Raw genomic sequence first — 54442 nt, 5'->3', positions numbered from 1 at the left:
CGACGTGGTGCTCAACCCGTTGGGCGTGCCCTCGCGCATGAACGTCGGCCAGGTCCTGGAGGTGCATCTGGGCTGGGCGGCCCGGGGGCTGGGCGACAAGATCAACCGCATGCTGGAGGCCCAGACCGAGATCGCGAAACTGCGCGAATTCCTGGACCGGATCTACAACCATCGTGAGCGCAAGGTCAACCTCGACGAACTGAGCGACGCCGAGATCATCACCCTTTGCCGCAACCTGCGCGGCGGTGTCCCGATGGCGACGCCGGTGTTCGACGGCGCAGCGGAAGAGGAGATCAAGGAGATGCTCCGTCTTGCGGACCTGCCGGAGACCGGGCAGGCGACGCTCTATGACGGCCGCACCGGGGAGGCGTTCGACCGGCCGGTGACGGTGGGCTACATGCACATGCTCAAGCTCAACCACCTGGTCGACGACAAGATGCACGCGCGCTCTACCGGCCCGTACTCCCTGGTGACCCAGCAGCCGCTGGGCGGCAAGGCCCAGTTCGGCGGCCAGCGCTTCGGCGAGATGGAGGTCTGGGCGCTGGAGGCCTACGGCGCGGCCTACACCCTGCAGGAGATGCTGACGGTGAAGGCGGACGACGTGCAGGGCCGCAACAAGATGTACAAGAACATCGTCGACGGCGAGCACCAGATGGAGGCCAACGTGCCCGAATCCTTCAACGTGCTGATGAAGGAAATCAAGGCGCTCGGCATCAACATCGAGCTCGAGCAGGACTGAAACGGTCCGCTCGCGACGTGATGATCCGACGGGGCGCGTGGCGCCCCTCGAAAACTAGCTGTGAGGCAAGTGAATGAAAGACCTCCTGAATCTGTTCAAGCAGCAGACCCAGCCGGAAGAATTTGACGCCATCCGTATCGGCCTGGCGTCCTCGGATCAGGTCCGCTCCTGGTCGTTCGGCGAAGTGAAGAAACCGGAGACCATCAACTACCGGACCTTCAAGCCGGAACGCGACGGCCTGTTCTGCGCCAAGATCTTCGGTCCGGTGAAGGACTACGAGTGCCTTTGCGGGAAGTACAAGCGCCTGAAGCACCGCGGCGTGGTGTGCGAGAAGTGCGGCGTCGAGGTGACCCAGACCAAGGTGCGCCGCGAGCGCATGGGGCATATCGACCTGGCCTCGCCGGTGGCCCATATCTGGTATCTGAAGAGCCTGCCGTCGCGCATCGGCCTGCTGCTGGACATGACCCTGAAGGACATCGAGAAGGTGCTGTACTTCGAGTCCTTCATCGTGACCGACCCGGGCTTCACCACACTGGAGAAGCGTCAGCTCCTGACCGACGAGGAATACCTCGAGGCGATGGAGGAGCATGGTGACGACTTCACCGCGATGATGGGCGCGGAAGCGGTCCTGAGCCTTCTGAAGGAGCTGGATCTGCAGTCCGAGGCCGCGCGCATGCGCCAGGAACTGTCGGAGACGGGTTCCGAAACCAAGATCAAGCGCCTCGGCAAGCGCCTCAAGCTGATCGAGTCGTTCCTGGAGTCCGGCAACAAGCCGGAGTGGATGATCATGGACGTGCTGCCGGTGCTGCCGCCGGACCTGCGTCCGCTGGTTCCGCTGGATGGGGGCCGCTTTGCGACCTCCGACCTGAACGACCTGTACCGTCGGGTGATCAACCGCAACAATCGTCTGCGCCGCCTGCTGGAGCTGAACGCTCCGGACATCATCGTGCGTAACGAAAAGCGCATGCTGCAGGAATCGGTGGATGCGCTGCTGGACAACGGCCGTCGCGGGCGTGCGATCACCGGCACCAACAAGCGTCCGTTGAAGTCTCTGGCCGACATGATCAAGGGCAAGCAGGGCCGCTTCCGCCAGAACCTGCTGGGCAAGCGTGTCGACTACTCCGGTCGTTCCGTGATCGTGGTCGGCCCGACCCTGCGGCTGCACCAGTGCGGCCTGCCCAAGCGCATGGCGCTGGAACTGTTCAAGCCGTTCATCTTCGGCAAGCTGCAGCGTCGAGGCCTGGCCACCACCATCAAGGCCGCCAAGAAGGCGGTGGAGAAGGAAGGTCCCGAGGTCTGGGACATCCTCGAAGAGGTGATCCGCGAGCACCCGGTGATGCTGAACCGCGCGCCGACCCTGCACCGTCTGGGCATTCAGGCCTTCGAACCGGTGCTGATCGAGGGCAAGGCGATTCAGCTGCACCCGCTGGTCTGTGCCGCGTTCAACGCCGACTTCGACGGCGACCAGATGGCCGTGCACGTGCCGCTGTCGCTGGAGGCCCAGCTGGAGGCGCGCACGCTGATGCTGTCCTCCAACAACGTGCTGTCGCCGGCGAACGGCGAGCCGATCATCGTGCCGTCGCAGGATATCGTGCTGGGGCTTTACTACCTCTCGCGCGAAAAGGTCAATGCGAAGGGCGAGGGCATGGTTTTCGCCGACGTGGACGAGGTGCACCGGGCCTACGAGAGCGGCAAGGTGGACCTGCACGCCCGCGTACAGGTGCGCATCGAAGATCCGTCCGCCGAGCACGCCGACGCGGAAGGCGATCGGCCGCGCGTCCGTCTGGAGACCACCGTGGGGCGCGCGATCCTTTCGCGAGCCATGCCGCGCGGGCTCCCGTTCGAACTGATCGACAAGGAGCTCGACAAGAAGAGCATCTCGCACCTGATCAATGCCTGCTACCGGCGTCTGGGGCTGAAGGACACCGTGGTGTTCGCTGACCAGCTGATGTATGCCGGCTTCTATTATTCGACCCGGGCCGGCGTGTCCTTCTGCGCCGACGACATGGTGATCCCGGCGGAGAAGCAGCCCATCCTCGAGAACGCCGAGGAGCAGGTGAAGGAGATCGAGGAACAGTACGCCTCCGGCCTGGTGACGAAGGGCGAGCGCTACAACAAGGTCGTGGACATCTGGGCGCACTGCAACGATCAGGTCGCCAAGTCGATGATGGAGCACCTCGGCAAGGAAGAGGTGACCAGCCGCGATGGCGAAGTGGTGGAGCAGCGGGCGTTCAACTCGATCTTCATGATGGCCGACTCCGGCGCGCGAGGTTCGGCCGCGCAGATCCGTCAGCTCGCCGGGATGCGCGGGTTGATGGCCAAGCCGGACGGCTCCATCATCGAAACGCCGATCACCGCGAACTTTCGCGAGGGTCTGAACGTTCTCCAGTACTTCATCTCGACCCACGGCGCGCGCAAGGGGCTGGCCGATACCGCGCTGAAGACCGCGAACTCGGGTTATCTGACGCGGCGTCTGGTGGACGTGTCCCAGGACGTGGTCGTGACCGAACCGGACTGCGGCACAGAGCAGGGTCTGCTGATGAAGCCGATCATCGAAGGCGGCGACGTGGTCGAGCCGCTGCGCGATCGCGTGCTAGGCCGTACCACGGCGGTAGATATCCTGCGCCCGGGAACGGACGAAGTCCTGGTGCCGCGCAACACCCTGCTGGACGAGGCCCTGGTGGATGAACTGGATGCCGCCAGTGTCGACGAGGTCCTGGTACGCTCGGCCATTACCTGCGAGACCCGTCAGGGTATCTGCGCGAAGTGCTACGGCCGCGACCTGGCCCGCGGGCACGAGGTCAACTCCGGAGAAGCGGTCGGCGTCATCGCCGCGCAGTCGATCGGCGAGCCTGGAACCCAGCTGACGATGCGGACGTTCCACATCGGTGGTGCGGCGTCCCGAGCGGTGACGGTCAGTGCGATTCAGGTGAAGAACGCCGGCCACATCCGGCTGCACAACATCAAGACGGTCGAGCACAAGTCCGGCAACCTGGTCGCGGTTTCGCGTTCCGGCGAGCTGGGCGTGATCGACGAGTCCGGTCGTGAGCGGGAACGCTACAAGGTCCCTTATGGCGCCACCATCATGGTGCACGAAGGGGACAGCGTGGACGCCGGGCAGGAGATCGCGACCTGGGATCCGCATACCCATCCGATCGTCACGGAAGTGGCCGGCACGGTGAAGCTCGTCGATTTCGTCGAGAACGTGACCGTGACCAAGGAGACCGACGAATTCACCGGTCTGTCCTCCAACGTGGTGCTGGATCCCAAGAGCCGGTCGTCGGCCGGCAAGGATCTGCGTCCGACGGTCAAGCTGCTGGATGACGAGGGCAACGAGGTCTACATCCCGGGCACCGACATGCCGGCACAGTACATGCTGCCGGCCAACGCGATCTTCAACCTGGAGGACAACGCCCGGGTCGAGGTTGGCGACGTCATCGCTCGCCTGCCGCAGGAATCCTCCAAGACCCGTGACATCACCGGCGGCCTGCCGCGCGTCGCGGACCTGTTCGAGGCGCGCAAGCCGAAGGAGCCGGCGATCCTCGCCGAACTCTCCGGCACGGTGTCGTTTGGCAAGGAGACCAAGGGCAAGCAGCGCCTGGTCATCACCCCGGACCGCGGCGATCCGCACGAGATGCTGATCGCCAAGCAGCGCACCGTGAACGTGTTCGAGGGCGAGCGCGTGGAACAGGGCGAGGTGATCGTAGACGGCGAGCTGGATCCGCACGACATCCTGCGCCTGCGGGGCGTCACGGCCCTGGCCGAATACCAGGTCCAGGAGATCCAGGACGTCTACCGGCTGCAGGGCGTGAAGATCAACGACAAGCACATCGAAGTGGTCGTCCGCCAGATGCTGCGCAAGGTGAACATCGTCGATCCGGGCGACACCCGTTTCCTCTCCGGCGACCAGGTGGACCGCACCCGGGTGCTGGAGGAGAACGAGAAGCTGTCTGCGGATCAGCAGCCGGCGACCTACGAGCGCGTGCTTCTGGGCATCACCAAGGCCTCGCTGGTGACGGAGTCGTTCATCTCTGCGGCGTCCTTCCAGGAGACCACCCGGGTTCTCACCGAGGCCTCCACCCGGGGTGCGCGCGACGACCTGCGCGGTCTGAAGGAGAATGTGATCGTCGGACGCCTGATCCCTGCGGGGACCGGGCTGGCCTATCACAAGGAACGCCGCCGCAAGCGGGCGCTGGAGATGCCGGAGTTCGAGACGGTGAGCGAAACCGCCGCCGAAACGGAGACTGCCGGTCCGGCGCCCGACGAATCGGGTGCCGAAGGCGGGCCGGAAGCGGGTGCATCGGGCGATTCCGCGGAGTGATGCGGAATCGAGTTGACAGTCAAGAGGGCGCGCATTAAACTTCCGCTCCCTCGACAGGCCGGTCTCGGCACCGGCCTGTCGTTATTTTTAGGCTAGGAGAAAGGGTTTCATGGCCACGATCAACCAGTTGGTACGCAAGCCTCGCAAGCGTCCGGTCGAGAAGAGCGACGTGCCGGCGCTTCAGGGTTCGCCGCAGAAGCGCGGTGTATGCACCCGTGTCTACACCACCACGCCCAAGAAGCCGAACTCGGCGCTGCGCAAGGTCGCGCGCGTCCGGCTGACCAACGGTTACGAGGTCAGCTCCTACATCGGAGGCGAGGGGCATAACCTGCAGGAGCACTCGGTGGTTCTGATCCGGGGTGGTCGTGTGAAGGATCTGCCGGGCGTGCGTTATCACACGGTCCGCGGAAGCCTGGACACCCAGGGCGTGCAGAAGCGCGCGAAGGGGCGCTCCAAGTACGGCACCAAGCGTCCGAAGAAATCCTAACCGTGTTCAAGTCCGGGAACTGAAACGATGTCGAGAAGAGCAGCCGCACCGAAGCGTCACATCCTCCCCGACCCGAAGTTCGGGAGCGAACGTCTGGCGAAGTTCATCAATACCGTGATGCGTGATGGCAAGAAGTCCGTCGCCGAGCGGGTCGTCTACGGCGCCCTCGACCAGATCGAGTCGAAGCAGGGTGACGGCCTCGGTGCGCTGGAGCGCGCCCTGGACAACGTGCGGCCCCGCGTCGAGGTCAAGGGTCGCCGGGTCGGTGGCGCCACCTATCAGGTGCCGGTCGAAGTTCGCGCGGTGCGTCAGGACGCGCTGGCGATGCGCTGGGTGGTCGAGGCCGCGCGCAAGCGGGGCGAACGTACCATGGCGCTGAAGCTGGCCGGCGAGCTGATGGACGCCGCCGACAGCAAGGGATCGGCCGTCAAGAAGCGCGAAGACACTCACCGGATGGCAGACGCGAACAAGGCGTTTGCGCACTTCCGCTGGTAAGAACGAAGAGGCACCTCAGTGGCACGCAAGACCCCCATCAAGCGCTATCGCAATATCGGCATCAGCGCGCACATCGACGCCGGCAAGACCACGACGACCGAGCGCATCCTGTTCTACACCGGTCTGTCCCACAAGATCGGCGAGGTGCACGAAGGCGCCGCCGTGATGGACTGGATGGACCAGGAGCAGGAGCGCGGGATCACGATCACATCCGCGGCCACCACTTGCTTCTGGCAGGGGATGGCGAAGCAGTTTCCCGAGCACCGGATCAATATCATCGATACCCCTGGGCATGTGGACTTCACCATCGAAGTCGAGCGTTCCATGCGTGTGCTGGACGGTGCCTGCATGGTCTATTGCGCGGTCGGCGGGGTGCAGCCGCAGTCCGAAACGGTGTGGCGCCAGGCAACCAAGTACGAAGTACCGCGCGTTGCGTTCGTCAACAAGATGGACCGCGCCGGCGCCGATTTCGAGCGGGTCTACAACCAGATGCGCGAGCGCCTGAAGGCGAACCCGGTCCCGATCCAGCTCCCGATCGGTGCCGAAGACTCCTTCAAGGGCGTGATCGACCTGGTCAAGATGCAGGCGATCCACTGGGATGACGACAACTACGGCATCAGCTTCGAATACGGCGAGATCCCGGCCGAGCTGAAGGATGAAGCCGAGCAGTGGCGGGAAAACCTGGTGGAATCCGCCGCCGAGGCATCCGAGGATCTGATGGAGAAGTACCTCGGCGAAGGCGAGCTGAGCGAGGAGGACATAAAGGCAGCGCTGCGCAAGCGCACGCTCGATCTCGAGATCGTGCCGATGATGTGCGGCTCCGCATTCAAGAACAAGGGTGTCCAGGCGATGCTGGACGCCGTGGTCGAATATCTGCCGTCGCCCGAAGAGGTGAAGGCGATCAAGGGCGTGAAGGCGGGCACCGAGGAGCCGATCGAAAAGAAGGCGACCGACGAAGAGCCGTTCGCCGGGCTCGCGTTCAAGCTGATGAGCGATCCCTACGTGGGCAGCCTCACCTTCGTCCGGGTGTATTCGGGGGTGGTGAAGGCCGGCGATACGGTGCTCAACACTCAGAACAATCGTCGCGAGCGCATTGGGCGCATCCTGCAGATGCACTCGAACTCGCGGGAAGAGATTCCGGAGCTGCGGGCCGGCGACATCGGTGCCGTGGTCGGCCTCAAGGATCTGTATACGGGGACCACGCTGTGTGCGCCGGATGATCCGGTCGAGCTCGAGCGCATGGAGTTCCCGGATCCGGTCATCTCGATCGCGGTCGAGCCGAAGACCAAGACCGACCAGGAAAAGATGGGCATGGCGCTGAACAAGCTGGCGCAGGAAGACCCGTCGTTCCAGGTCCGCACCGACGAAGAGTCCGGGCAGACGATCATCTCCGGAATGGGCGAGCTGCACCTGGAGGTCCTGGTCGATCGTCTGAAGCGCGAATTCAAGGTGGAGGCCAACGTCGGTCAGCCCCAGGTGGCCTATCGCGAGACGATCACCAAGCCGATCGAGCAGGAAGGCAAGTTCGTCAAGCAGTCCGGCGGCCGAGGTCAGTATGGTCACGTGTGGCTGCGCATCGAACCGCAGGAACCCGGCGAAGGGTTCGAGTTCAAGAACGAGATCGTCGGTGGGGTGGTGCCGAAGGATTACATCCCGGCCGTGCAGAAGGGCATCGAGGAACAGATGAAGAACGGCGTACTCGCCGGGTTCCCGATCGAAGATGTGAAGGTGGCGCTGTTTGACGGGTCCTACCATGACGTCGACTCGAACGAGAACGCCTTCAAGGTCGCGGCCTCCATGGCATTCAAGGAAGGGGCGCTGCGCGCCGGCGCCGTGCTGCTCGAGCCGATGATGAAGGTCGAGGTCGAGACCCCCGAAGAGTACATGGGCGACGTGATGGGCGACCTCAACGGACGCCGCGGTCTGGTGCGGGGCATGGAGGACGTGGCCGGGCAGAAGCTGCTGCACGCCGAGGTCCCGCTGTCCGAGATGTTCGGGTATTCCACGCAACTGCGTTCGCTTACCCAGGGCCGCGCCACGTATTCCATGGAATTCGAGAAATACGCGGAAGCGCCGGCGCAGATCGCCGAAGCCGTCGCCCGCAAGGCGTCCTGATTCCGCCATTCCGTAGAGAACGATTTAAGAGGTCTTAGCTGTGTCCAAGGAAAAGTTCGAACGCAAGAAGCCGCATGTGAATGTGGGGACGATTGGTCATGTGGACCACGGGAAGACGACGCTGACGGCGGCGTTGACGGTGGTTCAGGCGAAGAAGTTCGGGAGCGATGCCCGTGCTTTTGACCAGATCGACAACGCGCCGGAAGAGAAGCAGCGCGGGATCACGATTGCGACGGCGCACGTGGAGTACGAGTCGGATACGCGTCACTATGCGCACGTGGACTGCCCCGGGCACGCGGACTATGTGAAGAACATGATCACGGGTGCGGCGCAGATGGACGGCGCGATTCTGGTGGTGTCGGCGGCCGATGGTCCGATGCCGCAGACGCGCGAGCACATTCTGCTGTCGCGCCAGGTGGGCGTGCCGCACATTGTGGTGTTCCTGAACAAGGCGGACATGGTGGACGATCCGGAGCTCCTGGAGCTGGTGGAGATGGAAGTCCGCGATCTGCTGTCGAGCTACGACTTCCCGGGTGACGACACCCCGGTGGTGACCGGTTCGGCGCTGAAGGCGCTGGAAGGCGACGAGGGCGAGATGGGTGCCCAGGCGATCCACAAGCTGGTCGAGGAGATGGACAACTTCATCCCCGAGCCGGAGCGCGCGGTCGACGGTGCGTTCCTGATGCCGGTGGAAGACGTGTTCTCGATTTCCGGTCGCGGCACCGTGGTGACCGGTCGTGTCGAGCGCGGTGTGGTCAAGGTCGGCGAAGAAGTCGAGATCGTGGGTCTGCACGACACCCAGAAGACCACGGTCACCGGCGTGGAGATGTTCCGCAAGCTGCTGGACCAGGGCGAGGCGGGCGACAACGTTGGTGTGCTGCTGCGCGGCACCAAGCGTGACGACGTCCAGCGCGGTCAGGTGCTGTGCAAGCCGGGTTCGATCACGCCGCATACGCAGTTCGAGGCCGAGGTGTACATCCTGAACAAGGAAGAGGGCGGTCGTCACACGCCGTTCTTCAACGGATATCGTCCGCAGTTCTACTTCCGCACGACCGACGTGACGGGATCGGTGGAGCTGCCCGAGGGCACCGAGATGGTGATGCCGGGCGACAACGTGAAGATGACCGTGTCGCTGATCAGCCCGATTGCGATGGAAGACGGCCTGCGCTTCGCGATTCGCGAAGGGGGCCGCACCGTCGGTGCCGGCGTCGTCTCCAAGATTATCGAGTAAAGATCCATGGCTAATCAGCGTATTCGTATCCGTCTCAAGGCGTTCGACCATCGGTTGATCGATCGGTCGGCCGCCGAGATTGTGGAGACCGCCAAGCGGACCGGGGCGCGGGTCAAGGGCCCCATCCCTCTGCCGACCAAGCGGGAGTCGTATACCGTGCTGACCTCCCCGCACGTCAACAAGGACGCGCGGGACCAGTACGAGCTCCGCACCCACAAACGGCTGATGGACATCATGGATCCGACGGACAAGACCGTGGATGCCCTGATGAAGCTGGACCTGGCCGCCGGCGTGAATGTGCAGATCCGACTTAACTAAGCGGAAACTTTCTGTCATAATATTGGGCTTTCCGTGGCCCGGCGTTCGGCGCCGGGCCACGACTTTGGGGCGCAGGGCCGCGCCGGCGATTACGAAGAGGTTGGAAAATGGCTCTTGGACTCATTGGTCGCAAGCTTGGAATGACGCGCGTGTTCACCGAAGAGGGCGCGTCGGTGCCGGTCACGGTGCTCGAGGTGGACAGCAATCGCGTGGTCCAGGTGAAGCGTGCCGACCGTGATGGCTACGATGCCGTGCAGGTGACTGCCGGCTCGCGCAAGCCGCAACGGGTGAACCGTGCGGTGGGCGGGCATTACGCCAGTGCCGAGGTCGAGCCGGGCCGCGGTCTGTGGGAATTCCGCGTCGAGGCCGACGAGGCTGAAGGCATGAATGCGGGTGATCCGATCACCGTGGACTGCTTCGAAGAGGGGCAGCGTGTCGATGTGACCGCGCGCAGCAAGGGCAAGGGGTTTCAGGGTGCGGTGAAACGTCACAACTTCCGCACCCAGGACGCCACCCACGGCAACTCGCTGGCCCATCGCGCCCCGGGATCCATCGGTCAGAACCAGAGCCCGGGCCGGGTGTTCAAGGGCAAGAAGATGGCCGGCCAGATGGGTTCGGAGCGCAAGACCATCCAGAATCTGAGCGTGGTTCGGGTCGATACCGATCGCGGCCTGCTGCTGGTGAAGGGCGCCATTCCGGGCCCGTCCAGCGCGGACGTGATGATCCGGCCGGCCGTCAAGGCGAAGGGTTGATAACGATGCAGATGACAACAGCCGATACCGGCGCCAGCGTGGACCTGTCGTCCGCCTGTTTCGAGCGCGAGTTCAACGACTCGCTTGTGCATCAGGCGGTTGTGGCTCAACTGGCGGGCGCACGCCGAGGTACCCGTGCGCAGAAGACGCGTTCCCAGGTTTCGGGGGGCGGTATCAAGCCGTTCCGCCAGAAGGGGACCGGCCGTGCGCGCGCCGGGACGATCCGCAGCCCGTTGTGGATTGGCGGCGGCAAGGTGTTCGCTGCGCGGACCCGGGATTTTTCGCAGAAGCTGAACCGCAAGATGTACCGCGCGGCCTACGCGTCGATCCTTTCGGAACTGGTGCGTCAGGAACGCCTGAAGATCGTCAGCGGGTTTGCCGTCGAGTCTGGCCGTACGCGCGACGGGGTCGCGGCGCTGGGTAAGCTGGGCGTCGACGGAGGGCTGGTCGTGCTGGACGAACGGGACGAAATGACGGAGCGCGCAGTGCGGAATATTCCGCGGGTACAGCTCACCACGCTGGCGGCCGCCGGTCCTGCCGACCTGGTCGGCGCCGAGTCGGTGGTGATGACCGAGGCCGCCGTACGCCGGATCGAGGAGTGGTTGGCATGAATGGCCGTCTGATGCAGGTAATCCAGGGCCCCGTGGTCTCGGAAAAGTCGACCATGGCTGGCGAGGTTGGGCAGTACGTGTTCAAGGTCCTGCCCGATGCAAGCAAGGCCGAGGTCAAGGCGGCGATCGAGCAGCTGTTCGAGGTCCGCGTCGAGGCCGTGCGCACGCTGCGCCAGCAGGGCAAGAACAAACGGTTCGGGCGTCAGTTCGGGCGGCGCAACCACTGGAAGAAGGCCTATGTCTCGCTGGCGCCCGGCGAAAGCATCGACATGGGTGAAGGGGAGCAGCTCTGATCATGGCTATCATCAAGACCAACCCCACGTCCGCCGGTCGTCGGCATACGGTCCAGATCCGCGGTGACGGTCTGCATCGTGGCGAGCCCTGGCCCGGGCTGGTGGAGAAGAAACAGCGTACCGGCGGCCGTAACAACACCGGCCGGATCACTACCCGGCATATCGGTGGTGGTCACAAGCAGCGCTACCGCAAGGTCGACTTCAAACGGACCAAGGACAACATTCCGGCCCGCGTGGAGCGTCTGGAATATGATCCGAACCGCAGTGCGCACCTCGCGCTGTTGCTGTATCGCGACGGGGAGCGCCGTTATATCCTCGCACCGCGCGGGCTGAAGGTGGGCGACACCGTTTCGAGTGGATCGCAGGCGCCCATCCGCCCGGGGAACGCCATGTCACTGCGTTCGATTCCGGTCGGCACGACCGTTCACGGGATCGAGCTTAAGCCCGGGAAGGGCGCGCAGCTGGTGCGTTCCGCCGGTGTCGGTGCCCAGGTGGTGGCGCGCGAAGGGCAGCAGGCCACGATTCGTCTGGCCTCGGGCGAGATGCGCCGCGTTCCGTCGGAATGCCGGGCGGTGGTGGGCGAGGTCGGTTACTCGGAGCACTCCCTGCGCAAATACGGCAAGGCCGGCGCGCGTCGCTGGCAGGGCAAGCGACCGACCGTACGCGGTACGGTGATGAACCCGGTCGACCATCCGCATGGCGGTGGCGAAGGCCGCAACTTCGGACGCCATCCGGTGACCCCGTGGGGCCGCCCGACCAAGGGCTTCAAGACGCGAAATAACAAACGAACCGACCGCATGATCGTGCGGCGGCGCAAGAAGTAACGGAGCACGAGCATGCCGCGTTCACTGAAAAAGGGTCCGTTCGTTGACCATCACCTCCGCCAGAAGGTCGAGGCGGCGGCGGAAAAGAACGATCGTCGTCCGATCAAGACCTGGTCCCGGCGTTCCATGATCATCCCGCAGATGGTCGGGCTGACCATCGCGGTGCACAACGGGAGGCAGCATGTCCCGGTGCTCGTGAACGAGAACATGGTCGGGCACAAGCTGGGCGAATTCGCTGCGACGCGGACCTTCAAGGGTCACATCGCCAACAAGAAATCGCGCTGAGGACGGATTGATGGAAACGATCGCAAAACTCCGGTTCGCGCGCATGTCGCCGCAGAAGGCCCGTCTGGTGGCCGACCAGGTCCGCGGTATGCCCGTGGAAAAGGCCCTTAACGAGCTGACCTTCAGCCGCAAGAAGCCGGCCGCCATCGTCAAGAAGGTTCTCGAATCGGCGATTGCCAATGCCGAGAACAACGACGGCGCCGACATTGATGAATTGCGCGTGTCGCGCATTCAGGTAGATGAAGGCCCCGTGCTCAAGCGTATGCAGGCGCGGGCCAAGGGTCGCGGCAATCGAATCATGAAGCGCACCAGCCACGTGATCGTGGGTGTGAGCGAGAAGGGGGCGAAGTAAACATGGGTAACAAGGTACATCCGACCGGTATTCGCCTCGGCATCTCGCGCCCGTGGTCCGCAACCTGGTACGCCGATGGCGAAGACTTTGGCGATACGCTGAACAACGACATCCAGCTGCGCGAATTCCTCCTCAAGCGGCTTTCGCACGCTTCGGTCAGCCGGGTAATCATCGAGCGTCCGGCGAAGGCGGCCCATATCACGATCCAGACCGCGCGTCCGGGCATCGTGATCGGCAAGAAGGGCGAGGACATCGAGAAGCTGCGGCGCGAGGTCTCACGCGAGACCGGTCTGGACCAGGGTTCCGTAAAGATCAACATCGAAGAGGTCCGCAAGCCGGAGATCGAGGCCCAGCTGGTCGCGGAAGGCATTGCCCAGCAGCTCGAACGCCGCATCATGTTCCGCCGGGCGATGAAGCGAGCGGTCGGCAATGCGGTCCGTCTCGGCGCGGAGGGCATCAAGGTACACGTCTCGGGTCGTCTGAACGGTGCCGAGATCGCGCGCTCCGAGTGGTATCGCGAAGGCCGCGTACCGCTGCACACCCTGCGTGCGGACATCGATTACGGATTCGCCGAGGCGCGCACGACCTACGGGATCATCGGCGTGAAGGTCTGGATCTTCAAGGGCGAGGTTTTCAGCCTGGAGCCAACCGAAGGCAGCCGCGCCGCCGCCAACGCGAGCTAGGACACAAGCCATGTTGCAGCCTAAGAGAACCAAGTTCAGAAAGCAGTTCAAGGGCCGGAATCGCGGCATGGCGTCGGTGGGCGCCAAGGTCAGCTTCGGCGAATATGGCCTGCAGGCCGTCGAGCGTGGCCGGATCACGGCGCGCCAGATCGAGTCGGCGCGACGCGCGATGGTCCGTCACATCAAGCGCGGCGGGAAGATCTGGATTCGGGTGTTCCCGGACGTTCCGGTGACGAGCAAGCCCCTGGAAGTGCGTATGGGCAAGGGCAAGGGTGGCGTGGAGTACTGGGTCTGCAAGGTGCAGCCGGGCCGCGTCCTGTATGAAATGGAAGGGGTCAACGAGGACGTCGCGCGCGAGGCCTTCCGGCTCGCTGCCGCGAAGCTCCCCGTGAAGACCGTGTTTACGCGTCGGCAGGTGATGTGATGAAAGCGTCCGAACTGAGGAACAAGTCCGATCAGGAACTCAAGGACGAGCTTGAAGGCCTGTACAAGGAACAGTTCGGCCTGCGGATGCAGCAGGCCATCGGGCAGCTCTCGCGCCCGGATCGCATGAAGGCGGTACGCCGGGATATCGCCCGGATCAAGACGCTGATGAACGAACGCAGAACGGCGGGTTAACGAGATGAACCAGGAAACGACGAAAACCCAGCGCTCCGTGGTGGGTCGGGTGGTCAGCGACAAGATGGACAAGACCCGCACGGTTGTGGTGGAACGCCGGGTTCGGCATCCGCTGTATGGCAAGTACATCCGCCGGTCGACCAAGCTCCGCGTCCACGACGAGGACAACGTGTCGAAAGAAGGCGATCGCGTGCGGGTCCGGGAGTGCCGGCCCATGTCGAAACAGAAGCGCTTTGCCCTGATCGAAGTGGTCGGGCGCGACGCGCTGTGAACCGGATCCCGGGAGAACATCCATGATTCAGATGCAGACCGTCCTTGAAGCCGCCGACAATTCGGGCGCCCGCCGCATGCAGTGCATCAAGGTCCTGGGCGGATCGCACCGGCGCTACGCGCGCATTGGCGACGTGATCAAGGTCTCCGTGAAGGACGCGATCCCGCGGGGCAAGGTTAAGAAGGGTGACGTCTACAACGCGGTCGTGGTGCGTACCGCGTCCGGCGTGCGCCGCCCCGACGGTTCCGTGATCCGGTTCGATCGCAATGCGGCAGTGCTGTTGAACAATCAGTACCAGCCGGTCGGGACCCGTATCTTCGGCCCGGTGACCCGTGAACTGCGTGGAGAGAAGTACATGAAGATCATCTCTCTTGCGCCGGAAGTGCTCTGAGGACGTCATGAAAAAGATTCGCAAAGGTGACGATGTCGTCGTGATCGCCGGCAAGGACAAGGGCCGGCGTGGCACGGTGATCAAGGTGCAGGACGACAAGGTCGTGGTGCAGAACATCAACATGGCGAAGAAACATCAGAAGCCGAATCCCCAGCAGGGCGTCAGCGGCGGCATCATCGAAAAGGAGATGCCGATCCACGCGTCGAACGTCATGCTGTATAACCCGGCCACCGCGAAGGGTGACCGCGTCGGGATCCGTACCCTGGAAGACGGCCGTAAGGTTCGGGTGTATCGCTCGAACGACGAGGTCGTGGACGCCTAACTGCAGGAATAACGGTTTATGGAACGCTTGAAAGAAGAATACGAGTCCAGGATCAAGCCGGCCCTGCAGGAGCAGTTCGGTTACGGCAACGTGATGCAGATTCCGCAGGTGACGAAGGTCACCCTGAACATGGGGCTCGGCGATGCGGTCGCGGACAAGAAGATCATCGAGCATGCGGTGAGCGACATGACCGCGATCGCCGGTCAGAAGCCGGTGGTGACGCGGGCGCGTAAATCGATCGCCGGCTTCAAGATCCGTGACGGCTATCCGATCGGGTGCAAGGTCACCCTGCGCCGTCGGCAGATGTACGAATTTCTTGATCGCCTGATCAATATCGCGCTGCCGCGTGTCCGGGATTTCCGCGGCTTCAGCCCCAAGGCGTTCGACGGCCGCGGGAACTATACCCTCGGCATCAAGGAACAGATCATCTTTCCGGAGATCGATTACGACCGTGTCGATCGCCTCCGGGGGATGGATATCACGATTACGACCAGCGCCAAGACGGACGCGGAAGCTCGGGCTCTCCTGGAGGCCTTTAACTTCCCCTTCCGGCAGTAACGAGGTAAGAGGAATGGCCAAGGTATCGATGATCCAGCGCGAGCGTAAGCGCGAGCGTCTGGCGAAGAAGTACGCCGCCAAGCGGCAGGAACTCAAGGCGATCCTCGTGGATGAGAATCGCTCGGGAGAAGAGCGCCTCGCTGCGATGAACGCGCTGCAGAAGCTGCCGCGCGACTCCAGCCCCGTGCGCCAGAAGAACCGCTGTGCGGTTACCGGGCGCCCGAAGGGATACTATCGCCGCTTCGGCCTGGGCCGGAACAAGCTCCGCGAATACGCCATGAAGGGCGAGATTCCGGGGCTGCGCAAGGCCAGCTGGTAAGGAGAACACGCCATGATGACCGATCCGATTGCCGACATGCTGACTCGGCTGCGCAATGCACAGCGCGCCGAGAAGGAGCAGGTGTCGATCCCGTACAGCAAGAACAAGGAAGCGGTTCTGCGCGTGTTCGCGGACGAGGGCTTCATTTCCGACTATCGCACCGAGGGCGATGGTGCTCGCAAGGTGCTCGTCGCCACGCTGAAGTATTTCGAAGGCCGTCCGGTGATCGAGACCGTTCAGCGCGTGTCCCGTCCGGGCCTGCGGATCTACCGCGGGAAAAACGAGCTGCCCCGTATCAACGCCGGCCTCGGCGTCGCGGTGATCTCCACGCCGCGTGGCGTGATGAGTGACCGTGCGGCCCGGGAAATCGGGCAGGGCGGCGAAGTGCTCTGCAAGATCTACTGAGGACGATTCCATGTCTCGCATTGCCAATCTGCCGCTGGAACTGCCCCAGGGCGTATCGCTCGACCAGCAGGGCGACAGTATTACCGTCAAAGGCCCGAAGGGCGAGATCTCGCTTTCCGTGCCCGAAACGGTGGAGGTGTCCGTGGACGGAAACACCGTGCGCGTTCAGCCCAGCGAGAAGGCGAAGAACTACGCCATGGCCGGGACCATTCGGTCTCTCCTCGGCAACCATGTGCACGGCGTCAGCCAGGGCTTCGAGATCGTGCTCGAGCTGGTGGGTGTCGGTTACCGTGCGCAGGTTCAGGGCCGCAACCTGAACCTGACCCTGGGCTACTCGCATCCGATCGATTTCGCGATACCCGAGGGCGTGAACGTCGAAGCGCGTTCGCCCACCGAACTGGTGGTGCAGGGGCATGACCGTCAGAGCGTCGGCCAGGTGGCCGCCGATATTCGTGCGCTGCGTCCTCCCGAGCCCTATAAGGGTAAGGGTGTGAAGTACAAGGACGAGCGTATCCAGCGCAAAGAAGCCAAGAAGAAGTAGGTAGGCACCAGTGGACAAGAAACAGGCCAGAATCAAGCGGGCGCGCCGGGCGCGGTTCAAGATTCGCGAGCGGGCCGTGCATCGGCTCTGCATCCATCGCACCCCGCGTCATATGTATGCGCAGCTGATCGCGCCGGGCGGCGCCAGCGTCGTGGCCTCCGCTTCTACGGTGGAGAAAGACCTGCGCGAGGGCGGCTACACCGGTAACGCTGAAGCGGCGGCACGCGTTGGGCAGAAGATTGCCGAACGGGCAAAGGCCGCGGGCATCGAGGAGGTCGCTTTCGACCGCTCGGGTTTCCGGTATCACGGCCGCGTGAAGGCCCTCGCCGACGCCGCCCGCGAGGGCGGGCTGCAGTTCTAGTACGACGGACCCAGCGGAGTAGAAAATGGCACGAAATGATGTGAGTGAAGCCACCGATGGGCTCCAGGAAAAGCTGATCGGCGTGAATCGGGTTGCGAAGGTCGTCAAGGGCGGCCGGCAGTTCCGTTTTGCCGCGCTGACGGTTGTCGGCGACGGCGAGGGTCGAGTCGGCTTTGGCTACGGCAAGGCCCGCGAAGTCCCGCAGGCGATCCAGAAGGCGATGCAGCAGGCGCGCCTGGAAATGCGGGACGTGGCTCTGCAGGACGGGACGTTGCACTATGCCGTGAACGGCCGCCACGGCGCTGCGAAGGTCTACATGCAGCCTGCCTCTGAGGGTACCGGCGTGATTGCCGGGGGTGCGATGCGCGCCGTCCTGGAAGTCGCGGGGGTGAAGAACGTGCTGGCCAAGTGCGTAGGTTCGCGCAATCCGATCAACGTGGTGCAGGCGACCATCAATGGCCTGACCATGGTGAATTCGCCGGAGCGCGTGGCTGCGAAGCGCGGCAAGTCGGTTGAAGACGTGAAGAGCTGATCATGAGCAAACTCAAGGTGAAACTGGTGCGTAGCCCCGCCAATCGCATCGAGAGCCACAAGGCAACCGTTCGCGGGCTCGGGCTTCGGCGCATGCACAGCACGGCGATCATCGAAGCGACGCCCGAAAATCTCGGGATGGTGCGGAAGGTGCGCTATCTCCTGGACGTAGAGGAAGTCTGAAATGCGACTCAACGACATTGCCAGCCCGCAGGGGGCACGCAAGGCGGCCAAGCGCGTCGGTCGCGGGATCGGCTCCGGTCTCGGCAAGACGGGAGGGCGCGGCCACAAGGGTCAGAAGTCGCGTTCCGGCGGGTTCACCAAGACCGGCTTCGAAGGCGGCCAGATGCCGCTGCAGCGCCGGCTGCCCAAGGTGGGCTTCCGGTCGCGCCGCGGCGCGGAGACGGCCGAAGTCCGCCTGGGCGAGCTCAAGCGCGTGGACGGTGAGGTGACGGTGGAGTCGCTCAAGGCGGCCGGCGTGATTCCGTCCGAGGCGCGGGCTGCGAAGATCTTTGCGTCGGGCGAGCTGCCCGGCGCGGTGACCGTGCGTGGAGTGCGGGTCACGAAGGGCGCGCGCGCGGCGATTGAAGCCGCCGGCGGTTCCGTCGAGGTCTGAAGAGAATGGCGCGTGGACCGGCATCCCGTTCAGGCGGTGGAGGCGGACTGACCGGCTTCACCGAGTTGCGCAAGCGCCTGCTGTTCGTGCTGGGCGCGCTGGTGGTTTACCGGATCGGTACGTTCATTCCGGTTCCGGGGATCAATCCGGTGGCGGTCCAGCAGTTCTTCGATCAGCAGAGCGGCACCATCCTGGACATGTTCAACATGTTCTCGGGTGGGGCGCTGGAACGACTGTCGGTGTTCGCGCTGGGCGTGATGCCGTACATCTCGGCAGCCATCATCATGCAGCTTCTGGCTGCGGTGGTGCCGTCTCTTCAGCAGCTGAAAAAGGAAGGGGAAGCGGGCCGCCGGAAGATCACGCAGTACACGCGGTATGGCACCGTGGTGCTCGCTCTGTTCCAGAGTATCGGGATCGGCATCGCGCTGAACGGGCAGACCATCCAGGGCATGCCCATGGCGTTGAACCCGGGCCCGATCTTCATTTTTACCGTGGTCGTTTCTCTGGTGACCGGGACCCTTTTCCTGATGTGGCTGGGCGAGCAGATTACCGAACGCGGTATCGGGAACGGCATCTCGATCATTATCTTTGCAGGGATCGTCGCCGGTCTGCCGGGCGCGATCGGTGGAACCCTGGAGCTGGCGCGCACCGGTGAGCTGGCCGCCGCGTTCGTGGTGATCCTGCTGGTCCTGGCACTGGCGGTGACCGCCTTCGTGGTGTTCGTCGAGCGCGGGCAGAGACGGATTACCATCAATTACGCGAAGCGCCAGGTCGGTCGGAAGATGGTCGGGGGGCAGTCGTCCCACCTCCCGCTCAAGCTGAACATGGCGGGGGTGATTCCACCCATCTTCGCGTCCAGTATCATCCTGTTCCCGTCGACCCTGGGTCAGTGGTTCGGACAGGCGGAAGGTATGGACTGGCTGCGCGAGCTGTCGACGACGCTGGCGCCCGGACAGCCGCTGTATGTGGGTTTCTATGCTGCGGCCATCATCTTCTTCTGCTTCTTCTATACCGCGCTGGTGTTCAACTCGCGCGACACGGCCGAGAACCTGAAGAAGCAGGGCGCGTTCATCCCGGGGATCCGTCCGGGGGTGCAGACGGAACGCTACATTGATGGTGTGATGACCCGGCTGACGGCCGTGGGCGCGGTGTACATCACCGCGGTATGCCTGCTGCCGGAGTTCCTGATCCTCTACTGGAACGTGCCGTTCTACTTCGGCGGTACTTCGCTGCTGATCATCGTGATTGTGGTGATGGACTTCATGGCGCAGCTGCAGTCGCATCTGGTGTCGCACCAGTACGAAGGGCTGATGAAAAAGGCGAATCTCAAGGGTTTCGGCGGGACCGGAATCCGGTAGACCAGGAGAACTGAAATGAAGGTACGTGCATCCGTTAAGCCGATCTGCCGCAACTGCAAGGTCGTGCGCCGCAACGGGACCGTGCGGGTCATCTGCACCGAGGCCCGCCACAAGCAGCGTCAGGGCTGAAGCTTGGCCGCTGGCGGAATTGCTGATATTATAGTCGGCTTTGCCGAATCTTGATGGAGAAGTTGGATGGCTCGCGTCGCTGGAATCAACATTCCTGATCAGAAGCACACGGTGATCGCCCTGACGTCGATCTACGGCATCGGCCCTACGCGTGCCCGGCAGATCTGTGAGGCCGCCGGGGTGCGTCCGGACATGAAGGTCCGGGATCTAACCGACGCCGAGGTGGACAGCCTGCGCTCAGAGGTGGACAAGTTCCCCGTCGAGGGGGATCTGCGGCGCGAGATCAGCATGAACATCAAGCGGCTGATGGACCTCGGTTGCTATCGCGGCGTGCGCCACCGGCGCGGCCTTCCGCTGCGCGGGCAGCAGACGCAGACCAACGCGCGCACCCGCAAGGGCCCGCGCCGTCCGATTCGCAAGTAACACGACTGGGATTACAGGTTAATGGCACAAGCGCAGACCCGGACCAAGAAGAAGGTCCGCAAGAATATCGCGGAGGGCGTCGCGCATGTCTATGCGACGTTCAACAACACCATCATCACCATTACCGATCGCCAGGGGAACGCCATCAGCTGGGCGACCTCCGGTGGATCCGGGTTTCGCGGCTCGCGCAAGTCGACGCCGTTTGCCGCGCAGGTTGCGGCGGAGCGCGCCGGAACTGCGGCGGCGGAACACGGGGTGAAGAATCTGGACGTCGAGGTGCGCGGGCCGGGTCCGGGTCGCGAGTCTGCGGTACGTGCGCTGAACAACGCGGGTTTCAAGATCACGAACATCAGTGACGTGACGCCGATCCCGCACAATGGTTGCCGGCCGCCCAAGAAGCGGCGCGTCTGAGGCTGGAGTCGAATTATGGGTCGTTACATCGGACCGAAGTGCAAGCTGAGCCGTCGCGAAGGCGCGGACCTTGGCCTCAAGAGTCGCGCACGCGCGCTCGAAACGAAGTGCAAGCTGGATCAGCCGCCGGGCCAGCATGGTGAACGCCGTACGCGCCTGTCGGATTACGCCGTGCAGCTGCGCGAAAAGCAGAAGCTGCGCCGGACCTACGGTCTCCAGGAAAAACAGTTCCGCAATTACTATCACAAGGCCGCGCAGCGCAAGGGCTCCACCGGTGAGAACCTGCTGAAACTGCTGGAAGGGCGGCTGGATAACGTGGTGTACCGCATGGGCTTCGGCTCCACGCGGGCGGAGGCGCGTCAGCTGGTTTCGCACCGGGCGATCCTGGTCAATGGCCGGGTGGTGAACGTCGCGGCCTATCAGGTGCAGCCGTCCGACGTCGTGAGTGTTCGCGAGAAGGCGCGCAAGCAGGTGCGGATTCAGGATTCCATGACCCTGGCGGAACAGAGCGGTCTGCCTGAGTGGGTTGAGGTCGACAGCAGCAAGTTCGAAGGGACGTTCAAGGCCCTGCCCGACCGTTCGGACCTGCCCGCCGATATCAATGAATCGCTCGTCGTCGAGCTTTATTCGAAGTAACCGCCATCGGGCTTTTCGCCGGGAGCAGCAATGCAGTCGAACGAACTGGTCAACAAGCAGCAGATCGAGGTCGAGTCCGAGGCGCGCAATCAATCGCGGGTCGCTCTGGAGCCCCTGGAGCGCGGTTTCGGGCACACCCTCGGGAACGCTCTGCGGCGCGTACTGCTGTCCTCGATCCCGGGCGCGGCGATCGTGGAGGCGCGCATCGGGGGCGTGCTGCACGAGTACACCTCCATCGAGGGCGTGCAGGAGGATGTCGTTGACATCCTGCTGAACCTCAAGGGAGTCGCTCTGCGGATGCATTCGCGGGACGAGTCCTCCCTGAGCCTCAAGAAGAAGGGCCCTTGCATCGTCACGGCCGGGGACATCCAGGTCGACCACGATGTCGAGGTTGTCAATCCGGAGCACGTGATTGCGACCATCAACAAGGACGTCGAGCTGGACATGACGCTTACCGCGCGCACCGGCGAAGGGTACGAGCCGGTGACCGCGCGGCAGACCGGCGGGGAGAGTGACGATACCGGGATCGGTCGGCTGCAGCTGGACGCATCGTTCAGCCCGATCCGGCGGGTCGCCTACCGTGTGGAAAGCGCGCGTCTCGCGCAGCGGACCGACATGGACCGCCTGGTGCTGGAGCTCGAGACCAACGGTGCGATTGCGCCGGATGATGCGGTGCGTCAGGCCGCGACCATCCTGCAGCGTCAGCTGTCGCCGTTTGTCGACCTGCAGGAAGAGGCGGCCGAGGCCGCCACCGGTGGCGCCAGTGCGGTGGATCCCGTGCTGCTGCGTCCGGTGGATGAACTGGAGCTGACGGTGCGCTCGGCCAACTGCCTGAAGGCCGAGAACCTGTATTACATCGGTGACCTGGTGCAGCGCACCGAAGTCGAGCTGCTACGTGCCCCGAACCTGGGCAAGAAATCGCTGACCGAGATCAAGGACACGCTGGCGACCCACGGGCTGTCCCTGGGGATGCGGCTGGAGAACTGGCCGCCGCCGGGTCTGCGCGACGAGAACGAGTAAAACGGCGGGCTTAACGCCAAGAGAACTCAGAGGATATTCCCATGCGTCATCGTCATTCCGGCCGCCAGCTTGGCCGTAACAGTTCGCACCGCAAGGCTACGATGCAGGCGCTGTCGAACGCGCTGTTCCGGCACGAGCTGATCAAGACGACCCTGCCCAAGGCGAAGGAACTGCGCCGGGTCGCCGAACCGCTGATCACGCTGTCGAAGGAAGACAGCGTCCATGCGCGGCGGGTCGCGTTTGCGCGGCTGCGCGACAAGGAAACGGTGGGCAAGCTGTTTACCGAGCTCGGCCCGCGATACCAGGAGCGCCCGGGGGGCTATCTGCGCATCCTCAAGTGTGGCTTCCGCGCGGGTGATAACGCGCCCATGGCCTACGTCGAGCTGGTCGACCGGCCGATGGCCGAGGACGACGAAGAGGCGGCCTGAGGCACTCCGCGCGGGATTCCCGCGCTGCTGAGCTCAAAAGAGGGCCGGTCCCGCGAGGGGCCGGCCTTTTTGTATTGCGCCTGGTGGACTGCCAAAGGGGAGCAACGGCTTCAGGCGGAGGAATCCGCTTCGGTCGCGCGCTCCCAGGGGGTGAGCATCGGGCCGAGGAAACGGCCGGTGTGGCTGCCCGGCGTGGCGGCCACCTCTTCCGGTGTGCCTGCGACCAGTAATTCCCCGCCGCCACTGCCGCCTTCCGGACCGATGTCGACCAGCCAGTCGGCCGTCTTGATGACGTCCAGGTTGTGCTCGATGACCACGATGGTATTGCCGTGGTCGCGCAGGCGGTGGAGCACTCGCAGGAGCTGTGCGATGTCCTCGAAATGCAGGCCGGTGGTCGGTTCGTCGAGGATGTAGAGGGTACGGCCGGTATCGCGTTTGGACAGCTCGCGCGCCAGCTTGATGCGCTGGGCTTCGCCGCCGGACAGGGTGGTCGCGTTCTGTCCCAGCTGAATGTAGGAGAGGCCCACCTCCATCAGCATTTCCAGCTTGCGGTGGATCACCGGGACGGGCTGGAAGAAGTCCAGTGCCTCTTCGACGGTCATCTCCAGGACTTCGTGTATGTTGCGGCCCTTGTAACGGACCTCGAGGGTCTCCCGGTTGTAGCGCTGGCCGCGGCAGACATCGCAGGGGACGTAGACGTCCGGCAGGAAGTGCATCTCCACTTTGATCACGCCGTCGCCCTGGCAGGCCTCGCAACGGCCGCCGCGTACGTTGAAGGAGAAACGGCCGGGCTTGTAGCCGCGCGAACGCGCCTCCTCGGTGGCGGCGAACAGTTCGCGGATGGGCGTGAACAGACCCGTGTAGGTTGCCGGGTTGGAGCGTGGCGTGCGGCCAATGGGGCTCTGGTCGATATCCACGACCTTGTCGATGCGGTCGAGGCCCTCGATGCGTTCGTGTTCGGCCACTGCGTGACGGGCGTGGTGCAGGGCGTTGGCGGCGGCCGGATAGAGGGTGGCATTGACCAGCGTGGACTTGCCCGAGCCCGATACACCGGTGACGCAGGTGAACAGGCCCAGAGGAAATTCGAAGTCACCGCCGCGCAGGTTGTTGCCGCGTGCGCCGCACACCCGGATCACGCGCTCGGGGTCGGCCGGGTGGCGCTGCTCGGGGATCGCGATCGCGCGCCGCCCGGAGAGATAGGCCCCGGTCAGGGAGTCCGCGCTGTCGGCGATCTCGGCGGGCGTCCCGGCGGCCACCACCTCGCCGCCGTGACGGCCGGCGCCGGGCCCGATGTCGAGGACGTGGTCGGCCTCGCGGATCGCGTCCTCGTCATGCTCGACCACGATCACCGTGTTGCCGAGATCGCGCAGGCTGGCGAGGGTATTGAGCAGTCGGGCGTTATCGCGCTGGTGCAGGCCGATCGAGGGCTCGTCCAGGATGTACATCACCCCCACCAGCGCGGATCCGATCTGCGAGGCCAGCCGGATGCGCTGGGCCTCGCCCCCGGAGAGGGTTTCGGCCGAGCGGTCCAGGGTCAGGTAGTCCAGGCCAACGTCGACCAGGAACCCCAGGCGTGCGGCGATCTCGCGGACGATCTTCTCGGCGATGCGCGCGAAACGCCCTGGTAGCTCCAGTTCGTCGAAGAAGGCCTGCGCCCCGGCCACGCTCATGCCGGTCACCTGCGGCAGGTTGTGTCCGCGAACGAAGACGTGCCGGGCGGCGGCGTTCAGGCGGCTGCCTTCGCAGTCCGGGCAGGGCTGTTCGGTGAGGTAGCGGCCCAGTTCCTCGCGCACCGCCGCGGAATCGGTCTCCCGATAGCGACGCTCGAGGTTGGGGATGATCCCTTCGAAGACGCGGTGATCGGTGCGCAGGCGACCGTTGGCGGCCGGGGTGCTGAGCGGGATCTCCTCGCTGCCGGAGCCATGCAGGATCACGGCCCGCACCTCGGCCGGCAGGTCCTGCCACGGGGTTTCGACATCGAACCCATAGTGGCGTGCGAGGCTGGTCAGCAGACTGAAATACCAGGCGTTGCGCCGGTCCCAGCCACGTACTGCGCCGCCGGCGAGGCTGATCTCGGGCTGGCCGACGACCCGTTCCGGATCGAAGAACTGGCGCACGCCCAGACCGTCACAGGTGGGGCAGGCCCCGGCCGGGTTGTTGAAGGAGAACAGGCGTGGTTCCAGTTCGCGCAGCGCGTAGCCGCAGACCGGGCAGGCGAAGCGCGCGGAGAAGGTGATCGGTTCGCGCTCCGGTTCGTCCATCCACGCGACCAGGGCGAGGCCGTCGGCCAGTTCGGTGGCGGTCTCGAACGATTCGGCGAGGCGCTGGCGCAGGTCCTCGCGGATGCGGAAACGGTCGATCACGATCTCGATGTCGTGCTTGCGGCGGGGGTCCAGTTCCGGGAGCGCGTCCAGTTCGTGGATCTCCCCGTTGATACGTGCCCGCAGGTAGCCCTGGGCGCGCATCGATTCGAGCAGCTTGTGATGCTCGCCCTTGCGCCCGCGCACGACCGGCGCCAGCAGCATCAGTTTCTCGCCTTCGCGCATCGCCAGGACCTGATCGACCATCTGCGAGATGGTCTGCGCGTCCAGGGTCTCGCCGTGTTCCGGGCAGCGCGGTTCTCCGGCGCGCGCGAACAGCAGGCGCAGGTAGTCGTAGATCTCGGTGATGGTGCCGACCGTGGAGCGCGGGTTGTGCGAGGTGCTCTTCTGCTCGATCGAGATCGCCGGCGACAGGCCGTCGATCTGGTCGACGTCGGGTTTCTCCATCATCGACAGGAACTGGCGCGCGTAGGTCGACAGGCTTTCCACGTAGCGTCGCTGGCCCTCGGCGAACAGCGTGTCGAAGGCCAGCGAGGATTTGCCCGAGCCCGATACCCCGGTAATCACGATCAGCCGCTCGCGCGGGAGTTCGATATGCAGGTCCTTGAGGTTGTGGGTGCGTGCGCCACGGATCTGGATGTTCTGCATCATGGGGGTACGCGTACTCCGGACGTGTGGTGGAAGATTGCCAGCCGGCCATGGTAACACCCGGCCGTGGTCCGCCGGGTCGCGGGGCCTCTGGTAGACTTTCTGGCCCCTTAGTTTGTTGCCGAGACCCTTCCGGAGTCCTAACCGCATGACTGCCCGCGAGTTGCGAGCCATCACCGGACTGGCGGCCATCTATGGCGTGCGCATGGCCGGGCTGTTCCTGATCCTGCCGGTGTTCATGCTGCACGCGGACCAGATCCCCGGGGCCACCCCGCTGCTGGCCGGGCTGGCACTGGGGATCTACGGCCTGACCCAGGCACTGCTGCAGATCCCGTTCGGGCTGGTCTCGGACCGGCTGGGACGCAAGCCGCTGATCGCCGCGGGGCTCGGCCTGTTCGTGCTGGGCAGCCTGGTTGCCGGGCTGGCCGAGGACATCCACGGCATCATCCTCGGGCGCGCCCTGCAGGGGGCCGGGGCGGTGGCCGCGGTCGTACTGGCGCTGACGGCCGATCTGGTGTCCGAGGAGCGCCGGACCCGGGCGCTGGCGGTGATCGGCCTGACCATCGGGCTGACGTTCACCGCCTCCATGGCGCTCGGCCCGGTGCTGGATCGGGTCGTCGGTCTCTCCGGGATCTTTCTGGTGGCCGCTGCGCTGGGTGTGCTGGCGGTGCTGATCCTGTGGTGGTGGGTGCCGTCCCCCGGCCGTCGTCGCCCGCATCCGGACATGGCCCCGCAATGGACCGCCCTGCCACGGGTGCTGGCGGCCCCGGCGCTGACGCGGCTGAATGCCGGCATCTTCATCCTGCATCTGGTGCTGGCCGCCAATTTCCTGGTACTGCCGCCCTTCCTGGTCGCGGGGGCAGGGCTGGATCCGGCCGAACACTGGGCCTTCTACGTGCCGGTGCTGCTCGCCGGGTTTGCTCTGATGCTGCCGGCGGTGATCCTCGGCGAGCGCCATCGCCGCATGCACCGGGTGCTGAGCGCGGCCATCGTGCTCCTGTTGATCACCCAGGCCGGTCTGGCCCTGGCATTTCATCAGGGCGGTGGCGTGTGGGTGCTGGCGTTCCTGATGGTGGCCTTCTTCGCGGCCTTCAACCTGCTGGAGGCCGGCCTGCCGGCGATGGTATCCCGCGCTGCTCCGCTGGCCCACAAGGGCACGGCGATGGGCGGCTTCGCCACCGCGCAGTTCCTCGGCATCTTCGCCGGCGGAGCCCTGGGCGGGGCGCTGCTCGGGTTTGGCGGGCCCGTGGCCGTCCTGATTGCGACTCTGCCGGTATTGCTGGTCTGGTGGTGGCTGGCCCGCGGGCCAGCTCCGGAATACGGCGCGACCCGGGTGTTCGCGGTGCCCGAGGTGTGGCGGGGCAGCCCCCTGCGCCTGCTGGAAGAACTGCGCGGTCATCCCGGGGTGGCGGAGGCGGCGCTGTCGCCGGATGCCGGCGAGCTCTACCTGCGCGTGCGTCCGGACGGCCCCGGGGACGAGGTCCTGCGTTCGGTGATGGAACGCGGGCCCGCGGACTGAGCCGGGCGGTCGGGCTCAGTCCGCGGCACACGCGACCCGTATCACGCGGGCGGGTTCTGTCTCTGCCTGTGGCGGCTGCTACACTATTCCATTCTTTACAACGTCGTGCCCGACACAAGGAGTTACCATGGCCCGCGGAGTCAACAAGGCGATCATTCTCGGCAATCTTGGCGCCGACCCGGAAAAGCGCGAGACCCCCGGCGGGGCGACCGTCACCAACTTCCGCGTGGCTACCACCGAACAGTGGACCGACAGGAACAGTGGCGAGAAGCGCGAGAATACCGAATGGCATCGCGTGGTGATGTTCGGCCGGCTGGCCGATATCGCCGCCCAGTACCTGACCAAGGGCTCCCAGGTGTATATCGAAGGCCGCATCCAGACCCGCAAGTGGCAGGGGCAGGACGGACAGGACCGCTACACCACCGAGATCGTCGCCAGTGACATGCAGCTGCTGGGCGGTCGTGGCGGCGGTGCGGCCGGAGGCGGTTACGGCGGTGGTTATGATCCGGGCCCGGGCGGCGGTGGCGACGGCTTCGGGGGCGGTTCGTCCTCCCCGTCCTCCGGCTCCGGCGGGCCGGGCGCCTTTGACGATGACGACGTACCGTTCTGAGGGGATCCAAGACCGCATGACCCGCAAGATCTACATCCAGACCCACGGCTGTCAGATGAACGAGTACGACTCCGACCGCATGCTGGACGCCCTGAGGGCGGACGGCGGCGCGGAGCGTACCGACGACCCCGAGCAGGCCGATGTCCTGCTGCTGAACACCTGTTCGATCCGCGAAAAGGCTCAGGAAAAGGTCTTCTCGCTGCTGGGCCGCTGGCGTGCGATCAAGGAGCGCCGGCCGGGGATGGTGATCGGGGTCGGTGGCTGCGTGGCGAGCCAGGAGGGCGAGGCCCTGCGTCAGCGCGCGCCGTACGTGGATCTGGTGTTCGGCCCGCAGACCCTGCACCGCCTGCCGGAGATGATCCGCGAGGCGCAGCGGGCACGGGCCCCGGTGGTGGACATCTCGTTCCCCGAGATCGAGAAGTTCGACCGCCTGCCCGAACCGCAGGCCGAGGGCCCCACGGCCTTCGTCTCGGTGATGGAGGGCTGTTCCAAGTACTGTTCGTTCTGCGTGGTGCCCTATACCCGCGGCGACGAGATCTCGCGCCCGTTCGACGACGTGATCGCCGAGGTGGTGGCGCTGGCCGAGCAGGGGGTGAAGGAGATCAATCTGCTGGGGCAGAACGTGAACGCCTATCGCGGTCCGATGGAGGATGGCGACACCGCCGACCTCGCGCTGCTGATCCATTACGTGGCGGCGGTGGACGGGATCGAGCGCATCCGCTTCACCACCTCGCACCCGGTGGAGTTTTCCGACTCCCTGATCCAGGCCTTCGCCGACGAACCCAAGCTGGTCAGCCACCTGCATCTGCCGGTGCAGAGCGGCTCCGACCGGATCCTCGCGCAGATGAAGCGCGGCCACACCATCCTCGAGTACAAGTCGAAGATCCGTCGCCTGCGCGAGGCGCGGCCGGATCTGGACCTGTCGTCGGACTTCATTGTCGGTTTCCCCGGCGAGACCGACGCCGATCATCGGGCCACCATGGACCTGATCGAGGAGCTGCACTTCGATTTTTCCTTCAGCTTCATCTACAGCGCGCGTCCGGGCACGCCGGCGGCCTCCCTGCCGGACGACGTGCCGACGGCGGTGAAGAAGGCACGGCTGGCGGAGCTGCAGGCCGTCATCGAGCGCCACGGCCGCGAGCGCAATCAGTCGATGGTGGGCAGCGTCGAGCCCGTGCTGGTGGAGGGCCCGGCGAAGCGCAATTCGGACGAGCTGGCCGGGCGTACCGCCAACAACCGCATCGTGAATTTTCCCGCCGACCGCTCGCTGATCGGCCAGATGGTGCCGGTGGAGATCACCGAGGCGCTGGCCCATTCCCTGCGCGGGCGCCGGGTCACCGAGCCCGTGGCGGCCGCCGTGACCGCCTGAGCCGCCGATGGGAAACCGACTGGATTTCACCCTGGAACCGGGCGACCAGGAGACCCTGGCCCGTCTGTCCGGGCCGCTGGACGCCCACCTGCGTCTGATCGAGAACCGTCTGGGCGTGGCCGTGCACAACCGCGGGCCGCGCTTCAACCTGACCGGCCCCAGTGCAGCGGTGGATGCCGCCGGCGCGCTGATCCACGACCTGCACCGCATGGCGCAGGAGGAGCCGGTCTCCCTGGAACAGGTCCACACCGCGCTGCAGGAGGCGCATGTCGATTCCCTGACCGACGAGGGCGGCGTCGATCGGCCCGACCCCGTGCTGCGACTGAAGCGTGCCGCGATTCGCGGTCGCGGTCCGCGCCAGTCGCGCTATATCGCCGGTATCGGCCGCAACGACCTGACCTTCGGCATCGGTCCGGCCGGTACCGGCAAGACCTTTCTTGCGGTGGCCGCGGCGGTGGCCGCGCTGGAGCAGGACCGCGTGCAGCGTCTGGTGCTGGTGCGCCCGGCGGTGGAGGCGGGCGAGCGCCTGGGCTTCCTGCCCGGGGACCTCGCACAGAAGATCGACCCCTACCTGCGGCCGATGTACGACGCCCTGTACGAGCTGATGGGGTTCGACCAGACCGCGCGCCTGATGGAGCGCCAGGTGATCGAGGTCGCGCCGCTGGCGTACATGCGCGGGCGCACCCTGAACGAGGCCTTCATCATCCTCGACGAGGCGCAGAACACCACCGTCGAGCAGATGAAGATGTTCCTGACCCGCATCGGCTTCGGCTCGACCGCCGTGGTCAACGGCGACGTGACCCAGGTGGACCTGCCGCGCGGGCAGAAGTCCGGACTGTGGCATGCGATCCGCATCCTCGAAGGCGTGGAGGGCGTGGGCATCCATCACTTCCGTGGCGAGGACGTGGTGCGGCATCCGCTGGTGCAGCGCATCGTGCAGGCCTACGATGCCCACGAGGAGGATGCGGGCGATGACGCTTGAGGTGGCGGTCCAGTATGCGGTGCCGCGCGCCGGGGTGCCGGCGGCCCGGCGTCTGCATGCGGCGGCCCGCGCGGCCTGGCGGGGTACGGGGGCGGCGGGCGTGACCCTGCGCATCGTCGATGCCGAAGAGGGGCACGCGCTGAACCATGCCTTTCGCGGTCGCGACCGGGCGACCAACGTGCTGTCGTTTCCCGTTCCCGAGGACATGCCGCTGCCGCCGGGCGACGGCCCGGCCGGGCTCGGTGACATCGTGCTGTGTGATCCGGTCCTGCGGCGCGAGGCGGAGGAGCAGGGCAAGCGCCTGGGCGATCACTACACCCACATGGTGGTGCACGGCATGCTGCATCTGCAGGGATTCGACCATCAGGACGCCACCGAGGCGGCTGTGATGGAGGCCCTGGAGACCCGCGTCCTGGCCCGGCTGGGGGTCGCCGATCCCTACCGGGCGGCGGCGTCGGACCCGGCCGCCAGTCGCGAGTGCGAGCGGGACGTTCATGGCGTCTGAGAGCGAAACCGCCGCCCTCGGTCGACTGCCCTGGTGGCGGCGGCTGCTGGAACCGTTGCTGCGCCGGCTGCGGCGCGAACCCCGCAGCCGGCGCGAGCTGGTGGAGACCCTGCGCGGGGCCCACGGGCGCGAGCTGCTGGATCCCGAGGCGCTGACCATGCTGGAGGGCGTGCTCAACGTCGCCGACATGCAGGTGCGCGACATCATGATCCCGCGCGCGCAGATGGAGGTGGTGCGCCGCGATGCCCCGCTGTCGGAATTCCTGCCCGACGTGGTGGCGTCGGCGCACTCCCGCCTGCCGGTGGTCGGCGATCATCGGGATGAGGTCGTGGGTATCCTGCTGGCCAAGGACCTGCTGCGTTTCTTCGGGGATCCGGACGACGCGGCCTTCGACATGCAGGAGATCCTGCGCCCGGCGGTGTTCGTGCCCGAGAGCAAGCGCCTTAACGTGCTGCTGAAGGAATTCCGCCTGAGCCGCAATCACATGGCCATCGTGGTCGACGAGTACGGCGGGGTGGCCGGCCTGGTGACGATCGAGGACGTGCTGGAACAGATCGTCGGCGAGATCGAGGACGAGCACGACGTCGAGGACTATCTGACCCAGATCATGCAGCACCCCGGCGGGCGCTACACCATCAAGGCGCTGACCCCGCTGGACGAATTCAACGCCTATTTTCAGACCGCCTACGACGAGGATGCCTTCGACACCGTGGGCGGGCTGCTGCTGTCGCATTTTGCCCATGTGCCGCACCGCGGCGAGACCCTGACCCTGGACGGGATGAAGTTTCGCGTGCTGCGGGCGGACAACCGCCGGTTGCACCTGCTGGAGATGCGGCTGGTGGAGTCGACACCCGCGGAGTCCGCTCCCGGGGATGAAAGCGGTCCGGAGGAGCCGCCGCGATGAGCGGACTGCCGCTGCCCGACCTGAGCGGCCGCTGGGTCGGTGGCCTGCTGGCCCTGCTCGCGGGGGCGTTCGCGGTGCTGGCATTCGCGCCGGTGGGGCTGTTCACCGCCGCGCCGCTGGCGCTGGCGGTGTGGTTCGGGCTGCTGGTGCGGGTGCAGGGGCGGCCACGGCGTGCCGCGTGGTTCGGCTGGCTGTTCGGCCTGGGATTCTTCGGCGCCGGCACGTCCTGGATCTTCAACAGTCTGCTGGTGTTCGGCCAGGCCCCGCTGCTGGTGGCCAGCGTGATCACCGTGGCCTTCGTGCTGGTGATGGCGCTGTACCCGGCCTTGTTGAGCGCGCTGGCCGCGCGCTTCCTGCCGCTGCACCGGATGGAGGGCATCCTGGCGCTGGCGGGCGGGCTGGTGCTGCTGGAACTGGCGCGCTCCTGGCTTTTTTCCGGGTTCCCCTGGCTGCTGTTCGGCCATGCCACGCTGGAGACGCCGCTGGCGTCCTGGCTGCCCCTGGGTGGCGAGCTGGCGGCCAGCCTGATGGTGGCGCTGATCGCCGCCGGGCTGGTGCTGGCGGCCGGGCGGCGTTCGCGCGGCATCGGCGTGGGGCTGGTGGCGGGCGTGGTGGTGGTCTCTGCGGCCCTGCTGCCGTTGCAGTGGACCGAGCCCGACGGCGAGCCGGTCAGCGCGACGCTGGTGCAGGGCAACATCGAGCAGGAGCGCAAATGGGCCCCGGACGGCATCCGGCACTCGCTGGAGGTGTATCGCGAGCTGACCGCGCAGGCCGAGCCGGCGGATCTGGTGGTGTGGCCGGAAACCGCCATCCCCGCGCTGACCGGCGAGGTGGCCGGAGCGCTGGAACAGGTGGCCGCGGAGCTGCCGGCTGAGGACGCGCAGCTGGTGACCGGGCTGTTCGACGGTCACCGCGACGGGGATATCCATAACGCGATCCTGACCTATCCCGGCGGCGAGGCCTATCACAAGCGTCAGCTGGTGCCGTTCGGCGAGTATATCCCGCTGCGCGAGCAGCTGGCCTGGCTCGACCGGCTGCTGATGATCCCGATGTCCGATCTGACCCCGGGGGAGGATGGCGGGCGGATCACGCTGGCGGGGCGCACCGCCGGGGCGAGCATCTGCTACGAGTCGGCCTATGCCCGGCACATCCGTTCCGCGCTGCCGGAGGCCGGGTTCCTGGTTAACGTGTCCAACGATGCCTGGTTCGGCGACAGCCTGGCGCCGGCCCAGCACCTGCAGATCGCGCGGGTGCGGGCGGTGGAGACCGGACGTCCGATGCTGCGGGCGACCAACACCGGGGTATCCGCACTGATCGATGCGGACGGCCGCCTGATCGATGCCACGCCACTGTTCGAGCCGACGACACTGCATGGCGAGATCCAGCCCCGCAGTGGCATTACCCCGGCGGCGGCGAAGGGCGAGGGCCCCGCGGTGCTGGCCGCACTGGTGCTGGTGGTGCTGGGCGCGGCGGTCGGTCGGCGGCGGGCCGGTGCCGAAGACCGGGACTGACCGCCGCCCCGGGTTTGCTCGACGCGGATTCACTCGACCCGGGCTGCCCCGGCACCGCGGATCTCAGCCGGCGTCCGCCTCCGGCGGCGGTCCGCGGCGAAAAGCCGTGTGGTGACACTGCGCGCATGGTGGGATGCGCCCGACCTTCTCCATGTGCAGCGGGTGGCCGCAGTGCTTGCAGACCAGCTCGCCCGGCCCGGTGATCTCGCCGGTGTGCCACTCGCCCATCACCTGCGCGCGGGCCGTCAGCTCGGTGATCTCCACCCGGGTGCGATCCGCGATGCGCTCCAGGGCATTGATGATGCTGGCCTCGATCAGCCCGATGTCGATCCGCAGCCAGCTGCGCCAGTCCTCGCTGCGCGACTCGATGTAGGCGCCGAGGTCCTGGAGGTCACGGCGCAGGTACTCCATTACCTCGTGGGCCTCTTCGCGCGTCAGATCGGTCGCATTGTGTACCCGGTCGCGAGCGCCCTCGAGGGCCTGGTTGATGGCCTTGCCGGTGCGCTCCTCCAGTTTTTCGAGGTCGTCGGTGACCTCGTGCAGCATGCGATGGTAGGCATCGCTCAGGCGTGATTCGCGTTCCTGGTCGTGCTCGTCCCCGGATTTCTGGCTCTCGTCGTTCATCGGGCTCCCTCCAGTGCATCGGTGTCTGGTCGCAACGTTACGTTAGCACGCCAGCGCCCCGCGTCGTGGCAAGAGTGGCGCATGAGGAGCGGGGGCGGTGTTTGCGCCGTCCCCACCCGTGGTCGACCTCAGCGCGGGGAAGCCCCCGGGCGGTGCATCAGGCAGCGCCCGGAGGGATGGGGGTCAGTGCGGTTCGACCAGGTCGCGGTAGGCGTGCCACATGGCGTAGCCCAGCCAGGGGAAGACCACGATCAGCGCGACCAGGGCGGTGGCCACCGATACCCCGAACAGCACGGTGATCAGGGCGGCCCAGACCAGAGTCGCGGCGGGGCTGGTGCGCAGGGCCTTGAGGCTGGTTCCCATTGCGGTCGCCAGGTCGGTCCGGCGGTCCAGCAGGGTCGGGATCGTGACCACCGAGAGCGCCAGAACCACGACCGCGAGAGCCGCACCGGCGACGACCAGACCGGCCAGCGAGATCAGTCCGCTGGTGCTGCCCAGCAGGACCGGAAGGGCCTCGTGCAGCGGGCCCAGCAGACCTGCGTGGCCGACGTTGAGTACGCCCATCCACAGCCAGACGAAGGCGGTCCAGGCGAGGAAGATCGAGGCCAGCACGGCGGCGAAGGCCCAGATCGCACCACCGACGTCCTCCAGTGCCCCGAAGCCCGAGCGCAGGCCGATGGTCTCGCCGCGTTCGATGCTCCGGGCGAGGCCGTTGAGGCCGCTGGCCAGAACAGGCCCGACCAGGAGGAAGCCGGTCAGGGCGGCGACACCGGCCCACGGCCAGGACCAGAGCACCCCCATGATGACGGCCCCGACCGCGGTGACCATCAGGCCGTGCAGCAGCCCGGCCGGGGCTCGCCGCAGGTCGTGCCAGCCGGCGCTCAGCCAGCGCAGCGGGCGGGCGGCCTCGATGCGGCGCACTTCGGGCGTGGCCTCCTCGTAGCCGTGGCGGGGCTGGATTTCGGAAAGGTCGTCCGGATAACGGCGCTGGATCAGGGAGATCATGCTGCACCTCCTTCGCATCGGTCGATGCGTTCCGGGTATGTGTCTTGAAGTTTAGAAAGCCGGAGGTGAGTTTGCGGCGCCGGTTTGCGGAACCATTCGGCAGATCTCGCAGCGACAGGGTTGGATGTACGCAAGCACAAAAAGGGGCGTACACACGGTGGCGTGTGTACGCCCCCGGTGCATGGTTCGGACGGGCGTCGTCTGCCTTACGAAGTGGCCGGGGCCCGTTCGGCGGGCGCCGCGACCAGGTCGCGATAGCCATGCCACATCGCGAAGCCCAGCCACGGGAAGACCACGGTCAGGGCCAGGAATGCGGTCGCGATCGACACCAGTCCCAGCCCGGTGATGGCGGCCCCCCAGACCAGCACGGGCCGGAAGTTGTGGCGGATGGCCTTCAGGCTGATACCGAGCGCATCCAGCAGCCCGGCGTGGCGATCCATCAGAGCGGGAATGGTGACCAGGCTCAGCGCGAATGCCAGCAGTGCGAAGGCCGCACCTGCCACCAGTACGCCGGCCAGCGAGGCCACGCCCGCGGCGGAGGACAGCAGCGCCGGTATCATTTCGTGGGCCGGTCCGAGCAGGTTCGCGTTGCCGACATTGAGCACGCCGATCCACAGCCAGACGAAGCTGGCCCAGGTGACGAACACCGCCGCCAGCAGCCCGGCAAAGCCCCACACCGGTCCGCGTACCGCGCGATGGAAGCCGAAGCCGCTGCGCAGGCCGACCGGTTCCTGCCGGTCCAGCAGGTGGCCCATGTGATTAACCCCCACGGCCAGCACCGGGGCGATCAGGAACAGCCCGGTCAGGGCGACAAACCCGACCCAGGGCTGCGACCACGTGACCCAGGCCAGCCCCGCCCCGATCACGGCGAGGAACACGCCGTGCAGCAACGCGGCAGGAGCCTGCCACAGGTCGCACCAGCCGGCCGCCAGCCACTGCAGCGGCTGGCGCGGCGAGATTTCGCGTACCGGCGCCATGGTATCTTCGAGCGTCCGGGCCTCCCGGACTTCCGCGAGGCTCTCCGGATACGTCCGATTCAGCAGCGATTTCATGGATATCACCTCCTTCCTCGGCTATCCGGATGTTGAACCCTTGCGTCTGAGGTGACCGCTGAGGGTCTTTGCAAGTTCCTGAAAAATCAATGAATGTGTCTTTCGGTCCTCCGGGGTGTGCGGCCGGATGTGCTGGAAGGGGGCAAGGGCGGCTGGTATTCTGCGCGGTTCACTGGTTTGAGCCTGGCAGGTAAGACGCATGCAGGAACACTATTCCCCGGAACAGGTGGAGACCGAGGTCCAGCGTCGCTGGGACGAGACCGGCTGTTTCCGGGCGCGGGAAGATGCCGCGGGAGAACCCTTCTACTGCCTGTCGATGTTCCCGTACCCGTCGGGCAAGCTGCATATGGGACATGTGCGCAACTACACCATCGGCGACGTGATCGCCCGCTTCCAGCGCATGCAGGGCAGGAGCGTGCTGCAGCCGATGGGCTGGGACGCCTTCGGCCTGCCGGCGGAGAATGCGGCGATGCAGAACAATGTGCCGCCGGCGACATGGACGCGCCAGAACATCGAGCAGATGCGCACCCAGCTCAAGCGCCTGGGCTTCGCCTACGACTGGTCGCGCGAGTTCGCGACCTGCGATGCCGATTATTACCGCTGGGAGCAGTGGCTGTTCGTGCGCCTGCTGAAAAAGGGGCTGGTCTATCGCAAGAAGGCGACCGTGAACTGGGACCCGGTGGATCAGACCGTGCTCGCCAACGAGCAGGTCATCGAGGGCCGCGGCTGGCGCTCCGGCGCGCCGGTGGAGCGTCGCGAGATGCCGCAGTGGTTCCTGCGCATCACCGACTACGCCGACGAGCTGCTGGAAGCACTGGACGACCTCGACGGCTGGCCGGACCAGGTGCGCACCATGCAGCGCAACTGGATCGGGCGTTCCGAGGGCGTGGAGCTGGAGTTCGCGGTGGAGGGCGGCGAACCGCTGACCGTGTTCACGACCCGGCCGGACACCCTGTTCGGGGTCAGCTACATGGCGCTCGCGCCGGAGCACCCGCGGGTGCAGGCGCTGGCGCAGAACGATCCGGAACTGGCCGCGTTCGTCGCGGAATGCGGCCAGGGCGGGGTGGCCGAGGCGGACCTCGCCACGATGGAGAAGAAGGGCCGCGCGCTGGGCTTCACCGCCCGCCACCCGCTGACCGGCGAAGACATACCGGTGTGGGTCGCCAACTTCGTGCTGATGGAATACGGCACCGGCGCGGTGATGGCGGTGCCGGCACACGACGAACGCGACCACGAGTTCGCCAGCCAGTACGGCCTGCCGATCCGCCAGGTGATCGCCCCGGCCGACGGCGCCGAGTGCGACGTTCAGGCCGCGGCCTTCACCGAGCCCGGCGTGCTGGTGAACTCCGGTGACTTCACCGGGCAGGACTCGGAGGCCGCGAAGGCGGCGATCGCCGAACACCTGGAGCAGGCCGGGCTCGGCCGGCGCCGGCGCAACTATCGCCTGCGCGACTGGGGCATCTCGCGCCAGCGCTACTGGGGTTGCCCGATCCCGGTGATCCACTGCGACGACTGCGGCGCGGTGCCGGTGCCGGAAGCCGACCTGCCGGTGCGCCTGCCGGAGGACGTGATCCCGGACGGTGCCGGTTCGCCGCTGGCGCGCATGCCGGAGTTCTTCGAGGCGACCTGCCCGGAATGTGGCAAGCCGGCGCGGCGCGAGACCGACACCTTCGATACCTTCTTCGAGTCCAGCTGGTACTTCGCGCGCTATGCCTGCGCCGACAACGACACGGCGATGCTGGACGAGCGCGCCGACCACTGGCTGCCGGTGGATCAGTACGTCGGCGGCATCGAGCACGCGGTGCTGCATCTGCTGTATGCGCGCTTCTTCCACAAGCTGCTGCGCGACGAAGGGCTGGTGGCCTCGGACGAGCCGTTCACCCGGCTGCTGACCCAGGGCATGGTGGTGGCGCCCACCTTCTACCGCGAGCGCGGTGATGGCGGGAAGGACTGGATCAACCCCGCCGATGTCGAGCTGGAGCGCGCGGAGGACGGCTCGGTGAAGGCCGCGCGCCACCGCGAGGACGGGCAGCCGGTGGCGATCGGCGGCATGGAGAAGATGTCCAAGTCGAAGAACAACGGCGTGGACCCGCAGGCGCTGATCGAGCGCTTCGGGGCCGACACCGCGCGGCTGTTCACCATGTTCGCCGCGCCGCCGGACCTGTCGCTGGAATGGTCCGACTCCGGCGTGGAAGGCGCGCAGCGCTTCATCCGCCGTCTGTGGCGTGCGGTGCGCGAGCATGTCGAGGGCCCGGCCCCCGCGCCGCTGGATCCGGAAAACCTGTCCGATCCGGCCGCAGAACTGCGGCGCAAGCTGCACGACACCATCGCCAAGGTCACCGACGACATTGGTCGGCGCCAGACCTTCAACACCGCAGTCGCGGCGAACATGGAGCTGCTGAACGAGCTCGGACGCCTGCCGGAGGATGCCGAGGGCGCCATCGCGGTACGTCAGGAGGTGCTGGAGGGCGTCGTGCGCATGCTGGCACCGATCATCCCGCACGTGACCGAGACCCTCTGGCGCGCGCTGGGCCATGACGAGCCGGTCGCGACCACCGCCTGGCCGCAGGTCGACGAGGCTGCGCGCCAGGCGGCACAGGAGACCCTGGCCGTGCAGGTGAACGGCAAGCGCCGCGCCGAGATCGCGGTGCCCGCCGGCGCCGACCGCGACGCGATCGAGGCGGTGGCCCGCGGCGACGAGAACGTGCAGCGACACATCGCGGGGCAGGCGGTCGTCAAGGTGATCGTGGTCCCGGGCCGCCTGGTGAACTTCGTGGTCAAGCCGCAATGATTCCGGCCCTGTCGCGGGTGCTCGCGGTGCTGGTGCTGGCGGCCTCGCTGGCCGCTTGCGGGTTCCAGCTGCGCGGTGCCGGCGACTGGCCGGCGCAGCTGGACCCGGTGGAGATCCGTGGCCTGCAGCCCCGCGATTCGCTGTATCAGGAACTGGCCCGCGGTCTGCGCGCCTCCGGGGTGGAGGTCGTGGACAGCCGGCCGGAGGAACGGGGCGTGACCCTCGAGATCCGCTCGGTGGACGATTCGCGGCGCGCGCTGTCGGTCTCCGATCAGGCGCGGGTCAGTGAATACGAACTCGTCCGTCGCGTGCAGGTCCGGCTGCATCCGGCCGATGGCGAGGCGGTGGATCTCGAGCCGTTGCGGGCAAGTCGCACCTATGTCTACGACGAGACCGCCGTGCTCAGCCGCTCGGAACGCGAGGAGGACCTGCGCGACACGATGAATCGCGATCTGGTCGCGCTGCTGCGCCGCCAGGTGGAGGCCCTCGAACGGCCGGCGGACGGCGACTGAGATGGCGGTCGATCCGGCACGTCTCGGCTCGCTGTTGCAGAAGGGTGCGGGCCCGCTGTACATGCTGCTGGGCGAGGAGCCGCTGCAGGCCATCGAGGCTGCGGACGCGATCCGCGCCGCCGCGCGCGAACAGGGTTTTGCCGAGCGTACGGTGCTGGACATGTCCGCGCAGTCGGACTGGTCGGCGCTGGACGCGGCGGTGCGCGACCGCTCGCTGTTCGCCAGCCGCTCGCTGGTCGACCTGCGCCTGCCCACCGGCAAGCCCGGGCGCGAGGGCGGCGAACGGCTGAAGGCGTATGCGGCGGCGCCGGAACCCGACATCGTGTTGCTGCTGCAGCTCCCGCGTCCGGATCGCGACATGCGCCGGGCCGCCTGGTTCAAGGCCATGGAGTCGGCCGCGGTGGTGGTGCACGCGCGGCCGGTACCGCCGGACCGGCTCGCCGGCTGGATCCGTGAGCGTCTGGCCGGGCACGGGCTGCGCATCACCGATGACGCCCTGCAGTTACTGGCGGCCCGGGTCGAAGGTAACCTGCTGGCGGCGCGCCAGGAGGTGGAGAAGCTGGCGCTGGCCGGGGTGCGGGAAATCGATCTCGAAACGCTGGCCGAGGCCACCGCGGATGCCGCGCGCTTCGACCTGTTCGGCCTGTCGGCGGCGGCCCTGCGCGGTGACACCGCGCGTGCCCTGCGCATGCTGGAGGGCCTGCTGGACGAAGGCCAGCCGGAGCCGCTGATCCTGTGGGTGCTGGCGCGCGATGCCCGGCTGCTGGTGCAGATCGTCGAGCGCCGGGCGGCCGGGGCGAACGACCGCGAGGCCTTCCAGGGCAGCTTCGGCGAACAGCAAAAGGCCCTGCGTCAGGCGGCGGGACGTCTGGACCCGGCGCGTGCACGCGATATCCTGCGTCGGGCCGCGCGAGCGGACCGGGCCATCAAGGGGCAGGATCCCGGCAACCCCCGGCAGCTGTTGCTAGACTTGGTGGCCCGCATCGCCGGACGACCGCTGACCCTTTCCGTGCCCGAACTCGAGACCGTCTGAACATGAATGCCGTGACCCAGGAAGACCCCGCCATCGACGCCGATCTGTTCGAACGCATGCAGGCGCTGGGCCGTGCCGCCCGCGCGGCCTCGCGCCACATGGCCGAGGCCGGGCCGGGGGCCAAGAACGCGGCCCTGGAGGCCATCGCCGAGGGGATCGCCGAGCGCCGCGCGGAGCTGGCCGAGGCCAACGAGCAGGATCTGGAGGCCGGGCGTGCGCGCGGGCTGGACGCCGCGATGCTGGATCGCCTGGCGCTGACCGATGCGCGCATCGACACCATGATCGAGGGCTGCCGGCAGGTTGCGGGCCTGCCGGATCCGGTGGGTACGATCTCCGACATGGCCTATCAGCCCAGCGGCATCCAGGTGGGGCAGATGCGCGTGCCGCTGGGGGTGATCGGCATCATCTACGAGTCGCGGCCCAACGTGACCATCGACGCGGCGGCGCTGTGCCTGAAGTCGGGCAATGCGGCTATCCTGCGCGGTGGCTCCGAGGCGGCGCATTCCAATCGCGCGCTGGCCGGCATCATCCAGTCCGGGCTGGCGGCGGCGGGGCTGCCGCGCGAGGCGGTACAGATCGTCGACACCACCGACCGTGCCGCGGTGGGGGCGCTGCTGCGCATGCCCGAGTACGTGGACGTGATCGTGCCACGCGGCGGCAAGGGGCTGATCGAGCGCATCAGCCAGGAGTCGCGCATCCCGGTAATCAAGCATCTTGACGGGGTCTGTCACGTGTACGTGGATGCCGCGGCGGATGCGGACAAGGCGCAGGCGGTGGCGGTGAACGCGAAGACCCAGCGCTACGGGACCTGCAACACCATGGAGACCCTGCTGGTGCACGCCGACCGCGCGGAGGGCTTCCTGCCGGCGGTGGCGGCCGAACTGGACGGTCTGGGGGTCAGCCTGCGCGGCTGCCCCCGCACCCGTGCGGTGCTGGACGATGCCGCCATGGAGGTGGCCGAGGCGACCGAGGAGGACTGGGCGGCCGAATACCTGGGGCCGATCCTGGCGATCCGCGTGGTCGACGACCTGGATGCCGCGATCGAGCACATCAACACCTGGGGCTCGCATCACACCGACAGCATCGTGACCGAGAACTGGGGCCATGCGCGGCGATTCCTGCGCGCGGTGGATTCCAGCTCGGTGATGGTCAATGCCTCCACCCGCTTCGCCGACGGGTTCGAGTACGGCCTGGGCGCCGAGATCGGGATCTCCACTGACAAGCTGCACGCGCGCGGTCCGGTGGGGCTGCACGGCCTGACTACCCTCAAATACATCGTGTTTGGTGACGGCCATGTGCGTGGCTGAGTACCGCGGGAAGGTGGCGGCTTGATCGGGATCCTCGGCGGGACCTTCGATCCGATCCATTTCGGCCACCTGCGCCCGGCGCTGGAGGTGCAGCAGCACCTGGGGCTGGACCGGGTGCATTTCGTGCCATGCCACGTGCCGCCCCATCGCGCCAGTCCGGGGACCTCGGGCGAGGATCGCCTGGCCATGGTGGAGCGCGCAGTGGCCGGCGTGGAGGGTTTCGTCGCCGACCGGCGCGAGCTGGACCGCACCGGTCCTTCATACACCGTGGACACCCTGCTGACGTTTCGCGAAGAGCTGGGTGACCGGGTGCCGCTGGTGCTGATCATGGGCATGGATGCGTTCGCCGGGCTTTCTTCCTGGCACCGCTGGGAGACCCTGTTCGAACTGGCACACGTCGCCGTGTCGCACCGTCCCGGCAGTCCCGCCTCGCAGGACCTGGGCGACTGGCGCGGGGGCAGGGTGACCGAGGACCCCGCCGCCCTGCGATCCAGCCCCGCCGGGCGGGTCTATTTCCAGCCGGTCACCCAGCTGGACATCTCCGCCACCGCCATCCGGGCGCAGCTGCGCGAGGGTTCGAGCCCGCGCTTTCTGCTGCCCGGCACCGTGGACCGTTACATACAGGAGCGCGGGCTGTACCGGCCCGCCGCAGGAACCGCATCGACATGACATCCGACGCCAACAACAGCGAAGCCATGCTGGAATGGGTTCTCGAGACCCTCGAGGACATGAAGGCCCGCAACATCCGCAGCATCGACGTGCGCGGCAAGACCACGCTGGCCGATTTCATGGTGATCGCCTCCGGGACCTCCGGGCGGCATGTGCAGTCCACCGCCGAGCGCGTGGCCGTCGAGGCCAAACACCGTGGCGTGCAGCCTCTGGGCGTGGAGGGCCAGGAGGGCCAGGAATGGGTCCTGGTCGATCTCAACGACGTGATCATCCACGTGATGCTCCCCGAGACCCGGGAGTTCTACAACCTGGAGAAGCTGTGGCTGGCCGAGGAGGCCGGCGGCGACGAGGGCGGACCCGGGGGTGTCGACGGGGATGGCGACGATGGCGACCCGGGAATGCAGCGGGTGCGCCGGCTGCGGGGTTGAGGCGGCCCGGCGGCGATGCGCCTGCACCTGATCGCCATCGGCCGGCGCATGCCCGACTGGGTGGCCACCGGCTTTGCCGAATACCGCGACCGCCTGCCGCGCGAATGGGGGTTCCAGCTGCACGAGCTGGCCGCACCTTCGGGCTCGAAGTCGATGGATCCGACCACCCGCCTGCGGCGCGAGGGTGAAGCCCTGCTCAAGGCGGTACCCGAGGGTGCCCGGATCATCACCCTGGATGAACGCGGCCGTGCGGTGGACACCCGCGGACTGGCGCAGCGACTGGCGGGCTGGCAGGACGACGGGCGCGACGTCGCGCTGCTGATCGGCGGTGCCGACGGTCTGGATACGGCCGTGCGCGAACGGGCCGAATGGGCCTGGTCGCTGTCGCCGCTGACCTTCCCCCACATGCTGGTGCGGGTGCTGGTGGCGGAACAGCTCTACCGCGCCTGGTCGCTGCTCAACAATCATCCCTACCATCGCGCCTGACCGCACGGTATTCACCATGGCCTTCAGCGATCCCGCAAACCGCGCCGACGCCATGCCGTTGCTGCTGGCCTCGGCCTCCCCGCGCCGGCGCGAGCTTCTGACGCAGATCGGCGTGGCCCATGAGGTGGCGTCGATGGATGTCGACGAACGGGCGGAAGCGGGCGAGACCGCGGCTGCGATGGCGGAGCGCCTGGCCGCCCTCAAGGCGGAGGCCGCGCGCGGGCATGCACGCCCGGGGCAGTGGGTGCTGGCGGCCGATACCGTGGTCGCGATCGACGACGAGGCGCTGGGCAAGCCGGAGGACGATGCGGCAGCCGCGGCCATGCTGCGCCGGCTGTCCGGGCGCGAACATCGGGTGGTCACCGGCATGGCCCTGCTGCGCGACGACCGACCGGTGCGTATCGGGCGCGGCGAGACACGGGTATGGATGCGGCCCCTGGAGGAGGCGGACATCGCCGCCTATCTGGCCAGCGGCGAGCCGCGGGACAAGGCCGGGGGTTACGCCCTGCAGGGGCGGGGTGTGGCATTCGTCGAGCGCATCGACGGATCCTGCAGCAACGTGATCGGGCTGCCGCTGTTCGAGCTGGAGCAGTGGTTGAATGCGGTGGCGGATCCGCCGGCGCGCGTCTGACTATTCGATCCCGAGTTTCTTCAGGCGGTAGCGCAGCTGGCGGAAACTGAGTCCCAGCAGCCGTGCTGCGGCGGTGCGGTTGCCACCGGTCTGGTGCAGCGCGGTCTCGATGGCCTGACGTTCCTGGTCGGCCAGGTGGTCGTCCAGGCCCACGTCGTCGTAACGCACCGACGGCGGGGTCTGGCGCTCCTCGAGCTCCGGTGGCGGATTGCCCTGCGCGGGGGAGCGCCGTTCCCCGGTATCTTCCGGCGCCGGTGTCGAGGCGGGCAGGTCGACGTTCGACGCGTGGATCGTCGGGCCTTCGGCGAGGGTGGCGGCCCGTTCCAGGATATTCTCCAGCTCGCGCACGTTGCCCGGAAAGTGATGTCTTTCCAGCAGCTCCATGGCGTCCGGCGCCAGGCGGCGGGCCTCCAGGCCCCATTGCTCCGAGATGCGTTGCAGCATCTCCGCGGCCAGCCGCGGGATGTCACCGTCGCGTTCGCGCAGAGGCGGGACGCGCAGTTCGATCACGTTGAGACGGTAATACAGGTCCTGACGGAAACGGCCTTCGCGGACCGCGCGTTCGAGGTCGTGATGGGTGGCCGAGAGGATGCGCACGTCCACTGGCATCTCGCGTGAGCCACCGACCGGCTTGATCGCGCGCTCCTGGATCGCGCGCAGCAGCTTGACCTGCATTGCCAGCGGCAGGTCGGCGACCTCGTCCAGAAACAGGGTGCCGCCCTCGGCCGCCTGGAACAGCCCGGCGTGGTCCTGGGTCGCCCCGGTAAACGCCCCCTTGCGGTGACCGAAGAACTCGCTCTCCATCAGCTCCGCCGGGATCGCGCCGCAGTTCACCGGCACGAAGGGACGGTCGGCGCGCGGCCCCAGCCGATGGATCTCGCGCGCCACCAGCTCCTTGCCGGAACCGGATTCTCCGGCGATGAACACCGGGGCCTGAGAGCGCGCCAGCTTGCGGATGGTAGCGCGCAGCTGCTGCATGGGGCCGGATTCGCCCAGCAGCGGGCTTTCGGGGTCGACGGGGGGCTTGCCGGCGGATGGGTGCGTGTCGGACGCGGCCGGCGCCGGCGAGGTGGACTCCATGCGCAGGGCGCTGTCGATCAGTTCGCGCAGCTGCTTGAGGTCGACCGGCTTGCTGACGAAATCGAAGGCCCCCAGCTTGAGGGCCTGCACTGCGGTGTCGACGCTGCCATGGGCGGTTATGACCGCGACCGGCAGTTCCGGCCGGGCGGCCTGGATATGGCGGACGAGATCGAGCCCGTCGCCGTCCGGCAGGCGCATGTCGGTCAGGCACAGGTCGAAGCTGCCTGTTTCCAGCAGATCCCGGGCCGGCTGCAGCGCGCCGGTAGAGGTCGCCTCCAGGCCCATGCGGGCGAGCGTAATCTCCAGCAGCTCGCAGATGTCGGGTTCATCGTCGACAACCAGCACGTGCTTGATGCTCATGATCCCGATCCCTGGTGTTGTTCGTCGGGGGCAAACAGGATGCGGAAGCAGCCCCCGGTGGGCGCGTGCACATATTCCAGCGAGGCCCCGTTGTTTTCGCACAGCATGCGCGAGATGTACAGGCCCAGACCGGAGCCTCCGGAATGGCCGGAGACGAAAGGCTCGAACAGCTCCTTCTCGGTCTCGGGATCGATCCCCGGGCCGGCATCGAGGACGTCGAGGCTGACCACGCGGGCCACCTGGCCGGCCCCCCCGCGCAGGATGATGGGCGGGCTGCCGGGCTGGTCGTGCCCGCCGTGCACGCGCGCATTGTTGCACAGGTTCCACAGCACCTGATTGAGCTGAGAGGGGTCGAACAGGACTGCGGAATTGTCGGGCTCGACCTTTACGTGCAGGGTCTTGCGCGGGATCTGCAGGGCACTGCAGAACTCGTCGGCAAAGCGTTCCAGTTCCTCGCGCAGATGGAGCCGCTGGCGTTCGCCGGATTCACGCCGCGACAGGCTGAGGACGTTGGCGATCAGGCCGTTCACGCGGTCGCTCTGCTTCTCGATGATCGCCAGCAGGCGCTGGTCGGCGGCGGACAGGTCGGGGGATTCGCGCAGCAGCTGCGCGCTGTGGGAGATCGCCCCCAGCGGGTTGCGGATCTCGTGGGCGATACTGGCTGTCAGGCGTCCCAGTGCCTGCAGCTTGCTGGCCTGAGCCTGGCGCCGCAGTTCGGCGGCGTCCTCCAGGATCAGCAGGGTCCCCTGGTCGCCCCGGTTTCCCAGTGGGGCCAGGCGTACCTGCAGGGCCGGCTGTTCCTGGTCGCCGGACAGGTGCCGGGTGCGGGTGGCAGGAAGCGCCTCCTCCTTCCACAGACGCAGTGCGCGGGCCAGCCGCGGGGAGATCGAGGACAGGTGACGCCCGGGCCTCGGCGGCAAGAGCTGGCGAGCGGCCTCGTTGATGGAGCGGATGTAACCCTGCGGGTCGACCGCGACTACCCCGGCGCCCATGCGTGCGATGATCTGGGCATTCAGTTCGGCCAGGTTGGCGAGGTCGACCTCCTGCTGCTCGACCTGGGCGCGACTCTCGTCGGCGCGGCGGCTGAAATGGTGGGCGAGCAGCGTGCCGGCGAGCAGGGCGGCGGCCAGCAGGCCGGCCTGCGTCAGGCTGTCCAGGTTGCCGGGTGCGATCAGGATCGCGAGGCCCTCCGCCCCCAGCAGCCCCGCGGTGGCCACGGCGGCCAGTGGCAGCCCGAGGCGTCCGGCCGACAGCAGCGCGGTGGCCATCACCGCAGGGATCAGCAGCAGGCCGATCCCGGTGTCCACCCCGCCGGCGACCACCATCAGTGCGAGCAGGCCGATGGTGTCCCCGGTGCCGCCGACCAGGATCATCTTGCGGAACTGGGTGGTGCGTTCGGGTTCACGGTTGCAGTGTTCGGCGAACGCGGCCATGAAGAGGGAAAACACCAGATAGCCGCCCGCCAGCGCGGGGTAGACCTCCGGAAGCGCGGGTTCCAGTCCGACCGGCAGACCGGGGAAAAGCCCCATCAGCAGCAGGACCAGACCGACAAACGCCCGGTACAGTGCGTACAGGCGGCTGGAACGCTGGGTGTCGGCGTCGATGACCATCGGGAGCTGGAATCAGTCGTCGCTGCGGTGGCCCGCCTTGGCGTGCTCCGCCGAGCAGTAGCGGTCCTCGCCCCGGTGCACGGCCTGATCCTCGGGGATGTGCACCCCGCAGTGGGCGCAGCGCACCATGGCGCCGCTCTCGCGCAGGCGTTCCGGCGGTTCGTCGCGCTGCACGCGGTGGTGAGCGCCGCTGGAACGCACCAGGGTGCGCACGGCCAGGAAGATGGCCACGATGGCGATGATCAGCAGAAGAAGCCTCATGCCGCGAGTCTAAAGGAATGTGCATCCGCATGCCGTCCGCGGGTCTTTGCCGGACCCCCGGGGGTGTGGAACAATGCAGGAACTCAAGAAGCGTCTGGTTGCGGCAAGTGATTGATTGCGATGGGTTCCGACCAAATGTAGGCATCATCCTGTGCAACCGGGAGCGGCAGTTGTTCTGGGGCAAGCGCGCGGGGCAGGAGGCCTGGCAGTTTCCGCAGGGCGGCATACGCACCGACGAGACGCCGGAAGAGGCCCTGTTCCGTGAGCTGCACGAGGAGACCGGTCTGCTGCCGGAGCACGTGGAGCTGCTGGGTAGTACCCGGCGCTGGCTGCGCTACCGGCTGCCCGAGCGCATGATTCGCCGGCATCGCAGTCCGGTGTGTGTCGGACAGAAGCAGCGCTGGTTCCTGCTGCGCATGACGGGCGAGGAGAGCGATGTGACGCTGGATGCGATGGACTCGCCGGAATTCGATGCCTGGTGCTGGATTGACTACTGGCGTCCGGCGCGCGAGGTGGTGTACTTCAAGCGCAACGTGTACCGCCGCGCCCTGTGCGAGCTGGTGCCGCTGATGTTCCCCGAGCTACGGTCTTCCGCGGACTCGGCGGAGCAGTCCTGCGACTCGTCCGCGGTGTCACGTTGAGCACGCCGGCCGGTCCTCTTTCCATGCTCCAGGTCCTGCGCCGTGTGGTGCAGGAGGTCAACGGGGCGGCCGATTTCTTCGAAGCGCTGCACATCATCGTCACCCGCGTACGCGCGGCGCTGGATATCGACGTCTGCTCGATCTACCTGAAATCGCCCAGTTCCGGTCGCCTGGTGCTGATGGCTTCGGAAGGCCTGCACGCCGAATCGGTGGGGCAGGTGGAGATGGATCCGTCCGAGGGTCTGGTCGGGCTGGTGGCCTCGCGCGCCGAGCCGGTCAACCTCGACAGCGCCCAGGACCATCCGCGCTTTCGCTACTTCCCGGAGACGGGCGAGGAACGCTTCCTCGCCTTCCTCGGGGTCCCGATCATCCACCAGCGCAACATGCTGGGCGTGCTGGTCGTGCAGCAGCGCGAGGCACGCCGCTTCGACGACGAGCACGTGTCCTTCCTGATCACCCTGGCCGCGCAGCTGGCCGGGGCGATCGCCTACGCGGAATTCAATGACGAGATCTCCAGCGAGACCCCGCTGATCGGCCACCAGAACGTGGAGGCCACCGGGATCGCCGGCTCGCCGGGGGTAGCCATCGGCCATGCGGTGGTTGCCTATCGGCTGGCCGATCTCGACTCCATCCCCGATCGCGAGGGGGCGGGTCCGGAGACCGAGCTGGAAAGCTTCCGCCAGGCCGTCAGCGATACCCGCGACGAGATCCAGGACCTCAAGCAGCGCATGGGCGAGGCCCTGGGGCCGGACGAGCAGGTGCTGTTCGATGCCTATCTGATGCTGCTCGGCTCCGACTCCCTGGTGCACAAGACCGAGGGGCGGATCTCCGCCGGCCAGTGGGCCCCGGCGGCGCTGCGCGACACGGTGCGCGAGAGCGTGCGGGTGTTCGAGGACATGGAGGACCCCTACCTGCGCGAGCGCGCCGCCGACGTGCGCGATCTCGGGCGGCGCGTGCTGTCGCATCTGCTGCCGGCGAATCGCAGCCAGGACGAATTCCCCGAGGGCGGGATCCTGGTGGGGGACGACCTGACCGCGTCGCATCTGGCCGAGGTGCCGATCGAGCACCTGGGGGCGATCGTGTCGGCCCAGGGCACCGGTTCCTCGCATATCGCCATCCTGGCGCGGGCGCTGAACGTGCCCGCCGTGATGGGGGTGTCGGACCTGCCGGTCAGCCGACTGGAAGACCGCGAGATCCTGGTGGACGGCTATCGGGGCCGGCTGTTCGTGAACCCCAACGCCGAGCTGCGCGCGGAATTCGAGCGCCCGGTTCGCGAGGAGCGCGAGCTGGCCGAGGATCTGCGCGCCCTCGCGAAGGATCCCGCGACGACCCGCGACGGGCACTCGGTGCCGGTGATGGCCAATTCCGGGCTGCTCGCGGACATCAAGCCATCGCTGGAGTCGGGTGCCGAGGGGGTCGGGCTGTACCGAACCGAGGTCCCGTTCATGATCCGCGACCGCTTCCCCGGTGAGGAGGAGCAGGTCCGGCTGTACGAGCAGATCGTGGCCTCGTTCGACCCGATGCCGGTGACCCTGCGGACCCTGGACATCGGCGGCGACAAGTCCCTGCCCTATTTCCCGGTGCAGGAGGACAACCCCTTCCTCGGGTGGCGCGGCATCCGCATCTCGCTGGACCACCCGGAGATCTTCCTGACCCAGCTGCGGGCGATGCTGCGCGCGAGCGGCGAGCACGACAACCTGCAGATCCTGTTCCCGATGATCTCCGCGCTGGACGAGCTGAAGGGCGCGATGGCGCTGCTCAACCGGGCCCGCGAGGAGCTGCTGGACGAGGGTTACCGCATCCCGATGCCGAAGGTCGGCGTGATGGTGGAGGTGCCGGCTGCGGTTTATCTGGCGGAGACGCTGGCGCGGCGGGTGGATTTCCTGTCGGTGGGCACCAACGACCTGGTGCAGTACCTGCTGGCGGTAGACCGCAACAATGCGCGCGTTGCCAACCTCTACGACACCCTGCATCCCGCCTGCATCCGCGCGCTGGAAGCGGTCGCCGAGGGGGCTCATCGCGCGGGCAAGCCGGTGTCGGTGTGCGGCGAGATGGCGGCGGATCCGGCGGCGGTGATCCTGCTGGTGGGTATGGGGATCGACAGTCTCAGTGTGAGCGTGTCGGCGATCCCGCGGGTCAAGTGGGTGATCCGTTCGTTCTCCACCGATCGCGCCGAGGCACTGCTGGCCCAGTGCCGCCTGCTGGAAAACCCCGAGCAGATCCGCTCGCTGCTCAACAATGCCCTGGTCCAGGCCGGGCTCGGCGGCCTGGTGCGCGCCGGCAAGACCTGAACCCCCGGAAGACGGTCCCCGGTGTCAGCCCGTGTTGCCGCGGGCCCGGCGCCAGGCGACCGCGGCGGAGACCGCAAACAGCAGCAGGATGACGCCGATGCCGATCAGCGCATCGGTGATCGAGCGGTTGATTGCCAGGATCACGACCCCCACCAGCACCGGCACCGGCAGCTCGTTGAACCAGCGATACCAGTAGTGGCTGCGGATGTTGCGGTCGGCGGCGAAGTCCGCGACCAGCTTCCCGCACCACAGGTGATAGGCGATCAACAGGGCCAGCAGGGTCAGCTTGAAATGCATCCACGGCTGTTCCAGGTGGGCCGGCACCAGCGCCAGCATGATCCCGCCGAAGATCACCGTGAGAATGCCCCCCGGCGTCATGATCCCGTAAAACAGCTTGCGTTCCATGACCTTGAAGCGCTCGTTGCCCGGGGCGTCGTCGGTCGTCGCGTGATAGACGAACAGCCGCGGCAGATAGAACAGCCCCGCGAACCACGTGACCATGAAGATCAGATGGAGGCTGAGGAACCAGGAATAGGCTTCATGCATGGTGGCGTCCTTCGCCGCGCGGGGCGCTTCTTCCGTTTCCGGGGGGGCGGTTCTCAGGAGAGCCAGCGTTCCAGGTGGGTTCGAATCTGGTCGAAATCGGGGTCGCCCAGCTTCTGGTAGACGATGCGCCCACGCGGCGAGACCAGGAACGTGGTCGGTGTCAGGCGTACGCCGCCCCAGGTCGAGGCCAGGTCGCCTTCTTCATCGTGGATCACGGTGTAGGCGATCTCGCGGTCCTCGCTCATGGAGCGCACGCGGCTCTCGCGGTCGTGCTCCATGGCGATGGCCACGATGTCGAAGCCGCGGTCGCGGTATTCGGCATGCAGCTCGTTGAGCGTGGGGATCTCGCGGATGCAGTCGGGGCAGTCGGTGGCCCAGAAGGACACGAGTAGCGGGCGGCCCTCGTATCCTTCGAGGGAAACCGGCTCGCCGTCCAGATCGCTGGCCGCGAATCCCGGGGCCTCGCGTACGCCGTCGCCGGTCATCCACGCCGCGATCACGGCGGCCAGAACGAGCACAATGAAGATGCCGCCGATCGCGGCCTTGCGGTCCAGCCTGAGCTTGCTCATGTTTCCGGTTCCTGTTGGTTGATGTGTGTCCTGGTGCGATCTTTGCGATCTAAAGGACCACGCAACGGGCGCTGCGTTCCGCCGCGCGCCGCAAGCCGTTATCATGCCGCAGCATGAGCCCTGTAACCAGTAGCAAACCCGCGCGCGTCGGGGTGGTCGGTGCGACCGGCTACGCCGGCGTGGAACTCCTGCGTATCCTCGCCGGGCACCCGGCGGTCGAGCTGCACGCGGTGACCTCGCGTGGCGAGGCCGGTACCCGCGTGGCGGACCTCTTCCCCAGTCTGCGCGGCGCGGTGGACGCGGTCTTCCGCTCCCCGGATCCGGCGCTGCTTGCCGAATGCGACCTCGTGTTCTTTGCGACACCGCACGGTGTGGCGCATGCGATGGCCGGCGACCTGCTGGCCCGCGGCGTCCGCGTGATCGATCTGTCGGCCGATTTCCGGATCCGTGATCCCGAGGTCTGGGCGCAGTGGTACGGCCAGCCGCACGGGGCGCCGGAATACCTGAGCGAGGCGGTGTACGGCCTGCCGGAACTGCATCGCGGGCGGATCGCCGGGGCCAGTCTGATCGCGGTTCCCGGGTGTTACCCCACGGCCATCACCCTGGCCCTGCTGCCGCTGCTGGAGCAGGGCGTGGTGGATGCCGGCGACATCATCGCGGACGCCAAGAGCGGGGTCAGTGGCGCCGGACGGCAGGCCCGGATCGGCAGCCTGTTCGCCGAGGTGCAGGAAAATTTCCGTGCCTACGCCAGCGGCGGTCACCGTCACTGGCCGGAGATCCACCAGACCCTGACGGAGGTGTCGGGCGCAGAGGTGGGTCTGATCTTCCAGCCGCATCTGGTGCCGATGACGCGCGGGATCGAGGCCACCCTCTATCTGCGTCCGCTGGACGGCGGTGACTGGGATGTCCTGCTGCGCCAGCGCTATGCCGACGAGCCATTCGTCGACGTGATGCCCGCCGGCTCGCATCCCGAGACTGCCTCGGTGCGCGGAACCAACGGCTGCCGTCTGGCCGTCGCCTCGCCCCCGCACAGCGGGCGCCGCATGGTGCTGTCGGTGATCGACAATCTGGTCAAGGGCGCGGCGGGACAGGCCGTGCAGAACATGAATCTGATGCTGGGACGCCCGGAAACGGAGGGGCTGGAGATGCTTCCGGCCTTCCCCTGATCCGTGCGTCTGCCAAGGCGTCCGCGGGTTCCCGCGCCACGGCGACTGCGCAGGCATCCCCTTCGCCGCGCGCTGGCGCCGCTGCTGCTGGTCCTGCTGCTGATCACGGTAGCGGTCTGGTGGTGGCAGCAGGTTGGCCATGAGCCGGATGCGGCGGAAACCTCCACCCTGCGTGACGCGCGGCTGGACGAGTTGCAGGCCGCGCTGGCGGAACTGGCCGACGAGCGCGATGCCGCGGTGCGCGAGCGCCTGCGCGGTGAACGTCGCGCGGATGTCGCCGAGGCGGAGCTGGCGGCCTGCCGGCGGGAGGCCGAGGCCCGCGAGGCCGAGCTGCTGGCGCTGCGCGACGAGCTGGCGTTCTACCAGAGGCTCGCCGACGACGCTGGCGGGGACCGCGTCGGTCTGCGCAACGTGGCGGTGCACGAGACCGGCCTCGCCGATGAATACGAATTGCTGTTTCAGATCTATCGCAGCGGTCTGCGCGGGGAGTTCCCGCTGAGCTGGACGCTGGAGCTGGAAGGATACGAGGACGACAACGCAGTGACCCTGGAGGCGGCCGATCTGGGCCTGGAAGACGCAGATGAGCGCGAATTCGCGCTGCGTTTTCTGCGCACCGTGCAGGTGCGCCTCGTGCTGCCGGAAGGTTTCAGCCCGGAGCGGCTGTCCTTTACAGTGGACCCCGACGAGGACGGGCCGGACCGGATCGAGAAAACGACAGGCTGGGCCGCAGCCCGGAGGGCAAGTGAATGATGGGACGCAAACGCAAGCAGAGGGCCCGGCGGGTCGACACCCTGATCGGTGCGAATACCACCGTCCACGGGGATCTGGAATTCAGCGGCGGTCTACATCTGGAGGGGCAGATCGTCGGGGATGTCCGCGCCCCGTCCGACGGCTCGGCGGTGCTGGTGGTCGACGAGAAGGGGCAGGTCGAGGGCCAGGTGCTGGTCCCGCACCTGGTCCTGAACGGAACCGTACGCGGTGATGTCCATGCCAGCGAACACGTGGACCTGGGCGAAAAGGCCCGCCTGGAAGGCAACCTGTATTACAGTGTGCTGCAGATGGCCGAAGGTGCCACGGTGGACGGTCAGTTGCGGCGTCGGGAGGCAGACGCCGCCGTGGAACGTGAAGCACCGCTGACCGCACTGACCGATGACTCGCTTACGGCCCGTGACGATTCTTGACTCTTGGAGTCAGTCTTTATAGCGTGATGCCCGAATGATGACAGGAGACACCGCATGTCCGAAACGATGACGTCCAACGCACAGGCCGAGACGGATGACATGGACATCCCCAGCCCGCTGGTGTTTACCGATGCCGCGGCGAGCAAGGTTAAGGGGCTGATCGAGGAAGAGAACAACGACAACCTCAAGCTGCGCGTCTTCGTCAGCGGCGGTGGTTGTTCCGGATTCCAGTACGGCTTCACCTTCGATGAGACCATCGGTGACGGTGATACCGTGGTCGAAAATGGCGGGGTGACCCTGCTGATCGACCCGATGAGCTTCCAGTATCTGGTGGGGGCCGAGATCGACTACAGCGAGGGCCTGGAGGGTGCGCAGTTCGTGATTCGCAACCCCAACGCCTCGACCACCTGCGGCTGCGGATCCAGCTTCTCGGTCTGAGTCCGGACTGTCCGGATCCGGCAGGCCCGGCCTCCGCGAGGAGCCGGGCCTTTTTTGTTTACGGTCTCCGGTCTCAGTCGTTCCCCCCGGAACCGGGGATCACGCAGCCGAGGATGCGCGCGCCCCGTGCGCCGGTGACCGCGGGCAGATTCCCCGGGCGCTGGTTAAGGGTGCGAAAGGCCAGCCAGGCGAACGCCACGCCTTCCACCTGTTCTGCAGGGATGCCCTCGTCGTCGGTCAGACGGACTCGGGTCTCCGGCAGGGCCGCCGCCAGGCGTTTCAGCAGGAAATCGTTGCGCGCCCCGCCGCCGCAGATCAGTACGTCTTCCGGGGGCGTGCCCGGGCGGGCGAGTTCGTCGGCGATGGCCCTGGCTGTCAGCTCGACCAGGGTCGCCTGCACATCCGCTGCATCCCGGTTCGTCAGCATGGTGCCGCCGCGCTCGGCAAGCCACCGGGGCGAGAAATGCTCCGGACCGGTGCTCTTCGGCGGCGGACGGCGGAAGTACGGGTCCTCGAGCAGGGCCGCGAGCAGCTCCGGGTCGCGGCGT

General features: G+C 66.8%; 65 protein-coding genes (2 of these 65 running past the window's edge). 55 read left to right on the top strand and 10 right to left on the bottom strand.

What is annotated here, in order from left to right:
• The 34 genes from rpoB to rplQ all read left to right on the top strand — a co-directional run.
• A protein-coding gene (rpoB, locus tag D571_RS0103075) for a DNA-directed RNA polymerase subunit beta (protein ID WP_018935211.1) crosses the window boundary here: on the top strand, nt 1-739 show its 3' portion. 3341 nt of this gene lie to the left of the window's left edge; the window shows 739 of its 4080 coding nt (coding positions 3342-4080); its start codon lies beyond the left edge, outside the window; the stop codon is at nt 737-739.
• A gap of 73 nt (nt 740-812) precedes the next feature.
• Nucleotides 813-5060, top strand: a complete 4248-nt coding sequence (gene rpoC / locus D571_RS0103070) for a DNA-directed RNA polymerase subunit beta' (RefSeq protein WP_018935210.1) — start codon at nt 813-815, stop codon at nt 5058-5060.
• A 109-nt stretch (nt 5061-5169) separates the two neighbouring features.
• Nucleotides 5170-5547, top strand: coding sequence for a 30S ribosomal protein S12 (gene rpsL / locus D571_RS0103065; RefSeq protein WP_018871349.1), 378 nt, complete (start codon nt 5170-5172; stop codon nt 5545-5547).
• 27 nt (nt 5548-5574) lie between these two features.
• Nucleotides 5575-6042 (top strand): 30S ribosomal protein S7, encoded by a 468-nt coding sequence (gene rpsG / locus D571_RS0103060; protein ID WP_018935209.1) that lies wholly within the window; start codon nt 5575-5577, stop codon nt 6040-6042.
• Between the two features lie 18 nt (nt 6043-6060).
• Nucleotides 6061-8157, top strand: coding sequence for an elongation factor G (gene fusA, locus D571_RS0103055; RefSeq protein ID WP_018935208.1), 2097 nt, complete (start codon nt 6061-6063; stop codon nt 8155-8157).
• A gap of 40 nt (nt 8158-8197) precedes the next feature.
• Nucleotides 8198-9388, top strand: coding sequence for an elongation factor Tu (tuf, locus tag D571_RS0103050; RefSeq protein WP_018935207.1), 1191 nt, complete (start codon nt 8198-8200; stop codon nt 9386-9388).
• Between the two features lie 6 nt (nt 9389-9394).
• Complete coding sequence (rpsJ, locus tag D571_RS0103045; RefSeq protein WP_018870684.1) at nt 9395-9706, top strand: 30S ribosomal protein S10; 312 nt, start codon at nt 9395-9397, stop codon at nt 9704-9706.
• Between the two features lie 107 nt (nt 9707-9813).
• Nucleotides 9814-10458, top strand: coding sequence for a 50S ribosomal protein L3 (gene rplC, locus D571_RS0103040; protein WP_026287538.1), 645 nt, complete (start codon nt 9814-9816; stop codon nt 10456-10458).
• 5 nt (nt 10459-10463) lie between these two features.
• Nucleotides 10464-11069, top strand: coding sequence for a 50S ribosomal protein L4 (gene rplD, locus D571_RS0103035; protein ID WP_018935205.1), 606 nt, complete (start codon nt 10464-10466; stop codon nt 11067-11069).
• A complete protein-coding gene (gene rplW, locus D571_RS0103030) occupies nt 11066-11362 on the top strand; it encodes a 50S ribosomal protein L23 (protein WP_018935204.1) in 297 nt (98 codons plus the stop codon). The genes rplD and rplW overlap by 4 nt, the downstream gene beginning before the upstream one ends.
• A 2-nt stretch (nt 11363-11364) precedes the next feature.
• Nucleotides 11365-12186 (top strand): 50S ribosomal protein L2, encoded by an 822-nt coding sequence (rplB, locus tag D571_RS0103025; RefSeq protein WP_018935203.1) that lies wholly within the window; start codon nt 11365-11367, stop codon nt 12184-12186.
• Nucleotides 12187-12198: 12 nt separating this feature from the next.
• Entirely contained in the window at nt 12199-12471 is a 273-nt protein-coding gene (gene rpsS, locus D571_RS0103020; protein ID WP_018935202.1) for a 30S ribosomal protein S19, read from the top strand.
• Nucleotides 12472-12481: 10 nt separating this feature from the next.
• On the top strand, nt 12482-12823 hold the full coding sequence (gene rplV, locus D571_RS0103015; RefSeq protein ID WP_018935201.1) for a 50S ribosomal protein L22: 342 nt from the start codon (nt 12482-12484) through the stop codon (nt 12821-12823).
• Nucleotides 12824-12825: 2 nt separating this feature from the next.
• Nucleotides 12826-13506 (top strand): 30S ribosomal protein S3, encoded by a 681-nt coding sequence (rpsC, locus tag D571_RS0103010; protein WP_018935200.1) that lies wholly within the window; start codon nt 12826-12828, stop codon nt 13504-13506.
• Between the two features lie 10 nt (nt 13507-13516).
• Nucleotides 13517-13930 (top strand): 50S ribosomal protein L16, encoded by a 414-nt coding sequence (rplP, locus tag D571_RS0103005; RefSeq protein ID WP_018935199.1) that lies wholly within the window; start codon nt 13517-13519, stop codon nt 13928-13930.
• Nucleotides 13930-14124 carry a 50S ribosomal protein L29 gene (gene rpmC, locus D571_RS0103000; protein ID WP_018935198.1) on the top strand — a complete coding sequence of 65 codons (195 nt, stop codon included), beginning with the start codon at nt 13930-13932 and terminating at the stop codon, nt 14122-14124. Before rplP ends, rpmC begins: the two co-directional genes overlap by 1 nt.
• Before the next feature lie 4 nt (nt 14125-14128).
• Nucleotides 14129-14395 carry a 30S ribosomal protein S17 gene (gene rpsQ, locus D571_RS0102995; RefSeq protein ID WP_018935197.1) on the top strand — a complete coding sequence of 89 codons (267 nt, stop codon included), beginning with the start codon at nt 14129-14131 and terminating at the stop codon, nt 14393-14395.
• Nucleotides 14396-14417: 22 nt separating this feature from the next.
• Nucleotides 14418-14786 (top strand): 50S ribosomal protein L14, encoded by a 369-nt coding sequence (rplN, locus tag D571_RS0102990; protein ID WP_018935196.1) that lies wholly within the window; start codon nt 14418-14420, stop codon nt 14784-14786.
• A gap of 7 nt (nt 14787-14793) precedes the next feature.
• A complete protein-coding gene (rplX, locus tag D571_RS0102985; protein ID WP_018935195.1) occupies nt 14794-15108 on the top strand; it encodes a 50S ribosomal protein L24 in 315 nt (104 codons plus the stop codon).
• Between the two features lie 18 nt (nt 15109-15126).
• Nucleotides 15127-15666 carry a 50S ribosomal protein L5 gene (gene rplE / locus D571_RS0102980; protein ID WP_018935194.1) on the top strand — a complete coding sequence of 180 codons (540 nt, stop codon included), beginning with the start codon at nt 15127-15129 and terminating at the stop codon, nt 15664-15666.
• A gap of 13 nt (nt 15667-15679) precedes the next feature.
• On the top strand, nt 15680-15985 hold the full coding sequence (gene rpsN, locus D571_RS0102975; protein WP_018935193.1) for a 30S ribosomal protein S14: 306 nt from the start codon (nt 15680-15682) through the stop codon (nt 15983-15985).
• A gap of 12 nt (nt 15986-15997) precedes the next feature.
• A complete protein-coding gene (gene rpsH, locus D571_RS0102970) occupies nt 15998-16390 on the top strand; it encodes a 30S ribosomal protein S8 (protein WP_018935192.1) in 393 nt (130 codons plus the stop codon).
• A 10-nt stretch (nt 16391-16400) separates the two neighbouring features.
• Nucleotides 16401-16931 carry a 50S ribosomal protein L6 gene (gene rplF / locus D571_RS0102965; protein ID WP_018935191.1) on the top strand — a complete coding sequence of 177 codons (531 nt, stop codon included), beginning with the start codon at nt 16401-16403 and terminating at the stop codon, nt 16929-16931.
• Between the two features lie 10 nt (nt 16932-16941).
• Entirely contained in the window at nt 16942-17292 is a 351-nt protein-coding gene (gene rplR, locus D571_RS0102960; protein WP_018935190.1) for a 50S ribosomal protein L18, read from the top strand.
• Nucleotides 17293-17317: 25 nt separating this feature from the next.
• Nucleotides 17318-17824 (top strand): 30S ribosomal protein S5, encoded by a 507-nt coding sequence (gene rpsE, locus D571_RS0102955; protein WP_018935189.1) that lies wholly within the window; start codon nt 17318-17320, stop codon nt 17822-17824.
• A 2-nt stretch (nt 17825-17826) separates the two neighbouring features.
• A complete protein-coding gene (gene rpmD, locus D571_RS0102950; protein WP_018935188.1) occupies nt 17827-18006 on the top strand; it encodes a 50S ribosomal protein L30 in 180 nt (59 codons plus the stop codon).
• A gap of 1 nt (nt 18007) precedes the next feature.
• Nucleotides 18008-18439 carry a 50S ribosomal protein L15 gene (gene rplO / locus D571_RS0102945; protein ID WP_018935187.1) on the top strand — a complete coding sequence of 144 codons (432 nt, stop codon included), beginning with the start codon at nt 18008-18010 and terminating at the stop codon, nt 18437-18439.
• Nucleotides 18440-18444: 5 nt separating this feature from the next.
• Complete coding sequence (gene secY / locus D571_RS0102940; protein ID WP_018935186.1) at nt 18445-19797, top strand: preprotein translocase subunit SecY; 1353 nt, start codon at nt 18445-18447, stop codon at nt 19795-19797.
• Nucleotides 19798-19812: 15 nt separating this feature from the next.
• The gene (gene rpmJ, locus D571_RS0102935) at nt 19813-19926 is read left to right on the top strand and encodes a 50S ribosomal protein L36 (RefSeq protein ID WP_018935185.1); all 114 of its coding nucleotides are present in this window, start codon (nt 19813-19815) and stop codon (nt 19924-19926) included.
• Between the two features lie 66 nt (nt 19927-19992).
• The gene (gene rpsM / locus D571_RS0102930; protein ID WP_018935184.1) at nt 19993-20349 is read left to right on the top strand and encodes a 30S ribosomal protein S13; all 357 of its coding nucleotides are present in this window, start codon (nt 19993-19995) and stop codon (nt 20347-20349) included.
• A gap of 21 nt (nt 20350-20370) precedes the next feature.
• The gene (rpsK, locus tag D571_RS0102925; protein WP_018935183.1) at nt 20371-20760 is read left to right on the top strand and encodes a 30S ribosomal protein S11; all 390 of its coding nucleotides are present in this window, start codon (nt 20371-20373) and stop codon (nt 20758-20760) included.
• A gap of 15 nt (nt 20761-20775) precedes the next feature.
• Nucleotides 20776-21396, top strand: coding sequence for a 30S ribosomal protein S4 (rpsD, locus tag D571_RS0102920; RefSeq protein ID WP_018935182.1), 621 nt, complete (start codon nt 20776-20778; stop codon nt 21394-21396).
• Between the two features lie 30 nt (nt 21397-21426).
• On the top strand, nt 21427-22416 hold the full coding sequence (gene rpoA / locus D571_RS0102915) for a DNA-directed RNA polymerase subunit alpha (RefSeq protein ID WP_018935181.1): 990 nt from the start codon (nt 21427-21429) through the stop codon (nt 22414-22416).
• Nucleotides 22417-22457: 41 nt separating this feature from the next.
• The gene (rplQ, locus tag D571_RS0102910; RefSeq protein ID WP_026287537.1) at nt 22458-22844 is read left to right on the top strand and encodes a 50S ribosomal protein L17; all 387 of its coding nucleotides are present in this window, start codon (nt 22458-22460) and stop codon (nt 22842-22844) included.
• A gap of 110 nt (nt 22845-22954) precedes the next feature.
• On the opposite strand, the gene uvrA is transcribed toward rplQ, so the two are convergent.
• Nucleotides 22955-25813, bottom strand: coding sequence for an excinuclease ABC subunit UvrA (gene uvrA, locus D571_RS0102905; RefSeq protein WP_026287536.1), 2859 nt, complete (start codon nt 25811-25813; stop codon nt 22955-22957).
• Nucleotides 25814-25961: 148 nt separating this feature from the next.
• Between uvrA and D571_RS0102900 the strand changes: the two genes are divergently transcribed.
• The 7 genes from D571_RS0102900 (at nt 25962) to lnt (ending at nt 33213) form a co-directional block, all read left to right on the top strand.
• Entirely contained in the window at nt 25962-27332 is a 1371-nt protein-coding gene (locus D571_RS0102900; RefSeq protein ID WP_018935178.1) for an MFS transporter, read from the top strand.
• Between the two features lie 127 nt (nt 27333-27459).
• Nucleotides 27460-27942 (top strand): single-stranded DNA-binding protein, encoded by a 483-nt coding sequence (ssb, locus tag D571_RS0102895; RefSeq protein WP_018935177.1) that lies wholly within the window; start codon nt 27460-27462, stop codon nt 27940-27942.
• Nucleotides 27943-27958: 16 nt separating this feature from the next.
• Nucleotides 27959-29311: a tRNA (N6-isopentenyl adenosine(37)-C2)-methylthiotransferase MiaB gene (miaB, locus tag D571_RS0102890; RefSeq protein ID WP_018935176.1), complete on the top strand. Its 1353-nt coding sequence runs from the start codon at nt 27959-27961 to the stop codon at nt 29309-29311.
• 7 nt (nt 29312-29318) lie between these two features.
• The gene (locus D571_RS0102885) at nt 29319-30293 is read left to right on the top strand and encodes a PhoH family protein (protein ID WP_018935175.1); all 975 of its coding nucleotides are present in this window, start codon (nt 29319-29321) and stop codon (nt 30291-30293) included.
• The gene (gene ybeY, locus D571_RS0102880) at nt 30283-30798 is read left to right on the top strand and encodes an rRNA maturation RNase YbeY (protein WP_026287535.1); all 516 of its coding nucleotides are present in this window, start codon (nt 30283-30285) and stop codon (nt 30796-30798) included. Before D571_RS0102885 ends, ybeY begins: the two co-directional genes overlap by 11 nt.
• Nucleotides 30788-31702, top strand: coding sequence for an HlyC/CorC family transporter (locus D571_RS0102875; RefSeq protein ID WP_018935173.1), 915 nt, complete (start codon nt 30788-30790; stop codon nt 31700-31702). The genes ybeY and D571_RS0102875 overlap by 11 nt, the downstream gene beginning before the upstream one ends.
• Complete coding sequence (gene lnt, locus D571_RS0102870) at nt 31699-33213, top strand: apolipoprotein N-acyltransferase (protein ID WP_018935172.1); 1515 nt, start codon at nt 31699-31701, stop codon at nt 33211-33213. Before D571_RS0102875 ends, lnt begins: the two co-directional genes overlap by 4 nt.
• Before the next feature lie 63 nt (nt 33214-33276).
• Here the strand turns inward: lnt and D571_RS0102865 are convergent, their stop codons facing one another.
• The 3 genes from D571_RS0102865 to D571_RS0102855 all read right to left on the bottom strand — a co-directional run bounded on the left by D571_RS0102865 (nt 33277) and on the right by D571_RS0102855 (nt 35894).
• On the bottom strand, nt 33277-33837 hold the full coding sequence (locus tag D571_RS0102865) for a zinc ribbon-containing protein (protein WP_018935171.1): 561 nt from the start codon (nt 33835-33837) through the stop codon (nt 33277-33279).
• A gap of 183 nt (nt 33838-34020) precedes the next feature.
• Nucleotides 34021-34842 (bottom strand): DUF2189 domain-containing protein, encoded by an 822-nt coding sequence (locus D571_RS0102860; RefSeq protein ID WP_018935170.1) that lies wholly within the window; start codon nt 34840-34842, stop codon nt 34021-34023.
• Between the two features lie 206 nt (nt 34843-35048).
• Entirely contained in the window at nt 35049-35894 is an 846-nt protein-coding gene (locus D571_RS0102855) for a DUF2189 domain-containing protein (RefSeq protein WP_018935169.1), read from the bottom strand.
• A 199-nt stretch (nt 35895-36093) separates the two neighbouring features.
• On the opposite strand from D571_RS0102855, the gene leuS reads away from it, so the two are divergent.
• From leuS to D571_RS0102815, 8 genes are read left to right on the top strand one after another with little or no spacing between them, the layout of a single operon-like run.
• Complete coding sequence (gene leuS, locus D571_RS0102850) at nt 36094-38685, top strand: leucine--tRNA ligase (RefSeq protein WP_018935168.1); 2592 nt, start codon at nt 36094-36096, stop codon at nt 38683-38685.
• Nucleotides 38682-39197 carry an LPS assembly lipoprotein LptE gene (lptE, locus tag D571_RS0102845; protein ID WP_018935167.1) on the top strand — a complete coding sequence of 172 codons (516 nt, stop codon included), beginning with the start codon at nt 38682-38684 and terminating at the stop codon, nt 39195-39197. Before leuS ends, lptE begins: the two co-directional genes overlap by 4 nt.
• 1 nt (nt 39198) lies before the next feature.
• Nucleotides 39199-40230, top strand: coding sequence for a DNA polymerase III subunit delta (gene holA, locus D571_RS0102840; protein ID WP_018935166.1), 1032 nt, complete (start codon nt 39199-39201; stop codon nt 40228-40230).
• Between the two features lie 2 nt (nt 40231-40232).
• Nucleotides 40233-41537 carry a glutamate-5-semialdehyde dehydrogenase gene (locus D571_RS0102835; protein ID WP_018935165.1) on the top strand — a complete coding sequence of 435 codons (1305 nt, stop codon included), beginning with the start codon at nt 40233-40235 and terminating at the stop codon, nt 41535-41537.
• A 21-nt stretch (nt 41538-41558) separates the two neighbouring features.
• A complete protein-coding gene (gene nadD, locus D571_RS0102830) occupies nt 41559-42206 on the top strand; it encodes a nicotinate-nucleotide adenylyltransferase (protein ID WP_018935164.1) in 648 nt (215 codons plus the stop codon).
• Nucleotides 42203-42634 (top strand): ribosome silencing factor, encoded by a 432-nt coding sequence (gene rsfS, locus D571_RS0102825; RefSeq protein WP_018935163.1) that lies wholly within the window; start codon nt 42203-42205, stop codon nt 42632-42634. The genes nadD and rsfS overlap by 4 nt, the downstream gene beginning before the upstream one ends.
• 15 nt (nt 42635-42649) lie before the next feature.
• Nucleotides 42650-43120, top strand: coding sequence for a 23S rRNA (pseudouridine(1915)-N(3))-methyltransferase RlmH (gene rlmH / locus D571_RS0102820; protein ID WP_018935162.1), 471 nt, complete (start codon nt 42650-42652; stop codon nt 43118-43120).
• Nucleotides 43121-43136: 16 nt separating this feature from the next.
• A complete protein-coding gene (locus D571_RS0102815; protein WP_018935161.1) occupies nt 43137-43751 on the top strand; it encodes a nucleoside triphosphate pyrophosphatase in 615 nt (204 codons plus the stop codon).
• On the opposite strand, the gene D571_RS0102810 is transcribed toward D571_RS0102815, so the two are convergent.
• From D571_RS0102810 to D571_RS0102800, 3 genes are read right to left on the bottom strand one after another with little or no spacing between them, the layout of a single operon-like run.
• Entirely contained in the window at nt 43752-45191 is a 1440-nt protein-coding gene (locus D571_RS0102810) for a sigma-54 dependent transcriptional regulator (protein ID WP_018935160.1), read from the bottom strand.
• Nucleotides 45188-46801 carry a PAS domain-containing sensor histidine kinase gene (locus D571_RS0102805; RefSeq protein ID WP_018935159.1) on the bottom strand — a complete coding sequence of 538 codons (1614 nt, stop codon included), beginning with the start codon at nt 46799-46801 and terminating at the stop codon, nt 45188-45190. The genes D571_RS0102810 and D571_RS0102805 overlap by 4 nt, the downstream gene beginning before the upstream one ends.
• A 12-nt stretch (nt 46802-46813) precedes the next feature.
• Nucleotides 46814-47062, bottom strand: a complete 249-nt coding sequence (locus tag D571_RS0102800; protein WP_018935158.1) for a PP0621 family protein — start codon at nt 47060-47062, stop codon at nt 46814-46816.
• Nucleotides 47063-47169: 107 nt separating this feature from the next.
• Here D571_RS0102800 and D571_RS0102795 point away from each other — a divergent pair, with 107 nt between their 5' ends.
• Both D571_RS0102795 and ptsP read left to right on the top strand, forming a co-directional pair.
• A complete protein-coding gene (locus tag D571_RS0102795; RefSeq protein WP_198003764.1) occupies nt 47170-47703 on the top strand; it encodes an RNA pyrophosphohydrolase in 534 nt (177 codons plus the stop codon).
• A gap of 23 nt (nt 47704-47726) precedes the next feature.
• Entirely contained in the window at nt 47727-49994 is a 2268-nt protein-coding gene (gene ptsP, locus D571_RS0102790; RefSeq protein WP_018935156.1) for a phosphoenolpyruvate--protein phosphotransferase, read from the top strand.
• Between the two features lie 24 nt (nt 49995-50018).
• Here the strand turns inward: ptsP and D571_RS0102785 are convergent, their stop codons facing one another.
• Together D571_RS0102785 and D571_RS0102780 are read right to left on the bottom strand one after the other, a co-directional pair.
• Nucleotides 50019-50540, bottom strand: a complete 522-nt coding sequence (locus D571_RS0102785) for a CopD family protein (protein WP_018935155.1) — start codon at nt 50538-50540, stop codon at nt 50019-50021.
• Nucleotides 50541-50593: 53 nt separating this feature from the next.
• Nucleotides 50594-51109, bottom strand: coding sequence for a TlpA disulfide reductase family protein (locus D571_RS0102780; protein WP_018935154.1), 516 nt, complete (start codon nt 51107-51109; stop codon nt 50594-50596).
• Nucleotides 51110-51222: 113 nt separating this feature from the next.
• On the opposite strand from D571_RS0102780, the gene argC reads away from it, so the two are divergent.
• Genes argC through erpA form a run of 4 tightly spaced genes read left to right on the top strand, consistent with a single transcriptional unit; the run spans nt 51223 to nt 53894 of the window.
• Nucleotides 51223-52275, top strand: coding sequence for an N-acetyl-gamma-glutamyl-phosphate reductase (argC, locus tag D571_RS0102775; RefSeq protein ID WP_026287533.1), 1053 nt, complete (start codon nt 51223-51225; stop codon nt 52273-52275).
• A gap of 3 nt (nt 52276-52278) precedes the next feature.
• Nucleotides 52279-53025 carry a DUF6776 family protein gene (locus D571_RS0102770; protein WP_018935152.1) on the top strand — a complete coding sequence of 249 codons (747 nt, stop codon included), beginning with the start codon at nt 52279-52281 and terminating at the stop codon, nt 53023-53025.
• Nucleotides 53022-53456, top strand: a complete 435-nt coding sequence (locus D571_RS0102765) for a polymer-forming cytoskeletal protein (protein WP_018935151.1) — start codon at nt 53022-53024, stop codon at nt 53454-53456. The genes D571_RS0102770 and D571_RS0102765 overlap by 4 nt, the downstream gene beginning before the upstream one ends.
• Nucleotides 53457-53510: 54 nt before the next feature.
• The gene (gene erpA, locus D571_RS0102760) at nt 53511-53894 is read left to right on the top strand and encodes an iron-sulfur cluster insertion protein ErpA (RefSeq protein WP_018935150.1); all 384 of its coding nucleotides are present in this window, start codon (nt 53511-53513) and stop codon (nt 53892-53894) included.
• A gap of 73 nt (nt 53895-53967) precedes the next feature.
• On the opposite strand, the gene D571_RS0102755 is transcribed toward erpA, so the two are convergent.
• Nucleotides 53968-54442: the end of an anhydro-N-acetylmuramic acid kinase gene (locus D571_RS0102755; RefSeq protein WP_018935149.1), read on the bottom strand. 647 nt of this gene lie beyond the right edge of the window; only the last 475 of its 1122 coding nucleotides appear in the window; its start codon lies off the right edge, out of view; the stop codon is at nt 53968-53970.

This window comes from Thioalkalivibrio sp. ALJ24, from assembly GCF_000377785.1.
Taxonomy (GTDB): Bacteria; Pseudomonadota; Gammaproteobacteria; order Ectothiorhodospirales; family Ectothiorhodospiraceae; genus Thioalkalivibrio.
The sequence above is the reverse complement of the archived record's forward strand: the minus strand, read 5'-3'. Positions and strand labels throughout refer to the sequence as shown.

Coding starts and splice junctions, on each gene's coding strand:
- rpoC (WP_018935210.1), top strand. CDS start 813: ATGAAAGACCTCCTGAATCTGTTCAAGCAGCAGACCCAGCCGGAAGAA.
- rpsL (WP_018871349.1), top strand. CDS start 5,170: ATGGCCACGATCAACCAGTTGGTACGCAAGCCTCGCAAGCGTCCGGTC.
- rpsG (WP_018935209.1), top strand. CDS start 5,575: ATGTCGAGAAGAGCAGCCGCACCGAAGCGTCACATCCTCCCCGACCCG.
- rpsJ (WP_018870684.1), top strand. CDS start 9,395: ATGGCTAATCAGCGTATTCGTATCCGTCTCAAGGCGTTCGACCATCGG.
- rplC (WP_026287538.1), top strand. CDS start 9,814: ATGGCTCTTGGACTCATTGGTCGCAAGCTTGGAATGACGCGCGTGTTC.
- rplD (WP_018935205.1), top strand. CDS start 10,464: ATGCAGATGACAACAGCCGATACCGGCGCCAGCGTGGACCTGTCGTCC.
- rplW (WP_018935204.1), top strand. CDS start 11,066: ATGAATGGCCGTCTGATGCAGGTAATCCAGGGCCCCGTGGTCTCGGAA.
- rplB (WP_018935203.1), top strand. CDS start 11,365: ATGGCTATCATCAAGACCAACCCCACGTCCGCCGGTCGTCGGCATACG.
- rpsS (WP_018935202.1), top strand. CDS start 12,199: ATGCCGCGTTCACTGAAAAAGGGTCCGTTCGTTGACCATCACCTCCGC.
- rplV (WP_018935201.1), top strand. CDS start 12,482: ATGGAAACGATCGCAAAACTCCGGTTCGCGCGCATGTCGCCGCAGAAG.
- rpsC (WP_018935200.1), top strand. CDS start 12,826: ATGGGTAACAAGGTACATCCGACCGGTATTCGCCTCGGCATCTCGCGC.
- rplP (WP_018935199.1), top strand. CDS start 13,517: ATGTTGCAGCCTAAGAGAACCAAGTTCAGAAAGCAGTTCAAGGGCCGG.
- rpmC (WP_018935198.1), top strand. CDS start 13,930: ATGAAAGCGTCCGAACTGAGGAACAAGTCCGATCAGGAACTCAAGGAC.
- rpsQ (WP_018935197.1), top strand. CDS start 14,129: ATGAACCAGGAAACGACGAAAACCCAGCGCTCCGTGGTGGGTCGGGTG.
- rplN (WP_018935196.1), top strand. CDS start 14,418: ATGATTCAGATGCAGACCGTCCTTGAAGCCGCCGACAATTCGGGCGCC.
- rplX (WP_018935195.1), top strand. CDS start 14,794: ATGAAAAAGATTCGCAAAGGTGACGATGTCGTCGTGATCGCCGGCAAG.
- rplE (WP_018935194.1), top strand. CDS start 15,127: ATGGAACGCTTGAAAGAAGAATACGAGTCCAGGATCAAGCCGGCCCTG.
- rpsN (WP_018935193.1), top strand. CDS start 15,680: ATGGCCAAGGTATCGATGATCCAGCGCGAGCGTAAGCGCGAGCGTCTG.
- rpsH (WP_018935192.1), top strand. CDS start 15,998: ATGATGACCGATCCGATTGCCGACATGCTGACTCGGCTGCGCAATGCA.
- rplF (WP_018935191.1), top strand. CDS start 16,401: ATGTCTCGCATTGCCAATCTGCCGCTGGAACTGCCCCAGGGCGTATCG.
- rpsE (WP_018935189.1), top strand. CDS start 17,318: ATGGCACGAAATGATGTGAGTGAAGCCACCGATGGGCTCCAGGAAAAG.
- rpmD (WP_018935188.1), top strand. CDS start 17,827: ATGAGCAAACTCAAGGTGAAACTGGTGCGTAGCCCCGCCAATCGCATC.
- rplO (WP_018935187.1), top strand. CDS start 18,008: ATGCGACTCAACGACATTGCCAGCCCGCAGGGGGCACGCAAGGCGGCC.
- secY (WP_018935186.1), top strand. CDS start 18,445: ATGGCGCGTGGACCGGCATCCCGTTCAGGCGGTGGAGGCGGACTGACC.
- rpmJ (WP_018935185.1), top strand. CDS start 19,813: ATGAAGGTACGTGCATCCGTTAAGCCGATCTGCCGCAACTGCAAGGTC.
- rpsM (WP_018935184.1), top strand. CDS start 19,993: ATGGCTCGCGTCGCTGGAATCAACATTCCTGATCAGAAGCACACGGTG.
- rpsK (WP_018935183.1), top strand. CDS start 20,371: ATGGCACAAGCGCAGACCCGGACCAAGAAGAAGGTCCGCAAGAATATC.
- rpsD (WP_018935182.1), top strand. CDS start 20,776: ATGGGTCGTTACATCGGACCGAAGTGCAAGCTGAGCCGTCGCGAAGGC.
- rpoA (WP_018935181.1), top strand. CDS start 21,427: ATGCAGTCGAACGAACTGGTCAACAAGCAGCAGATCGAGGTCGAGTCC.
- rplQ (WP_026287537.1), top strand. CDS start 22,458: ATGCGTCATCGTCATTCCGGCCGCCAGCTTGGCCGTAACAGTTCGCAC.
- uvrA (WP_026287536.1), bottom strand. CDS start 25,813: ATGCAGAACATCCAGATCCGTGGCGCACGCACCCACAACCTCAAGGAC.
- D571_RS0102900 (WP_018935178.1), top strand. CDS start 25,962: ATGACTGCCCGCGAGTTGCGAGCCATCACCGGACTGGCGGCCATCTAT.
- ssb (WP_018935177.1), top strand. CDS start 27,460: ATGGCCCGCGGAGTCAACAAGGCGATCATTCTCGGCAATCTTGGCGCC.
- miaB (WP_018935176.1), top strand. CDS start 27,959: ATGACCCGCAAGATCTACATCCAGACCCACGGCTGTCAGATGAACGAG.
- D571_RS0102885 (WP_018935175.1), top strand. CDS start 29,319: ATGGGAAACCGACTGGATTTCACCCTGGAACCGGGCGACCAGGAGACC.
- ybeY (WP_026287535.1), top strand. CDS start 30,283: ATGACGCTTGAGGTGGCGGTCCAGTATGCGGTGCCGCGCGCCGGGGTG.
- D571_RS0102875 (WP_018935173.1), top strand. CDS start 30,788: ATGGCGTCTGAGAGCGAAACCGCCGCCCTCGGTCGACTGCCCTGGTGG.
- lnt (WP_018935172.1), top strand. CDS start 31,699: ATGAGCGGACTGCCGCTGCCCGACCTGAGCGGCCGCTGGGTCGGTGGC.
- D571_RS0102865 (WP_018935171.1), bottom strand. CDS start 33,837: ATGAACGACGAGAGCCAGAAATCCGGGGACGAGCACGACCAGGAACGC.
- D571_RS0102860 (WP_018935170.1), bottom strand. CDS start 34,842: ATGATCTCCCTGATCCAGCGCCGTTATCCGGACGACCTTTCCGAAATC.
- D571_RS0102855 (WP_018935169.1), bottom strand. CDS start 35,894: ATGAAATCGCTGCTGAATCGGACGTATCCGGAGAGCCTCGCGGAAGTC.
- leuS (WP_018935168.1), top strand. CDS start 36,094: ATGCAGGAACACTATTCCCCGGAACAGGTGGAGACCGAGGTCCAGCGT.
- lptE (WP_018935167.1), top strand. CDS start 38,682: ATGATTCCGGCCCTGTCGCGGGTGCTCGCGGTGCTGGTGCTGGCGGCC.
- holA (WP_018935166.1), top strand. CDS start 39,199: ATGGCGGTCGATCCGGCACGTCTCGGCTCGCTGTTGCAGAAGGGTGCG.
- D571_RS0102835 (WP_018935165.1), top strand. CDS start 40,233: ATGAATGCCGTGACCCAGGAAGACCCCGCCATCGACGCCGATCTGTTC.
- rsfS (WP_018935163.1), top strand. CDS start 42,203: ATGACATCCGACGCCAACAACAGCGAAGCCATGCTGGAATGGGTTCTC.
- rlmH (WP_018935162.1), top strand. CDS start 42,650: ATGCGCCTGCACCTGATCGCCATCGGCCGGCGCATGCCCGACTGGGTG.
- D571_RS0102815 (WP_018935161.1), top strand. CDS start 43,137: ATGGCCTTCAGCGATCCCGCAAACCGCGCCGACGCCATGCCGTTGCTG.
- D571_RS0102810 (WP_018935160.1), bottom strand. CDS start 45,191: ATGAGCATCAAGCACGTGCTGGTTGTCGACGATGAACCCGACATCTGC.
- D571_RS0102805 (WP_018935159.1), bottom strand. CDS start 46,801: ATGGTCATCGACGCCGACACCCAGCGTTCCAGCCGCCTGTACGCACTG.
- D571_RS0102800 (WP_018935158.1), bottom strand. CDS start 47,062: ATGAGGCTTCTTCTGCTGATCATCGCCATCGTGGCCATCTTCCTGGCC.
- ptsP (WP_018935156.1), top strand. CDS start 47,727: ATGCTCCAGGTCCTGCGCCGTGTGGTGCAGGAGGTCAACGGGGCGGCC.
- D571_RS0102785 (WP_018935155.1), bottom strand. CDS start 50,540: ATGCATGAAGCCTATTCCTGGTTCCTCAGCCTCCATCTGATCTTCATG.
- D571_RS0102780 (WP_018935154.1), bottom strand. CDS start 51,109: ATGAGCAAGCTCAGGCTGGACCGCAAGGCCGCGATCGGCGGCATCTTC.
- argC (WP_026287533.1), top strand. CDS start 51,223: ATGAGCCCTGTAACCAGTAGCAAACCCGCGCGCGTCGGGGTGGTCGGT.
- D571_RS0102765 (WP_018935151.1), top strand. CDS start 53,022: ATGATGGGACGCAAACGCAAGCAGAGGGCCCGGCGGGTCGACACCCTG.
- erpA (WP_018935150.1), top strand. CDS start 53,511: ATGTCCGAAACGATGACGTCCAACGCACAGGCCGAGACGGATGACATG.